Below are 57,671 nucleotides of genomic sequence, written 5' to 3'. Positions count from 1 at the left end.
GCTGCCGGTCCCGGACGGGATGACCCCCGGGGAGGTCCGCGACATCCTCGACGGCACCGAGCACGACCACGACCTCGACCCGGACGAGGTCGCCGTCCTGGCGTGCGGCGCGCTGAACCCCCACCCGAACAAGCGCCAGGCCCGCGCGGTCAACGAGGCGGTCGCCGACCTCACCGGCGCCAAGCCCAAACTTGAGGAACGCACCCAGTTGGCCGCCGAGGTCGCGCTGCGGCGTTTCCCTGCGGACAAGCGGCTCACGTCGTTGCGCTCGGCGCTTGAGCGGGCCTGGCGGTGGTCGGTGCTGCGCGGGGTCGAACTGACCCGCCGCGACCCCCGTGAGCTGCTGTCCGAGGCGATCCGGGAGCTCGTGCAGTACGGGGACGATGCCGGCCCCGCCACGGCCGAGCTCGCTACGCTGGCCAGCTACCACCTGGTCGGCGGGCGCACGCAGCTGCTGACCCGCTCGGAGTTCGGCGGTCGCGGCAGTAACACCGAGCCGCAGCAGATCATGAAACAGCTGGCCAAGACCGACACCGGCCTGCGCCAGCTCTGCCAGATCGTGCTGGACGGCCGCGCCGACCGCGACCCCCAGATGCTGCCGGACGGCGCGACCCCGAAGGACAGGCGCTTCCCCCAGGCCGAGATCCTGACCCCCGACCGGCTGCGCACGCTCGCGAAGTTGTCCGACGAGCAGGGCATCACCCACGACAGCCCCGAGGACCTCTTCGCCGCCGCGATCGATGCCTTCCAGAAACGCCTCGACGACCTGCTGATAGCCGCGCAGGAGGTGGGCGAGGTGATCGGCCACGACGGCGTGCCCCTGGTCGACACGCTGGGATTCGAGAACCCCAACGTGCGCAACACGCTCACGGACATCACCGACCTGGTCTCGGAGTGGCGCGGCGCGCGGCGCCGCGCCACCCGGATGCGTGCCGACCTCGACGACGGCGGTGACGCCCAGTGACCCGCTTCGCGTGCACGCTCACCCCGGAGAACTACGACACCGCCTGCGACCTCGCCGGGGCAGCGCTCCTGCGGCGAGTGCTGGCCGCCGCGACGCTCTTGCAGATCACCGAGGACAAGGTGTGGTCGGAGTTCTCGACCGCGGTCTACATCGCGGCCGACTTCGAGAACACCATCCGCTACGTCGGAAGCACCGTCCGCGCTGGAACGTCGCGGGTCGGTGACCGAGTTCAGGAGCACGTGGCCGCCGGGCGCGCCGCCCGCTGGACCCGCCTGATGGTGGTACCCCTGATCCGGGACACCGACGAGATCCTCGTCCGCCGGATCGAAGGACGCATCGGCGCCGTGCTACGCCCGCTCGACACCGTGCGCCTGCCAGCACTCGGCAGGCCCCGATACCTCGCGCGGCGGCGGTAGCAGTGGTAACCCCGCTCCTCGGCGGGGCCGTCAGATCGCGGTAGATCGGTCGCGATGGGGCAACGTGCTCCCCATCGCGACCGATCACCCGGTGTCGACGGGCGAGTGATCGCGATGACTGGGCAATCGATGAGCACCTCGACCAGGCCGATCTGTCTGTCGCTGAGGCCGGTGACTAGAGTTGCTAACAGAATCGTTGGACGTGTCGGTAGCAGATGATGCAGGTGGCGAGGCCGAGGAAGGCTTCGTGGATGTCGTCGCGGCGTTCCCACCGGATGCGTAGGCGTTTCATGCCGTGGTACCAGGCGATCGTGCGTTCCACGACCCAGCGGACCACGCCCAGGCCGGATCCGTGGGACTCGTCGCGGCGGGCGATCCGGGGCGTGATTCCCCTGGCGCGCAGGCGTCGGCGGTACTTGTCGTGGTCGTAGCCGCGGTCGGCGTAGACGGTCTTGGGACGTCGGCGGGGTCGACCCCGCCGACCGCGCACGTTCGGCACCGCGTCCAGCAGCGGCTCCAGGCCGATGACGTCGTTGCGGTTGCTGCCGGTGAGCAGTACCGCGAGCGGGATGCCGCCGCCCTCGGTCAGGACGTAGTGCTTGGAGCCCGGCCGGGCGCGGTCGACCGGACGCGGCCCGCTTTTGGGCCGCGTCGCGCCGCGCGGACGTGCGAGGTGTCGACCACCGTGTGCCGCTCGAAAGTCATCGCTGCTGGTCAAGCGACGTGTCTGTGCTCGTTGATGAGCCCGCCGAGAACGCGGGTGCGGAGCAGTCTGTAGGTGTCCAGGTTGCGTACCGCAGGAGGATTCTGTTGAGCCTCGGGCGGTAGCTGGCCTCGAGCCTGATGGGGGCGGTGTCGGTTGTAGTGTTCCTCGTAGATCTTGAGGACCTGACGTACATGGCTCTCACCCAGGATCAGGATGTGGTCGAGGACTTCACGCCGGATGGTGCCGATGACCCGTTCGCAGTAGGCGTTCATCCGAGGCGCCTGCGGCGCGCTCTTGATCACGTGAAGATCGTCGGCCTGGAAGACGCTGTCGAACGTCCGGCAGTACTTGGTGTCGCGGTCGCGGAGCAGGAAGTGCAGGGACTCCGTCCGGGGTCCGAGGTCGACGGTGAGGTTTCTGGCCTGCTGTACGGTCCATGCCTGTGTCGGATGGGCGGTGACGCCGGTGATGTGCAGGCGTCTGGTGCCGTGTTCGAGGAACGCCAAGGCGTAGAGGCGTGTGCCGAGCACGGTGTCGAGGTGGAGGAAGTCCGCCGCGATGATGCCCTGGGCCTGGGCGGTGAGGAACTGCCGCCAGGTCGGGCCACTGCGGCGTGGTGCCGGGTCGATGCCGGCGTCGTGCAGGATCCGCCAGACCGTCGAGTGGGCGATGTGGTGGCCGAGGCGGGCCAACTCGTCCTGGATCCGGCGGTGTCCCCATCGTGGATTCTCCCTGGCGAGCCGCAGTACGAGCGTGTTGATCGCCGTCCGGGTCGGTGGGCACCCGATGCGTCGCCGCGCGCTGTAGTCCTACTTGCGGGCCACGAGTCTGCGGTGCCAGGCGAGCAGGGTGCCCGGCGTGACCGGGAAGACTTCCCGCCACCGGCGACGATCGAGCAGCCTGGACAGGGCGGGAACCAGAACCGGTCCGCGGGCTCATAGCGGACCGGACCCACGAGCTGTCGGCGCAGGACCGCGTTCTCGTGCCGCAGCACGAGCAGTTCGGCATCCTTGGCCGTCTCACTGCGGAGAAGCACCGCCGGGACGGACAACAGCTTCCGGGTCACCTTGTACAGCAGGGACACGATCACCCGGCCATAGTCCCAACACCGTGACAGCCTCGCTCTACCAGCGACGATGACTTTTCGAGCGGCACAGGGTCTCCAGCAGCTGACCAAGCGGCTGCTGGAGTCCGCGTTGGAAGGTGAGATCACCGACCACCTGGGCTACGACAAGCACGACCCGGCCGGGCGGGGGACGCGCAACTCGTGCAACGGCACCCGCTCCAGGACCGTGCTCACCGATGTCGGGCCGGTGGAGATCGACGTGCCGCGCGACCGCAACGCCGAGTTCGAGCCGCGCATCGTGGCCAAGCGCCAGAAGCGCCTGACCGGCGTGGACGAGATGGTCGTCTCGCTGTCCGCCAAGGCCTGACCACGGGCGAGATCTCCGCGCACCTGGCCGAGGTCTACGGCGCCGACGTGTCGCGTCAGACGATCTCCACGATCACCGACAAGGTCGTGGAAAGCATGGTCGAGTGGCAGAACCAGCCTCTCGACCTGGTCTACCCGGTGGTGTTCATCGACGCCATCCACGTCAAGATTCGCGACGGCCAGGTCGCCAACCTGCCGGTCTACATGGCGATGGCCGTGACCTGCGAGGGCCACCGCGACATCGTCGGTCTGTGGGCCGGCGACGGCGGCGAGGGCGCAAAGTACTGGCTGCCCGTCCTGACGGAGCTGCGCAACCGCGGTGTCGCCGACGTGCTGATACTGGTCTGCGACGGGCTGACCGGTTGGCCCGACGCGGTCACCACGGTCTGGCCGCTCACCGGCCGCGGTGGCCGCGTTGATGTGGGACCACTTCTTGGCCCGGTCGACGAGGCGGATGTTGGATCGGGTGTCCGGTGGGCGGGGGCGGGTGTCTTGAGCCTGGTTGTGCGGGACCAAGACTGTGGGAAGGTGAAGCCCGCGTTCAAGGTGCTCGACGACGAGGGTGCCGCGCGGGTGCGTGCGTTGGGGCTGTCTTGGTCGGCGGCGGTGCGGCCAAGGATGAAGTGGCGGCGATCGGGCCGGGGCGCGGATGCTGATGGAGCGGCTGGCCGGGTGGCATGAGGAGTACCCGGACGTGCAGGTGCACCGCGTGGTGGTGCGGAACCGCCCGTCCGGGTTCTCCTGCGGTACGGCGCCGAGGCTCAGCTCCTGGTCGTGGGCATCCACGGTCGCGGCGAATACGCTGGCATGCTGCTCGGTTCGACCAGCCAGGCGCTCGTCTACAACGCACCGTACCCGCTGGCGATCATTCGTCCCGGCGCGACTGAGTAACGGCCGTACGGTTTGTGAAGGTGCCCACTGGAGAAATGGTCAAAAACTGGTCAGTTCGCGCCTGAGGGATGTCCAGTTAGCCGTGCTGGTGGCGCGCTCGCCATGGGCGAGTGATGCATAGTTGCAGCTCAGGCTCGCTCGGCCTCCTTGGGGTGGTCCACTCCAATTCTTCGATTTGACGGAACTGTGACCCGGTGGAGTATGTTTCGAGCTTCAATCCCGCGAATAGATGGAGCGTCCAAGTTTCATGCGGATCTGTCGCTTCTCGGTCAAGAATTTTCGGAACTTGGCCAACGTCGAGTTGGAGCTTTGCCCAGGCACCGTCATCGTGGGCGAGAACCGGGCGGGGAAGAGCAACCTGCTACACGCGTTGCGCCTGATCCTCGACGGCCGGATGTCCTTCGCGGACCGCCAGCTCACGGCGGAGGACTTCTGGGATGGACTGTCCACTGGCGAACCCGACTGGGACCCGATGGCGGAGGGCCACGTCATCGAGGCCTCGATCGACCTCGTCGACTTCCTCCACGACGCCGGTCTCACGGCCGCGCTCGGCGGTGCCCTGGTCGCCGAGGATCCGCCGCGAGCACGGCTAACCTACCGGTTCGGGCCCATCGACACCGGCACCGCCGACGGCAAGCCCCGCTACCGGGGCGCCGTCTACGGCGGAACCACCGACCAGAAGATCAGCTCGGAGATGCTGGCGAGCCTGCACCTGGTGTTCATGCACGCGCTCCGCGACGTCGAGGCCGACATTCGAAACTGGCGCAAGTCCCCGTTGCGCGGCCTGCTCGTTGCCGCCGCGGCGGCCGCTGCGGAGGGCGGCGACCTGACCGAGGTGAAAGCCGCCATGAAAGAGGCCAACGACAAGCTCAACGGTCTCGACGTGATCAAGCAACTCGGCACCAACATCGGCGGCAGGCTGGAGGAGATGGTCGGATCGGCGCAGGCGGTCGAGACGAAGCTCGCCGCCGCACCGGACGAGCCGGCTCGCCTCATCCGCGCGATGCGGCTGTTCGTGGACGGCGAGGCGAACCGCCCGCTCGGCAGCGCCAGCCTGGGCACCCTGAACGTGATCTACCTGGCGCTGCAGGAACTCGGCCTCGACGCCCGGATGATCAACGAGCCGGACATCGCACACGTCGTGATGGCGATCGAGGAACCGGAAGCCCACCTGCACCCGCACCTGCAGCGGCTGGTCTTTCGCAGGCTTCTCGCCGCGCGCGACTCGGCGTACACCGCCCTGGTGACCACCCAGTCCCCGCACATCGCCAGTGTGACCGACCCGCGTTGCCTGGTCGTCCTGCACAACGCGGAGGGCACGACCACCGCGTCGCAGGCCCGCGACGCCGATCTCACCCAGGCCGAGTGGGACGACATCGCGCGCTACCTCGACGCGACCCGCGCAGAGATCGTCTTCGCCAGGAAAGTCCTGCTGGTCGAGGGCTACGCGGAGGAGGTGCTGATGCCGAGGCTCGCCCAGTCGATGGGCATCGACCTCGACAAGGAGGGCATCTCGGTCTGCGCCGTGCACGGCACGCACTTCTCCTCCTACGTCCGGTTCTGCGACGCGCTCGGCCTTCCGTGGGCCGTGGTGACCGACGGGGACGTCGACAGCAAGGGCAACTCGGCCGGCGCGGCTCGGGCCACCGAGCTGCTCAGCCTGCTGAAGCTCGGGGGCACGCCGGCCGAGCACGGCATCTTCGTCGGCGATACCACGCTGGAATACGACCTGATCACCTCACGGCCGAAGGAGAACATCGTCCCGTCGTTCAAGGCGTTGAAGGAGCTCTGCGCGGCCCCGTCGGCGGCCGACGTGGACTCGTGGGGCGCCGCCGCGCCTGATCTGGCGGAATTCAAGAGGATCTTGAAGAACGCGGGCGGCAAGGGCAGGTACGCCCAGCGCCTCGCCCAGCTCGACATCGCGCCGTCCAGCCACGTCGAGGGCGCTCTGCGGTACCTGGTGGAACGTTGAGCAACCTCTCGGCGTCGATCGACGAGCTCAAGAACAACGGCTGCCAGTGGAAGGCGTTCACCACCGAAGGCCACTGCGTGGTGCTCGCCCCGCCGGGCAGTGGCAAGACGAAGCTGCTCACCACACGGATGGCCTACGACCTGGCGAACAAGATCAACCGGCCGCAGGGGGCAGCGTGCATCACGCTGACCAACGCCGCCGCCGACCAGTTGCGCCGCCGGATGGAGCGGCTGGGCACCGAGGACCGTCCTAACTTCTTCATCGGGACGGTGCACAGTTTTCTGCTTCGCCGGGTCGTAGCCCCGTTCGCGCACGCCGTTGGCCGTCCGGAACTTGCCTCGATCACGATCGCGAGCGAGGAAGAGAGCCAGAAGCTCCTACACGAGGCGATCTACGAGGCCTACCCGAGCGCTGACACCTGGAACGTCGCGACCACGATCAACTTCAACCGCACCCGCATGGCGAGCGCGGAGGACTGGGCGAAATCCGGCGAGGGCCTGATCGAGGCTGCCCGACACTACGAAGCGAAGCTTGAGGAACGGGGCCTGCACGACTTCAGCGGACTGGTCGAGATCGCCGTGCAGCTGGTCGAGAACCACCAGATCGTGCGCCAGGTGCTCAACGCCCAGTTCCCACACCTGTACGTCGACGAGTACCAAGATCTGTCGCCCGGCCTGGACCGAGTGGTCAAGGCCCTGTGCTTCGACTACCTCACCGGGTCCGAGCTGTTCGCGGTGGGCGACCCCGACCAAGCCTTATTCGGGTTCACCGGTACCCGGCCCGAACTGCTCGACGAACTGGCCGCGCGGACGGATCTCACCTCTGTCGAGCTGACCCGCAACTACCGGTCCCGGGACGAGATCATCAAGCGAGCCAACATGATGCGACCCGGTCGAGTTCCCATGGTCGGTGACAAGCCGGGCGGTTCGGTCGCAGGGATCTACTGCCCAGGTGGCTTGCCCGACCAGTACCAGCGCGTGGTCGACGTGATCGGGGAGGCTCACAGCGGCGGCGTGGCGCTGCACGAGATCGCGGTGCTGTGCCCGACGCGGGACCTCTGCCTAGAAGTGACCGACGCGTTGCGTAGAGCCGGCATCCCAGTGTTCTACCGCGACGTGAAGAAGGAATACCGGCCGAACTCGTTGACGAGGTTCATCGAGTCCGCCGCTACGTGGGCCGCCACGGGAAGGGAGACGAGCGGCTACCGGCTCGGGGACCTGTTGAAGCAGTGGCGGCACCTGCTCGGTCCGTCACGGACACCCCAATACGATCGCAAGCTCGTCAGCGTGCTTGTCGAATGGGGTGACCGGGCTGACGAAGCGGCCACTACCTTCCTCGACGAGCTTCGGCAGGCGGGCCTGGGCGATGTGCTCGGGCAGGTCGCGTTGGCAGCCGACGCACCGGAAGTCCGGAAGATGGAGGCGGTGATCCGCACCTGGTCGCTGCGCGAGCTGACCCAGCGGGCGTTGCGCCAGGATCGAGTGGAAGTCATCACCACGACGTCGAGCAAGGGCTTGGAGTTCGACGTGGTGCTGCTCGTCGGCGCGGACAACGGCCGCATGCCCAGCCACATGTCGAACACGCCGGAACGGCGGGCAGAGGACCGGCGTAAGTTCTACGTGTCCGTCACGCGGGCGCGCGATGACCTCCGCATCTTCTACTCGGGTTTCAGGTTGACCAGGTGGAGGCGCTGGGACGACGGCGTCAGCCCGTACGTCGGGGAGATCGAACTGCTCTGAACGTCCGTTAGCCGGCTACGTTCGGCGGGATGACCACGACCGGGCAATCGGCGCGAGCGCCCCGCGGGTGCCGATCCCAAGCGGTCCGGCGTGCCGGGTGGCATCGGCGAGCTTCTCGGCCGCGTTGCTCGCCACGACGGTCTCGGCGACGTCCGGCGCGTCGGGTATGGCCGCCCGCGCCTGCTGCACAGCGACGTGCAGCTCCTGGGCCGGGTCCCCGAGGCGCTTCACACCGTGAGGATTGAAGCCTGCAGCCCAACGGGTTGGCCAAGACGAACGCGGGCTCCTGCTGTTCGGCCCATCTCAGATGTGAGTTGACTTTATAGTTTCAGTGTTGACTGACTTACACCACTATCAGCAGGCACTGGAGCCGCGACCGTGAATGTGTGCTTGCCGAAATGTTGTCCGTGCAGGTCAGGAGGCGTAGTGGTACTCGTTGAGGATGCCGCCCAGTCGTTGCCGTCGGCGGATGTCGAGTCTGGTGACGGTCGCTTGATCGGCGGTCGGTTGTGGCAGTGGTTGTAGCGGTCGGGCGTTGGCGATGCCCTGGTGGGGTCGGTGGGTGTTGTAGAAGTGCTCGTATTCGCGCAGGGCATGGAGTAGGTGCTGTTGGTTCCGGATGAGGGTGCGGTCGAGGAGCTCGCGTCGGCAGCTGCGGATCCAGCGCTCCATGATCGCGTTCATGCGCGGGAGACGGACTCCGCTGAGGACGACCCGGAGGCCCGCGTCGGCGAGGACGGAGTCGAACAGGGTAGGGAACTTTCCGTCCCGGTCGCGGATCAGGAATCGTGCGGTGCTGCCCGCGTCCTCGAGATCCATGGCGAGGTTTCTGGCGGCTTGGGTGACCCCGGATGCAGTGGGGTGTGCGGTGGCGCCCAGGACCCTGGCTCGGCGGCTGGCGTGTTCGATGACCGGGAGCACGTACAGGCGGGTGCCTCTCAGGGTGGTGGTCTCGAAGAAGTCGCAGGCCAAGAGCGCGTCGGCCTGCGAGCGGAGAAAGGTCGACCAGGTCGTCGAGGTGCGCTCGGGAGCAGGGTCGATCCCGGCGTCCTGGAGGATCTGCCAGACGGTGGAGGCTGCGGCTTTGATGCCGAGTACGAGGAGTTCCCCGTGGATACGGCGGTAGCCCCAGGCGGGATTCTCGCGCGCCAGACGCAGCACCAGAAGTCGGATCGAGTGGATGGTGCGCGGTCGACCGGGCCGCTTCGGGCGGGACCTGGCGGCGTGGCGGCGCGCGAGGAGGTCTCGGTGCCACCGCAGCACTGTCTCCGGACGTAGCAGTAGCCGGAGTCGACGAAGCGTGGCGGCCGGGAGTCGGTGCAGCAGTGCCGCGAGGAACGCGCGGTCGCCGGGGGAGAACCGCGGACGGGCGTCACCGAGCTGCCGTTCCAGGACGGTGATCTGGTGCCGCAGCGCCAGGATCTCCGTGTCCTTGTCCCGGTCGCTCATGGGCAACAGGCGCAGCAGCACGAAGGCGTTGGTGACGCCGAGGTAGGCCAGTCGGAGCAGCACAGCCGGTCATCATGCCGCGTCACCCGACGAGCCCGTGGAACACGGGCATCTCTGCGGGCCATCCCGGGCCTGTGTCCTTATTATGCTTCTTACCTGCATGGATGAGGTTATCGGCAGGCACAGGGCCGGCTGCGGCGCTTGACCGGGCGCGCCACCTCGGCGTTCCGCTCGTCCGCCGCAGGCCGTGCTGGGTTCCTCGCCCGTCTCGACGACCCGGCCGCCGCGGTCGGGAAGAGTTTCGTCGGGGATGTGCGGGGTCGGCCGTGGTGGCGGGAGGTACAGGGTGTCGGCGCCCGCCGGCTGGGATGACGGGAGAGCGGTCATGATCACGACGGACATCGGGAACCCGGACCCGGGGCGGCTGTTCGGCCCGGTGGGTGGTACGAGCGTGACGCGGGTGGCGGGAGAGGTGGTGGCGCAGCGGGGCAGGACCTCGCGCGCCAGGGTCCGCGGCAGGACGATGGTGGAGCTGGCCGAGGTGCTGGGCACCACCGGCACGGGTGCCGAGATCACGGTCGCGGAGAACGACGGGTCGGGGTGGTCGATGACCGTGCGGCCGACCGCAGCCGGCGACGGCCCCGGCCGCGGTCATGTGGCCGGGGAGGACGCGAGCGCGTGAACCCGCCGCCCACCGCCGCCGGCCCGGACGACGGGCTGGCGGCAATCCTGACCGCGGTGCTGCCGCAGGTGCGGCGCTACGCGCGCGGTGCGCTGTCCAGTGAACCCGATCTGGTCGAGGAGTTCGTCCAGGACGCGATCGTGGACCTGATCGAGCACCACCCCGATGCCGCCGGCATGGAGCCCGACAAGGTCGTCGTCATGCTGCAGCGGTCGATCAAGTACGACGTGATGAACCATTGGAGCAAGCAGAACCGGCGCCTCACCAGCACGGTCGCGGTGGACGACGAGGTGCTGCTCACCCACGCCGACCCCGACAGCGGCAACGAGTTCCTGGCAGTGCTGGGCCGCGTCGACCACGAACGGCTGTTGGCCGAGCTGCCCCGGCTGCTCAGCGAGAAGCAGCGGCGGGTGATCGTCGCCGTCGACGTGCTGGGCCTGTCGCAGCCCCACGCCGCCCGGCAGCTGGGCATGAGCCTGAGCAGCCTAGAGAAGCTGCGCGCCAGGGCGTTGACGCGCCTGCGCGAGCACCTGGTCGCACCCGCCGACCGCACGCCGAGCACGAGTTGGGAGATCCCACGATGAACGGCACCCACCGACCCGACCACCAGCCCGACCCGCCGCTGGACATGGCCGCGATCCGCGCCCGGCTCGCCGCGCGCAGCCCTGAGGAGAGCGCCGCTCGCAAGACCGGCCTGGACGCCCTGCGCCTGGGCGAGGACGCGATGGTCCTTGGCGAGCAGCACCTGGCCGACGGCGACCTGGAGCGCGCCCGCGAGTTCTTCGCGATGGCCGCCCGCTACCGGGCGGCCGACGCCGAGGCGATGCTGCGGACCGCCGACGCGCTGCTGGAGGCCACGCGCGATCCGGGAATCACGGCCGCCATGGCGGGCACCGCGCTGGACGGCGAGCACGCCGACACGCGGACCAAGCGGGAACACACCGCCTACCGGGCGCTGGAGACCGCCGGGCTGCTGCGCGGCATCGAGGACCACGCCGCCCGGACCACCGCCGCACGAGACCGCATCCAGGCCGTGTTGACCCTCGCGCTCACTGCAGCGGCCGGGATCCTGTCCACCGCACGCACCAAGGCCGACGAAATCATCGCCGACGCCGAAAACCGCGCCGCTCACCTCGCCGTCGACGCCGAACAGGACGTCCACGACGATCGGCGCAGCTGGCTGCTCCTGCCGAATACGGACTTCTGCCCGGACCGCGATGGACTCGCCAGGGTGTGGAACATCCCGCACAGGGGCGATGACCTGCCGCTGTCACCAGCCTTGTCCGACCGGTGGACCGGGCGGCCGCACTACTTGCCTGCCGTGCTGCGTCAGGTAATCGACGCCGCCGAGGCGAGGGCCGCCACCGGTGGAAAGCTGCGACGGTCCTCGGTCACGTCGGTCACGTCGGCGTGCACCTACGGACGGGAGACGGTGTTCACCACCGTCACCGACGCCGATCGAGTTTTGGCGTGGCACCAGGCGACAAGGCTGCCGATGCTGTCCGAGCACCCTGCCGGGGACGATCACTGGAGGCTGATCCTGTCGTGCCCGACGGGCCGGCTGCGTAGCCGCGGCGCCGATCTCGCCGAGGTCCGCGCCGCCCTGGTCCGGTGCTTCGGCAACCCGGACGCGGAAGAGGTCGACCGGTCCGAGCTGAGGTTGCAGTGGGAGTTGGCGCACTGAGCCTTGCTCCTCGGGCGGGAAGTCGTCGGAGGGTGTCGACGACGAGGGTGTCGACGACACGCACGTCGGCACGGTGAGCAGCGGCGCGACACCCGGCGGGGTGGCCGGCACGGTGCACAGCATGGTGGTGCACGACGGCATCAACATCAGTCACAACGAGGACCGGGGGACGGGAGACGCCGGCACCGGGAAGACCGGGGACGAGGCAGCTTCCGGGTCTGGTCCGTATCCCCGCTCTGACGGCAGCCCGACCGGCGGGTTCGCGGCCATCCTCGGTGACCGGTTGAAGTTCCGGCACCTGATGGCGCTGCTGATCTTCACCGTCATCGTGCTGACGGTGTGCTTGCCGGGAATGTCGTCCGTGCGGGTCAGGCGGCGTGGTGATACTCGTTGAGGGTGCCGCCCAGTCGTTGCCGTCGGCGGATGTCGAGTCGGGTGACGGCTGCTTGACCGGTGGCCGGCTGAGGCAGCGGTTGTAGCGGTCTGGCGTTGGCGATGCCTTGATGGGGTCGGTAGGTGTTGTAGAACCGCTCGCGCTCGCGCACGGCGTGGCGTCAGGTGCCGTTGGTTCCGGATCAGCGTTCGGTCGAGCAGTTCCCTCCGGCAGGTGCGGATCCAGCGTTCCATGATCGCGTTCATTCGTGGAGTCCGGACACCGGTGAGACGACCTCGATGCCCGCGCGGCGAGGACGGCGTCGTACGGTGCTGGGTACTCGTGGTCGCGGATCAGGAATCGTGCGGTGCTTCCTGCGTCTCGGAGGTCCATGACGAGGTTTCTGGCGGCTTGGGCGACCCAAGTCACTTGATTCGCGCATGTGTTCGACGGCTGTTGCGGTCGACATAGGTCTGCAGTGGGAGGAAGATGGGAGGCGATTGGGAGGATTCAAGGAGAATGAACCGGAGTGGACTGCAATGAAGTGCGTTCAACTGCACCGTCGCCACCTGCTGATTTAGTGTTTCCGCAGGTCAGGCCATGATCTGGGCAATTCTAGGGGTTGGGTCTGCAACATATCGGTTGGTCAAGTGGTCGCGTCTTCGGGTTCGGCTGAAGGCGACTCGTGGTGTGCTGTATGACTGTATCGCTCTGGTTGGATGTTGTCGTTCGGGGTGCTTCCCGGGGGCTATCGGGGGTTCGCGGTGTGGCGTCGTGCGGCTGGCGGTGCCGATAGTCTCGGTTGCGGATGCCGCCCAGCTCCTCGGGCAGCGGCGTGGTGGTGGAGGCCATGATCGCGCCGGTGTCGTGGTGCGCCAGGCCCTTGAGGGTCAGGGCCGAGCGCGGCACCAGGTCCGGTTCGACGGTGGGCAGCTTCAGCGTGGCGGCCCAGTCCGACCAGTGCGCGCCGGCGCGGGCGCGCCGCTCCGGCTCGCCCAGGGTGGCCTGGAGACAGGTCGTCGGTGCCGCAGCGCAGCCCCTGGCGGGATCGGCGCGCCCTCGCGCGGCCGGACGACCGCGGTGGCGGTCTCCTGCTGGCCGTCGGAGGTGATCTGCCAGTCCACGCCGGGTGAGCGCAGCACCATCGGCTCCGAGGTGCCCACCACGCGCAGGCCCTCGCGCTTGCACAGCAACCGCACCAGCTCTCTCGTGGTCGCTCCGTACCCCTGCTCACGCCAGTGACCTGTGACGATGACTTTTCGAGCGGCACAGGATCAACGTCGTAGCGTAGGGCGGAGTCGGGCACAACAACGAGCTGATCCGCAAGTACTGGCCCACCCGGATCAACTCGGTGCACGGCGCGATGCCGGATGTAGACGTCGACGAGCCAGTCGGCTGAAGCCCCGATGGGCGCAGCCTTGCGTGCGCCCATCGGGGCTTCAGAGCGACACCGAAGCCGATCGTCGAGCCTTGCTCGCGTTGTCCCGCACGCCAGATTGGGACCCGACCTCGGACCGTTTGTCGTCTGGACCACAGATCAACAACCGGAGCACCCCGCTCACCGGGGTGGCGTACGTAGGTTTATGCACTCCAGGGCGCATAAACGATACCCAGTTGGGCCAACTTCCAAGCCAACTCCCCGACACGCCCCAACTACCGAAGGCGCAGGGACGTCACACTGGCTACGGGCGACAAACCCCCTGCTCAGAGCAGCCATCCTGACCAGCGAGGCAGCTCTGACCGCCTGGACCGCTTCGCCATACCACGGGACAAGTCCAGATCAATGCAGGACGCCGGACAGCGTATCCCGGTCGAACGCACACCAACCCAGGCTCCGCACCAGCAAAACCAGGACACCGGTGAAACGAGACGAGACACTCGGCGAAACACTATGCGGGCGGACTGTCGAGAATCTCGGGAGCGTTTTTTCGGCTGGTGTCCCGTTACCTTCTACACCGTCGTTTCCCTTGTGCACACCACCAACGGGTGGCCAGAATGTCCGCCAGGCGCGGACACCGTCGCGTGACCGAGGAGTCGCCAGCTCCCCGGAGGTCGGTGATCACGGCCGAGTCTGGACCACGACCACACAAGGAGGCGAGCCTTGCTCGCGATTCTGTTAGCGGCGCTGATGGCGGCGCAACCCGGCACGATCGAGCGGATGCGGGTGCGTGTCCTGCGCTCCTGCTCGACCACCGCGCTGGACTTCACCGACAGCCGCGTACACCTGCTCCGCGCGGCGCTGCTGTTCACCGGCGTGTTCACCACGATCACCGCCGTCCTGCTGGTCGTACTGGTGCGCCTGGAGCTGCACCCCCTGCTCGCGGTCGAGATCGTCGGCGCAATCGCGCTGCTGGCAGGCCACGTCGCGATCAAGGTCACCGGCGCGATCCTCGGCACCCCGGCACCTGTCGGGAAGTGACATGGGCCGCCAGGAGAAGCCCCTGGCCGACCCCCGCAGCCCGCAGGGCGCCCTCGCGGCGTTCCTGCGGGCCCTGCGGATCGAGGCCGAACTCACCTACACCGACATGGGCACCGGCGTCCCCTCCGCGGTCTCGACGCTGTCCCAGGCCGCGAGCGGCGACACCCTGCCCACCCTGGACACCGTGCGCGACTACGTCACCGCCTGCCGCCTCGACGAGCCCAAGCTGACCACCGCGCTCCAGCACGCCGAAGCACTGTGGAAGAACGCCGTCCTGCACGCCAAGGGCATCACCCACCCCGCCGGCAGAACCGGACTACCCGGCGACCATGCCCACACCCCCCGGCAGTTCACCGAGGCCGTCGCCGCCCTGCTGGGCTCCCGAGGACTCTTCACCCTGCGCGACATCGAGAACGCCACCGACAAAACCGGACATCGCATCCCCCGCAGCACCCTCGCGCGCCTGCTCAACCGCAACACCAACACCGTCATGCCCTCCACCGCGCTCAACACCCTCCTCGACGCCTGCGGGATCGACAACACGGCGCAGCGCGCGGCTTGGACCACAGCCCGCACCAACACCGCCCTCGTCACCGCCGGCCTCACCACCCCCCACCTCCCCCCGAGCGCAGCCGAAGCACCCCACGACATCACCGACAACGTCTACTTCCACCAAGGCCCCACGGTCGTCCGGGCGCCGGTCGTCACCGGTGCTCAGGCCCTCCAACACGTCCTCGAGGGCGGTGACTCGATCATCACTCCCGACGGCACGACCATCACCCTCGACGTGAAGACGGTGACCGGAGAACTCGAACACCTCTGCCGCGGTCACGGCGTCTACGCCACGCCTCCACCCATCGGTCCCGCCCTCCTCCGCCTGCTCAACCGCGTCTCCGGAGGCGTCCGAGGCAGCGAACGCCAGCGTCTGATCACCCTGATCACAGACGCCTCTCTTCACCTGCCCGCCGACCTACGCACGACCTTCCTGACCGCGGCCAACATCGGCGGCCCCGAAGGGCCGTCCGCATCGCAGCCCCATGCTGGCGCGACCAGCCTGACACCTCGCCTCACATCGCTGGCCGAGGTCCGAGGCGTCGACGTACGCACCGTGCGCCGTCGTCTGCGCGACGCCGCCTCCCTCCTCGCCGAACACCTCATCGCCGACCTGGCGCGCAGAGACACTCTCGCCCACCGTTTCCGGCGCAGCCTGCTGGTCTGCTGTGACCTGCGGCGCTACGGCGCGGCCGACGACCAGCTGCAGCACGACCTCCAAGGCCTGATGGCCCGCTCCCTGGATCGGGCGGGCGCCGCCGCCGGCGTGGACCGCTCGACCTGGCTGCGCCAGCCCAGGGGCGACGAGGAATGGGCCGTCCTGCCGTCCGACGCGCCCGAGCTCCAGGTCGTCGACCAGTACGTCCGTGCGCTGAACGCGGAACTGTCCGCGGCCAACCGCTATCGCATCCCGGAAGCGCGGGCCCGACTGCGCCTGGCCATCCACCACGGCGCCACCATGGACGGCGCGAACGGATTCCCCGGACAGGACTCCGTACTCGTTTCACGCTTGCTGAACAGCGAGGCCGCACACCTCGCGCTCGACCAATTCCCCAACGCCGACCTGGTCGTCGTGCTGTCGGAGCTCGTGTTTTCCACGTTGATCCTGCCCGGCCACACGACCCTGCGCGCGCCGGACTTCCGGCGGATCGAGGTGCGGGTGAAGGACTTCGTCGGCCACGGGTGGATGTGGATCCCCAACGGCGACGTCCACGCGCTCGATCTCGACGACCCGGCACCACACGCTGCCTTGTAGTCGACGCTCGCGGTGAACTCCAGCGCCGCCACGTCGACCTCGGAACTGCACCAAACCGGCCGCTGCTGATGTTCCACCACGCGACGAACTCCGCACCACCGTCCAGGGACCTCGGCAGCCGGATCTCCACCAGCGTAGGCTGTGAGGTGCCAGAAGTCGGCCATATGGTCTGACCTGCGGTTAGGCGGCTGCGGGTTCGTACTCGTTGATCAGGCGGCCGAGGACTGGTCGGCGGCGTATCGAGGTGTGGCCCGGCTCTGCGATCAGCCGGTCTGGTCGCGGTGGTATGAGTTGTAGGGCTTGGTGTGGTCGGCGGTGGTTGTAGTGGGAGACGTAGCGGTCGAGTACCGCTCGCAGGTGGTGTTCGTTGATGATGAGCAGTCGGTCGGTGGCTTCGCGTCTGGCGGTGCCGACGAACCGTTCGGCGTAAGCGTTGGCTTGCGGGCACCGTGGTGGGATCTTCACGATCTGGATGCCGGTGGCGGAGAAGACCACGTCGAACGAGGCAGTGAACTGTCCGGCCCGGTCGCGGATCAGGAACCGGAAGTCGCCGGCCCGGTTGCCGAGGTCCATGAGTAGGTTGCGGGCTGGTTGCGTGCTCCAAGGGCCGTCCGGGTTCGTGGTGGTGCCGAGGATGTGCACGTAACGCGTGGCGACCTCCATTACGAAGAACACGTGGACGCGCTCGAGGGTGACGGCGCAGTCGACGTGGAAGAAGTCGCAGGCCAACAGGCTGGCTGCCTGGGCGTGCAGGAGTCTGCGCCATGACATGTCGGTGTCACGCTGGGGCGCAGGCGGTACCCGCAGGCGCTTGAGCACGCGGCGAACCGTTGACGCGGCTACCCGGTGGCCGAGTTTGAGCAGCTCGCCCTGGATTCGGCGGTAGCCCCACCCGGTGTTCTCCTGTGCCATCCGTTCGATCATCGCCACGATGGTGTCGTCGATCGGAGGTCGGCCGGTGCGGTTCGGGTAGGTCCGCTTCCTCGCGACCAGACGCCGGTGCCACCGCAGGACGGTGCCCGGTGTCACCAACCGGTGTTGCCGTAACCAGTCGGGTAGGCGTCGGACCAACGCGGCGAGCACCGCGCGATCGGCCCAGTCCAACCGCGGGCGGGGACTGACCCGACGCAGCACGGCGACTTCGTGCCGCAGCACCAGCAGCTCCACGTCCTTGGCCGCCGATGACCGGCCGAGCAGAACCAACCAGCCGACGACCCGGACGAAGATCAGGTACACCAGTCGTAACGCCATGCCTTGCGATCATGCCTCCACGGCTCATGGTGCGCGATCACCGCAGCTCAACGCCCCGGCGCAGAGTTCTGGCACCTCACACGCGCATCGTATGAGGCCAAGAGTGCTTTGGTGCGTGGCTCGGCCTTCTTCCGCTTGGGCTGGTCATTTAGCGGTCAGCGGGTCGGACCGGGGGAAGGGTGACCAATTGTTCCCGTACTGCCGCGGCGTCTTGGGGATTCAGGTGTTGCAGTGTGGTGAGCGCGTGTTGGAGGGCGGCGCGTGCTGCGGTGTTCTGGCCGAGTGCCTGGTGGGCGGCCGCCATGTGGCGGAGCGTGGTGGCCTGGGTGAAGTGGTTGCCCTGCTGCTCGCACATCGTCAGTGCCCGGTGATAGTGCTCCAGCGCCTGCTGGGGCCGACCTACGCCCGCGTGGGCGCGGCCCAGGCACTCCAGGACGTGGGCGTGGCCGTCAGGGTCGGTGCCCAGCGCCTCGAACAGACGTAACGCTTCCTGACAGTAGGGCAGTGCCTCGCGGTGTTCGTCGAACTCCAGGTGGCACCAGCCGATGTTGTTGAGCGCTTTGGCCTGCCAGTTGTGGTAGCCGCCCCGGTTGGCCAGTGCCAAGGCCAGGTGGGTGTTGCTGAGTGCCTGTCCCCGGTTGCGTGTGACGACTCCCAGATAGCCCAGCGCGTAGCGGGTGTGGGCGCGTCCGTAGTCGTCGTCGAGTTGGTCGAACAGGCGCAGGGCATGCGTTAGGTGCTCGCCGGCCGGGGCGAGCCGCTTCAGTCGGATCAGCGCCCGCGCCAAGAGCCGGTGAGCCATGGCGAGCGAGGGCGGGTCGCCCCACCGCTGTGCTGCGTCGAGTGCCCGGTGTGCGGTGTCGGCGAAATCGTGCCAGTGTCCGCGCCGATCCAGGTAGGTGGCCATGGCGCGGGCCAGGCGGCAGGTGTGCCGGTCGGCGCCCGCGGCGACGGTCTGCGCGACCACGGCAATCAGCACGGCGTGCTCCTCGGTGAACCACGTCAGCGCCTGCTGCTGGGTATCGATGTCCTGCACGGTCACCCCGGTTCGCGGTGGGGTGTCGACAAGTGGCTTCCACGGCGGGTCGATGTGGATGTCCGCGGCGGCGGCGGTGTGCAGGTAGTGATCGAACAGCCGACTCAAGGCGGCCGTGCGGACCCGCGCGGCTTCCTGGGCGTCGCACCGTTCGCGGGCATAGATGCGCAGCAGGTCGTGCATGCGGTACCGACCGCGCTCGTCCTGTTCCACCAGGTGGGCACGCGTCAGCTCGCGGGCCGGGCCGCGCACTTGGTCGATGTCCACACCGGCCAGGGACGCCGTCGCGATCAGGGACAAATCGGGCCCTGGGTGCAGGCTGGCCAACCGGAACAACGCCGCCGCCGATGCGCTCAGCGCGTCATAGGACCACGAGAACACCGCTTTCACCGCCAGCCCGGGTTCGCCGCTGTTCAGGGCGTCCAGGCGGTCTCGCCGGTTGTGCAACTCCGCGGCGAGCGCACCCGGCGACAGGTGGGGTTCGGCGACCAGGCGGGCGGTGACCAGGGACAGCGCCAGCGGCAGGCGGTCGCACTGGCGCACCAACTCGTTGACGGCTTCCGGTTCCGCGTCGATGCGTTCGTGCCCTGCCGTCGCCGTCAGCAACTCGCGCGACTCGTCCTCGGTGAGCACGTCCAGCGTCATCGTGTGGGCCCCGTACCGGGCGACCAGGTTGTTCAGCCGATAGCGGCTGGTGACCACCACCCGGCAGGTCGGACTGCCCGGCAGCAAGGGTTCCACCTGCCTGCTGTCGCGCGCGTTGTCCAGCACGATCAGCATCCGTCGTCCGGCCATCACGCTGCGGTACAGGGCGACCTGCTGATCGAACCGTACGGGCCAGGCGCCACCGGGCATGCCCAGGGCGTCCACGAAGCCCCGGATCGCCTCACCGGGCTCCATCGGGGCGCCCACCGCGTCGAACCCGCGCAGGTCCACGTAGAACTGCCCGTCGGGGAACCGCTCGGCATTGCGATGCGCCCACTGCACCGCCAGCGACGACTTGCCGACCCCGGCCATGCCGTCGATGACGCAGACACCGACGACACGGCCGTCCGCCGACACCGGTTCAAGCGCGGCCAGGTGACGTGCGCGCCCCACGAAACCGGTCCTCGCAAGTGGTAGTTGACGCGGGACGACGACCGGCGCAGGAGCTTGGTGCACCTGCACACCGCCAGCAATCGAATGGGCCTGGACCACCGCACCGAAGATCCTGCCGACCGCACCGTTGCCAGGTAAGGCGTCACCCATGACCGGCCAGCGTAACCAGCCGCACGGCCGGTATGAAGCGTCCCGACGCCGTGATGTGCGCACCGCCACTTCGTGCTCCCCGAACAGCCCATCTCACATCGCATGGTAAGGAAGTGAACCAGTTTCGCGTTACGTGTGACTCGTCAAGTCCCTTGACGACCGCACATGTGTTCGACGGCTGTTGCGGTCGACATGAGCCTGCGGTGGGAGGAAGATGGGAGGCGATTAGGAGGATTCAAGGAGAATGAACCGAAGTGAACCGCGATGAAGTGCATTCAACTGCACCGTCGCCACCTGCTGATTTAGTGTTTCCGCAGGTCAGGGCATGATTTGGGCAATTCTGGGGGAGGAGTCTGCACCATATCGGTTGGTCAAGTGGTCGCGTCTTCGGGCTCGACTGAAGGTGACTCGTGGTGTGCTGTATGACTGTATCGCTCTGGTTGGATATTGTCGTTCGAGATGCTTCCTGGGGGCGGTCGGGGGTTCATGGCGTGGCGTTGTGCGGCTGGCGGTACCGGTAGTCCTGGTTGCGGATGCCGTCCAGTTCCTCGGGTAGCGAGGTTGTTGCGGCGGCCATGATCGCGCCCGTGTCGTGGTGCACCAGGGCCTTGAGCGTCAGCGCGGAGCGCAGCACCAGGTCCGGCTCGATCGCGGGCAGCTTGAGTGTGGCTGGCCAGTCCGAGTAGAACGCGCCGGCGCGGGTGCGCCGCTCCGGCTCGCCCAGGGTGGCCTGGAGACAGGTCGTCGGTGCCGCAGCGCAGCCCCCTGTAGGGTCGGCGCGCCCTCGCGCGGGCGGACCACCGCGGTGGCGGTCTCCTGCTGGCCGTCGGAGCTGATCTACCAGTCTACGCCCGGCGAGCGCAGCACCATCGGCTCCGAGGTGCTCATGATGCGCAGGTCCTCACGCTCGCACAGCAAACGCACCAGTTTTCCGTGGTGAGCCAGGACGCTGGCATGGCCGAGTGACCTGTGACGACGGCTTTTCGAGCGGCACAGGTGCGGCGACACCTACTCCCCTCTCGCTGCGAAGTTCGGCTTCGGCCTGGCCGCCGTCTGCCGCTACATCCACGAGGCGGTCGAACTCCTGGTCGCACTGGCACCGGACCTGGCCGACGCGCTGAAAGTCGCCATGCGTAAGGCCTACGTCATCCTCGACGGCACCCTGCCGCGCATCGACCGCATCACCGCCGACCGCCTCCACTACTCGGGAAAACTCATAGTGCCACGGCATGAACATCCAAGTCCTCGCCGACCCGGCCGGACGCCTGCTCCGGACCTGCTCGCGCTGCCCGGCTCGGCCCACGACCTAACCGCGGCCCGCACCCACGGCATCATCGACGCCCTCACCGAAGCCGACATCCCGTGCTGGGCCGACAAGGCCTACCGCGGTGCCAGCGGCCCGATCCGCGTGCCCTACCGCGGCAAGTGGCACAACCTCTGGCCAGGACAGCAGGCGGTCAATCGCTCACACGCCCACATCCGCGCCCTCGGCGAACGAGCCGTCTCGATCCTCAAGACCCGGCGGCTACCGCGCAGACTCCGCTGCTCCGCCACCTGCATCGTCAGCCTGACTCGAGCCGTCCTTGCACTCCACCTTCAATGCCACATGAGGTTGGAAAGGGCTCAGTGTTGTCCTCGATGGCTCTTGGGTGACCGACCGCTGCAGTCGGATACCGAATCCGTCAATTCTATCCACTCTGAGTGATCAACTGAGTACTGTCCGCACCATGTCCGTTCTGCTCAATCAGGCCGTGGTTCGGGTTCGCGGGGCGGACAGTGACGTGGCCGGTGCCGGGTTCTTGGTGGCCTCGGATCTCGTGGTCACCTGCGCGCACGTCGTGGGTGCCCCCGATGCTCTGGTGCGGTTGGAGTTTCCGCTGGTCCCCGGCGCACCGGGTGGCCTGGCGCGGGTGGTGCGGTGGCAGCCGGAGTTCGACGTCGCGCTGGTGCGGTTGGCCACTCCTGTTCCGGGTAGTGCCCCTGCTCCTGTCGTAGACCTGGTGGATGGCTGGCACCGGGCGGTGCGGGTGTTCGGCTTCCCTCGGGGTAACGATGACGGTGTGTGGCTGACTGCCCGACTGCTCGGGCCGACCGGCTCGGGCTGGGTGCAGGTGGAGGTGGATGTCGGCGGTCAACGGGTGCGGCAGGGCTTCAGCGGGGCGCCGGTGTGGGACGACGACGCCGGTGCGATCGTGGGGATGGCGGTCGCGGCCCAACCCGGTGTCACCACCGCCTACTGCCTGCCGCCGTCGGTGTTCCTGGACGGCTTGCCCGAGTTGGTGCCCTCGCCGTACCGGGGGTTACGTCCCTTCGACGTGGGCGACGCGACGGTGTTCCACGGGCGGGGGGAGGAGACGGAGCGGCTGGTCGAGACTGTGGCGCGCAGGTCCCTGGTGGCGGTGACCGGGCCGTCGGGGGTCGGTAAGTCGTCGCTGGTGCGCGCTGGTCTGCTGCCGAAGGTGACCGGTCCGGTGGCGGTCCTGCGGCCGGAGGCGGACACGGGCGTTGCGGACCTGCTCGCCGCGGCACTGATGCCGGTGCTCGTTCCGGGGCTCGACCCCGACGAGCGGTTGGCCCGCGAACGCCAGCTAGCTGCTCTGCTGGAGCCCGGGCGGGTGCGGGCGGTGGCTGATGACGTGCTGCTGTTCGTGGACCAGTTCGAGGAACTCGCGGAACTCGACCCGGACCGGGCGGTCGAGTTGCTGCGGTGGGTTGAGGGTGTGCGCACGGTGGTGACGCTGCGACCGGCGTCGCTGGACCGGCTGCTGGCCGCCGAGACCGGCCGTGCGCTGGCCGACGGCCTCTTCGTGCTTCCACCGATGACACCCGACCAGTTGCGCGAGGCGATCACGGCCGCACCGGGCGCCTGGCACGAGCCCGGTCTGGTGGACCTGGTGCTGCGCGACGCGGGCGGCGAGCCCGGCGCACTGCCGCTGGTGCAGTTCACCCTCGACCTGATGTGGGCACGCCACCGCGGCGTGCTGACCGTTGCGGGATATCGGGAGATCGGCGGCATCGCCGGCGCTCTGTCGCGCTACGCCGACGGCGTGTGGTCCGACGAGTTCGCCGACGACGACGCGGTGCGACGGCTGCTGGTCCAGCTGGCCAGGCCCGACGCGGAGGGCAGGTTCGTCCGTCGGTCGGTGCGGGTCCGGGACCTCGACCCGGCGTTGGCCACGGTCGCCGACAGGCTGGCCCGGACGCGCCTGGTCGTGACCGGCCACACGCTCGGCGGCGAACCCATTGTCGACCTCGCCCACCAGGCGCTGATTGACCACTGGGAACGGCTGCGGAAGTGGCTGGCCGACACGCGGGACCTGCGGACGTGGCAGGAACACCTGGACATCCGAATCATGCAGTGGCAGGCGACGAAACGCGACCGCGGTTCTCTGCTGGGCGGTGCCGAACTCGCCCAAGCTGACAAATGGAACCCGGCCGAGCTGACCCCAGAGCAGCGCGAATACCTGGCCGCAAGCCGTACCCAGCGTCGACGCTCGGTACGACGGCTGCAGGCAGTCATCGCCGTGCTCACCGTGCTGCTGCTGGTCGTGGCGGTACTGGCCGGTCTTGCCCAGCGCCGTGGCGACGATTTGGCCAGACAGGCCGCACAAGCCACCGCACGGGTACTGGCCGCCGAATCGGTGAGCAGGCAGCACAGCGCACCCACCGCCGCGCTCCAACTCGCACTGGCCGCCTACCGCGCAGACCCGGAGAGCGCAGAAGCCCGAGCGGTCCTGTTGAAGCAGTACCCAGGGCTGGCACAGGCGGACCGGGTGTTCGCGAACCTGATGAACGAAAACCTGCAAGGGCTGGATGTGAGTTCGGACGGCGACACCGCGTTGCTCATGGACGGGGACGGCATATCGGTTGTGACGGGCTTGGCCCAGGACCAACCCCGGCGCTGGAACCCTTCCGATACCCCGGCGAAGGCCAAGTACGCGTTGAGCCCGAATGGCCGCTGGCTGGTGGCCGGTGATGAGACTCGCTTGTTGCTGTGGGACGTACGGCAGCAGGCAACGCCGATCGTCCTGCGCGAAGGACCGCCCAGCACCAACCAGAAACTCCAGTTCGACGCCGCAAGCAGGCGGATGGTCTGGGTGGGTGCGGGCCGGATCGAGCTGTGGGACGTGGAGACCCAGGAAGCGCTACCGCATAGCCTCGACCCGACGAACGTGACGACGGCATGGCTGCACAACAACGAAGTGCTGCTGCGCAAGTCCGCGTTGAGGAACCCGAACACGGTGAGCGGCGAGGACCCGAACGCGACGATCTCAGTGCACGACCTGGCTACAGGTGCGGAACGCGCCGTCCTGCCGGCAGGCAGCGTGGTTGCCCGCCTGGGCGCCAACTACTACACGTGCAACAACGATCCGGAGGCGCCGGGCCCCTATCGGCTCTCGGTCTTCGACACGGCGAGCAGCGCGCCACGACATACGATCCGGGTGGAGAGCTGCAGCAACGCCCGACTTGAATCGCAAGCGAATTTCGTGGTTGAACGTCCGTTCGGCGACGACGCGACGGACTTCACCAGGATCAAGATCATAGACATCGACACCGGTGAATCGCGCACCCTCGCCACCCCTCCGCTTCTCAGGCCGGAGCCGGACGAGGACCGGACGACTCGCATGCGACTGATCGCCACGTTCCAAGACGCCTCCGGAAACCCAGGAGTCATCGCGGCCATCGGCCGGTCCCTGGTCCGCTACCGCAATCCGCCGCCCGCGTTGCCGCAGCCGAAAGCAGGGTGGAGCACCGTCACCCACATTCACGACAAATTTGTAGCACGGATCGACGGTGATGACGCATCCGTAATCGACTACACGACCGGCGAGGAAGCAGCCCGCCTGCCCGCATCGGCCCTGCCTGAAGGACACGGCTTGTACGCGGCTGGCTTCGTCGGTGACTGGCTCGAGGTGACCAGTCGCCGAGGCAGCGCATGCACCGTTTCGCTGTTCTCATATCCCGAACTCGTTCTACACCGCCGATTCGATCTGCCCACTGCCGACATCGGCTCCGTCCCGGACCAGCGCTACGCCTTCACTCCCTCTACCTCCGCCATCGAAGGCAACAGGCTGGTCACCTCCTACCTCGCCAAGGTGACCACCTGGGACGTCGAAACCGGAGCGATGATCGGTGAACCGCTCGACCTTGCGGAAGACCAAGTGGATCGTGAGTGGCTCGCTGGCTACAACATGCTCACTGTCCGTCCAGACCGTCCAGACGAGATCGCGGTCGTGCACGGCGACGGAACTTTGCGTTTGTGGGACCTACGGACAAGGAAGCCCCGTATTGAGATCGGCACCAACCTTCGTCACGACGACATCGGCGCCATCTCATTCCAGCCTCAATTCTCGCCGGATGGCACCCACTTGGCTGCCGTGACAAGGGCGGGGCGTATCGACGTGTGGAACGCTGAGACCGGCCACCGCATCAGCAGCATCCCGGCCAATGAGGTGTATGCCATCCAGGGCTTCAGCGACACCGGGTTGCTGGTGGGAGTAGAGACCCAGTACGGGGCGACCGTCCGTACCCACTTCTGGCGGCAACCGGAAGGTCGCGAGACGGCGAACCTGGTGCTGGACGGGTTCAGGCCGAGCGTCCACCTGTTCGACGGCTCCTCGCTCATCGTCCTCGACAATGTCAGCGCCACCAAGATGCCCCTCGACGCTGCCGTGTGGTTCTCCCGCCTGTGTCAGGCGGCCTCACGCGACTTCAGTTCCGAGGAGTTGGACCTGCTCCCCGAAGGTGCCGACACCACAGCACCATGCTCGTGACCTGACCATGTGGGGAAAGTCGGCTTGGCAGCTCTTATATCTGCGTACATGTGTTCGAAGGCCGTAGCGGCCGGCACGAGCTCGCTATGGGAGGAAGACGGGAGGTGATTGGGAGGATTCAAGGAGAATGAACCGGAGCAGGCTGCAATGAAGTGTGTTCAACTGCACCGTCGCCACCTGCTGATTTAGCATTTTCACGGGTCAGGTCATGATTTGGGCAATTCTGGGGGAGGAGTCCGCAGCATATCGGTTAGTCAAGTGGTCGCGTCTTCGGCTTCGGCTGAAGGCGACTCGCGGTGTGCGGTGTGCGGTGTGCGGTGTGCGGTGTGCGGTGAGACTGTATCGCTTTGCCCGTGTGGATGCCGTCTGAGGTTCTTGGTCGGTGTGGTGGTCTTGGATCGCGTGGTGTCGCGGTAGGCCGGGGCCTCGATGAGCGGGGCCGAGTATGGGTCGGGTTCCGGTTTGACGGTGGGCAGCTTGGGGGTGGCGGCCCGGTCTGATCAGTGGATGCCGGTGAGGGGGCTGCCATCTTTCTGAGGGTGGTCTCGCGCATGTCGTCGGTGCTGTGGCGCGGCTTCACCAGGGCTGTCTTCCTGGCTGCGGACCACGAGGGTGCCGGTCTTCTGCTTCAGCAATCGGTCGTCGGTGTTGGCGTCGGTGGGCATGTCGTTGACCCGTTGGCGTGCCACTCGGCCGAGTGGTGGTCTTCTGCTGGGGGCCTACGTGCTTGTTCGTGGTGTGGATCACCCCCGGTGGGGCATATGTGATCGTTTGTCACCCGTTTGGTGCTGTGGTCGGCTGTGGGTGGTTGTGCATGCTTCAGCGGCTGATGGGTTGCGTGTCGTCGGGGGGCGCGCGCTGACCTTGGGGGGAACCACCTGTGCACGCTCGCCGCTTGGCGGCGCGCGGCTTTGTGCTGCGCGCTGTGATCCCTGTCGTGTCGATGGCGCTGCTGTCCACTGTGGTGGCGGTGACGCCGTCGGTGGCGGCCGCCGAGTCTCCTCCGTGTACCACCGTTGAGCAGGATGCGCCTGTGGCGGGGGAGGCGGCGCGTCGGTGTGGTGCCAGGGTGGAGATCCTGGGTGCTCGTACGGAGACCGCGCAGACCTTCGCCCGTCCGGAGGGTGGTTACACGACCGAGGAGTCGGCCGAGCCTCGTTGGGCGCGCGGTGCGGACGGTGCGTGGACGCCGGTCGATGTGACGTTGGAGGTGTCGGCGGAGGGTTCGGTGGTGCCGAGGGCGTCGGTGTTGCCGGCGGAGTTCTCCGGTGGCGGGTCGGGGCCGGTGGCGCGGTTGCGTGACGGTGACCGCGAGGTGGCGTTGACCTGGCCGGGTGGGGCGTTGCCGGAGCCGGTGTTGTCGGGGCCGAGCGTGACCTATCCGGAGGTGTTGCCAGGGGTGGACCTGCGGTTCACCGCCTCGGCGTTGGGGTTCTCCCAGGTGTTGGTGGTCAAAACGCGGGAGGCCGCGGAGCACCCGGTGTTGGACGCGGTGCGGTTCGACCTGTCCACCAGCGGGGTCAGCGTGTCCGAGTCCGGTGCGGGCGGGTTGGTGGCCCAGGACCCCGCGGGGGAGGTCGTGTTCACCTCGCCGGTGCCGATGATGTGGGACTCCGCCCCGGCCCAGGCGCGAGCGGCGGTGGCGGAGCCGGTGGAACCGCGTCGGGTGGCGATGCCGGTCAGCGTCGAGGACGGTCAGGTGACCGTGGTGCCCGACAGCGCGATGTTGGCCGATCCGGGGACGAACTACCCGGTCTACATCGACCCGCCGTGGACGGGGCGGATCCGGGACAACGCGTGGACCACGGTGTTGGAGCGCTCGGACGTGGCGGGGACGTCGTTCTGGCAGAACAACAACGCGCTGACCTACTCCGACCTCAAGGGCGGGGCGGGTGCGGGGCGCACGTGCGACAGCATCAGTGAGTCCAACACCTGTTTGAGCGCGCAGTACCGGGTGCGGTCGTTCTTCCGGATGGACCTGTCGCAGGTGCAGGGCACGGTGGTCTCCGGGGCGTCGTTCCGCCTGCAGCAGCAGTGGACCTGGACGTGCAACCCCGAAAGCAACGCGGGGGTGTGGCTGACCAACGACATCAGCCCGGCCACGACCTGGAACAACCAGCCCTGGTGGGACGACGCCTGGACCGCCTCGGCCCCTGCCAACCGCCGCGCGGACGCCGCCTACGGCTGCCTGGGCAGCGGTGACGTGGAGTTCGACGTCACCCACATGGTGCGGCGCGGCGTGCAGAACCAGTGGAGCTTCCTCACGATGGGGTTGCGCGCGTGGGACGAGGGCACGGTCAACCAGTGGAAGCGGTTCAACGCCGCCACCCCGGTGCTGGCCATCGACTACAACACCCCCGCCAACACCCCGGACTCGCTGACCGCCGACGGGCGGGCGTGCGCGACCGGCGCGGGGCGGCCGTTCGTGCCCACCGCGACCCCGACCCTGCGGGCGAGGGTGAGCGACAACGACGCGGCCGACGGTCTGCTGGCCCGCTTCGACGTCGCGCGGGTGCGGGAGGACGGCTCGCACGCCCCGATCCTGTGGACGACCGAGCGCTACCCGCTGTCCAACGGAGCCACCGCCGACGCCACCCCGCCCACACCGGCCGGACTGCCCTCGGGCGTGCTGGACGGCTCGGACACGCTGCTGGCGGCGGGGGACTGGGACGACGACGGGCACGCCGACGCCATTGCCCGGGACAGCGCGGGCGTGCTGTACCTGTTCCCCGGCGACGGCACCCGGCTCGGGGCGCGGGTGCGGATCGGCAGCGGCGGCTGGTCGCCCTACACGATCGCCGGCATCGCGGACTGGGACAACGACGGCAACCCCGACCTGCTCGCCCGCAACCCCGCCGGCGAGCTGCTGCTCTACCCCGGCCAGGGCACGCGAACCGCACCGCAGGCGCCGGTGAGGATCGGTTCCGGTTTCGGCGGCTACACCTTCGCCGGTGTCGCGGACTGGGACCGTGACGGCAACCCCGACCTCATCGCGCGCCTGGACTCCAGCGGCCTGCTCTACCTGTTCCCCGGTGACGGCACCCGTGCCGACCGCACCACGTGGAACCGTACCTACCTGGGGGAGGGGTGGACCGGTTTCCGCTACTACGGCGTGGCCGACCGCACCGGCGACGGCAACCCCGACATCCACGCGGTGACCGACGGCGACGGCAAGCTGTGGCTCTACCCCGGCAGCGGAACCCGCTCCCCCTACACCGGAACGCCCTTCCGCCACCTGATCGGCAACGGCGGCTGGCAGAACGCCACCGCCGCGGTCACCCCGACCACCACCGGCGACCCGGCACCGGACCTGATCGCCCACGTGCCCGGCCAGGGCAACCGCTGGCTGCTCTACCCCGGCGTCGTCGGCACCGGCGAAGGCCCCGCACCCACCCCGACCGCGGGCGTGGGCCTGGCCGACGGCGTCTACGCCTACCGCGCCGCCGCCTCCGACGGCACCGCCTGGACCAACCCGACGGGGTGGTGCGAGTTCACCGTCGACCTCACCGACCCGACCGCACCAGCGGTGACGGCGCAGGTCTACAAGCCGACCGGGTGCCCGCCGGAGGGCTGCGGCTCCCTCGGGGTGGCCGACACCTTCACCTTCACCAGCTCACCGGACGTCGTCGCCTACCGCTGGGGCTTCACCGACCCGCCCTCCAGGACGGTGTCGGCACCGTCGCCGGGCGCGGCGGTGTCGGTGCGCTGGACCCCGCCCTCGGCGGGAGCCAAGACCCTCTACGTCAAGGCCATCGACCGCGCCGGACGCACCAGCCAACGCACCTACCAGTTCACCGTCGCCGGAGCGGTCGACCACATCGGGCAGTGGATGTTCGGCGACGATCCCGCCTACGACGTGACCGGGAACGGGCGTGACCTGGTCCTGACGGGTGTCGTCCCAGGTCTGCCGGGTCAGACGGTCGGCGGCGAGGCGGCGGCCGGTTTCGCCGGCACCGGGTTCGGCGTGACGCCCAAGCTCCTCGACACCACCGATGGGTTCTCGGTATCGGCGTGGGTGAAGCTCGCGCCGGGCACCACGGGCAGCCGTACGGTGATCAGCCAGCAGGGCACGACCACTGCGGCGTTCCGCCTGGGCTACGACGGCGTGGACGGCAAGTGGGTGTTCTCGCGAGCCGAAGCCGACACCGCGAGCCCTGCACACCGGACGGCGCGGTCCGACGTCCCGGCGGCACGTGGTGTCTGGACGCACCTCATCGGCGCCTACGACGCGTTCAACGGCGAAGTCCGGCTCTACGTCGACGGCGCGCTCCAACGCACCATCGACGTGGCCACCACGGGTTTCGACGCGTCAGGTGAGCTGTGGGTCGGTCGACGCCTCCTCAACGGCACCCCAGCGGAAGCGTGGACCGGCGAGCTGCTCGACGTGCGCGCGTGGGACCGGACGCTGACGCACCCGGAGGCGGAGACCCTCGTCGACCCCGAGCGAGCGAGCACGGTTGGCAAGTGGAAGTTCAACGAGACCTTTGGCACGACCGCCCACGACACCTCCCGTTACCTCCATGACCTCGCCTTGACGCTCGCACCCGGCGCGAGTTGGGGACTGGGTGTCCGGGAGGGTGGCCTGCACCTGAATGGAACGGGCTCGGCCAACAGCGGCGAGCAGGTCCTCAACACCGACCAGTCCTTCTCGGTGGACGTGTGGGCGCGGCTGGCCGAGTCCGGTGCGCAACGAACGATCATGGTGCAGCGAGGCCCGTCGGGGATCGATCCGTTCGCCCTGCGCTACGACGGTGCGAAATGGGTGGCCGAGATGCCCAACGCGCCGAGCAACCCCACCACGTGGTGGCGGGCGACGTCGATGGCAAACGCGTCGGTCAACACCTGGACGTACCTGACCGCGGCCTACGACGCCTCGACACGCACCCTGCGGTTGTGGGTGAACGACGTGCTGCAGGGCACGGCCACCGGCGTGGTCGGCTGGAACTCCACCGGAGTGCTGTCGGTCGGCCGCGGCAGCGCGGGCGCCTACTGGTTCGGCGATATCGACGAGCTGAAGGTGCACCAGGGCGTCCTGGAGGGCGCGCCGTTGACCACGACCGCGCCGACCGGAGCCTCGGTCTCCGGCGACGCCCGCGCGGAGATCATCTGGGTCGACGCGGGCGGCGACGTCTGGGCGTTCCAGAACGTCAACGGCAGCTACCCCGGGGCGGCCCAGCACATCGGCTGGGGGTGGACCCCGGAGCGCACCTGGTTCGCCGACCTCGACGGCGACGGCCGCACCGAGATCATCGGCCTGAACACCGACGGCACGATCCGCGCCTACCCGAACGTCAACGGCATGAACGGCTTCCCTTTCGGCACCGGAATCCTGGTGGGCACCGCGTCCTCCACCGACCCGGCCCGCCTGCGGTTCGCCGACCTCGACGGCGACGGCCGCGCCGAGCGGATCTCGCTGGACTCCGACGGCCGGGTTCGCGCCTACCGCAACCTCTACGGCCTGAACGCCCTGGGGCGGTCCACCGCGTTCTCCACCACCCCGGTGATCGTCGCGGTGACCTCCCACTCCCCGGACCGGGTCCGCTTCGCCGACGTCGACGGCGACCACCGGGCCGAGTTCATCACCGTCAACGACGACCGCACCGTCTCCGGCTACCGCAACCAGTCCGGGCTGGGTTACCGCACGTTCGACGAACCCCAGGAGATCGGCATCGACTGGGAACCCGCCCGCACCCGCTTCGCCGACCTCACCGGCGATGGGCGTGCCGAGATCATCGCGGTGCGCCCGGACGGCACCGTCTGGTCCTACCTCAACACCAACGGCCTCAACGGCTTCCCCTACGGGGGCAGCACCCAGGTCGGCCACGGCTGGCACGAACCCGCCCGAGCGTTCTTCGGCTGATCACCACTGGGAGACATGTGATGCGCACAGCGAACTTCCGTCGCGGGTTGGCCGTCATGCTCGTCGCCACCCTCACCTCGACCCTGGTCACGGCGCTGCCCGCTGCGGCGGCGCCGTACCAGTCGCCCAAGCCGCAGCGGGAGCGACCGGTCGAGGGCGCGTGGGCGTCTCCGGTCCCGGATCAGCAGGTGCGGACCGGCACTCCGTTCAGCGCACCGGCGCCGGTGTGGCCCGACGCGGGCACCGTCGAGGTGTCGGCCGCCGAAGCCAAAACCGCGAACAGGCGACCGGTTCGCGTCACCACCACGGACAAGGGTGGGGGGAAGGCGAAGGTCGAGACGTTCGACCGGGAGAGAACACGGGCGGCCGGGATCGAAGGGCTGCTGTTCCGGGTGTCCGGTGGCGCGAAGGTCGAGGTCGACTACTCCCGGTTCCGGTGGGCCTACGGCGGCGACTGGGCCGCGCGCCTGAAGCTGGTCCGGCTGCCGGACTGCGCGTTGTCCACACCGGATGAACCGAAGTGCCGCGGCGAGGTCGTCCCGTCGTACAACGACACGGGCAGCGGCGTGGTGATGGCCTCGCACGCGACTCCCGAAGCCGGTGCGCTGATGGCGTTGACCGCCGGCACGTCCAGCGGTTCCGGGACGTTCACGGCGACCAGCCTGTCCCCGTCGGCGACCTGGGCGGCCGGCGGCAACACCGGTGAGTTCACCTGGAACTACTCCATGCGGGTGCCGCCGTCACTGGGCGGTCCCACCCCGTCGCTCGCGCTGTCGTACTCCTCGTCCAGCGTGGACGGCCGCATGGCCGCGTCGAACAACCAGCCGTCCTGGATCGGTGAGGGGTTCGAGTTCGCGAACAACTTCATCGAGCGCAAGTACAAGTCCTGCTCCGAGGACATGGAGGACGGCGCGCTCAACACCGTGAAGACGGGTGACCGCTGCTGGGCCACCGACAACGCGACGCTGTCGATGGAGGGCCGCGCCGGTGAGCTGATCAAGGACGGCACGAACCCGAACCGCTGGCACCTGCGCAACGACGACGGCACGTTCGTCGAGCGCCGCACGGGCGCGGGCAACGGAGTCCACGGCGGTGAGCACTGGGTCGTGACCACCACCACGGGCACGCAGTACTGGTTCGGCCGCGCCACCCAGTCCACCCTCGCCGTCCCGGTGGCGGGCAACCACGCGGGCGAGCCGTGCAAGGCGGGCACCTTCGCCGCGTCCTTCTGCACCCAGGCCTACCGGTGGAACCTGGACCACGTCGTGGACCTGCACGACAACACCATGACCTACACCTACGGCAAGGAAACCAACAAGTACGCCCGCAACGGCTCCACCACCGACCTGGCGACCTACGACCGCGCTTCCCACCTCCAGCGCATCGACTACGGCACCCGCACCGACCGCACCGAGAACGCGCCCATGCAGGTCGTGTTCGACACCGCCGACCGGTGCCTGGCCGACTGCGGTGTCCACGACGCCCAGCACTGGCCGGACGTGCCCTGGGACCGGGAGTGCACCGCGAGCCCTTGCACCACCCGCTCCCCGACGTTCTGGACCACCAAGCGCCTCGCCGCGGTGACCACGAAGATCGGCGGCAACCCGGTGGAGAAGTGGACGCTGACCCACTCCTTCCCCGACCCCGGTGACGGCACCCGCGCCGGGCTGTGGCTGGAGAAGATCGCGCACGAGGGCCTGGTCGGCGGCTCCGCCACGGTCCCCGACATCACCTTCGAGGGCGTGCAGCTGTCCAACCGCGTCGACACCCACTCCGACCAGCACGCCGCGATGAAGTGGTGGCGCGTCAAGAGGGTCATCAGCGAAACCGGCGGCCGGCTCGACGTGGAATACTCCCAGCCCGACTGCGTGCCCGGCTCCCGGATGCCGAACGCGACCGCGTTGCACGACAACGCCCTGCGCTGCTACCCGGTCCGCTGGACCCCGGAGGGCAACCAGGACCCCATCCTCGACTACTTCCACAAGTACGTCGTCACCGACATCCTCGAAACGGACATGACCGGCGGCGGCACCTCCGTGCCCACGCACTACGACTACGTCGGCAACCCGGCCTGGCGCCACGCCGACGACGACGGCCTTGCCGAGGCCGAGGACCTGACCTGGTCGGTGTGGCGCGGCTACGACACCGTACGCGTCACCAAGGGACGCGACGCCGAACGCACCTCCACCCAGACCCGCTACTTCCGCGGCATGCACGGCGACAAACTCCCCACCGGCACCCGACCCGCGGTCCTGCCCGCCATCGCGATCGGCTCAGCCCCGGAGGCCGTCGACGAGGACGCCTTCGCCGGCACCCCGCGCGAGGAGATCGTCTACAACGGCCCCGGCGGCGCCGAGGTCTCCGCCACCGTCACACAGCCCTGGCAGTCCCCGCCCACGGCCAGCCGCACCGTCAACGACAGCACCGTTCACGCCCGGCACACCGGCATCGCCGCCACCTACACGCGCACCGCGCTCGACGCCGGTCGCGGTCACCGCACCACCAGCGTCCACACCACCTTCGACGACACCTACGGCGACCCCGTCCGCAGCGAGGACCGCGGCGACGACGCCGTGCCCGGCGACGAGAAGTGCGAGCTGATCGACTACGCCCGCGACACCGGGACGTGGTTCGTCGGCGCGGTGTCGCGCAAACGCGGCTTCACCGTCGACTGCGCCACAGCCCAGGCCGCCGGTGTGCCCGACGCCGACGTCGTCTCCGACGACAGGACCTACTACGACAACCAGGGCCTCGGGGTGCCGCCGGTCAAGGGCGACATCACCAAGGTCGAGTCGCTGAAGTCCCACACCGGCGGTACCTCGACGTACCTGACCGACGCGGTCGGCGAGTACGACGCCTACGGTCGCGTCACGAAGGTCACCGACCTCAAGGGCACCAGCAGGACCGCCTACACCCCGACGGCAGGTGGTCCGGTCACCGGCACCACCACGACCAACGCGGCCGGCTGGGTCACCACCACGACCCTGCAACCGGCCTGGGGCTCGCCCACTCTGATCGTCGACCCCAACCAGCACCTGACAGAGGTCGACTACGACCCGCTCGGACGGGTGACGGCGGTCTGGAAACCCGGCCACTTCCGGTCCAGCGGGAACCCCTCCACGAAGTACTCCTACTCGGTCCGCCGCACCGCGCCGTCCGTGACCACCACGCAGACCTACAACGCCGCAGCCGCCTACACCACGACCCACGAGGTGTTCGACAGCCTGCTGCGACCGCGCCAGACCCAACGGCTGGACGCCTCCGGCGGCAGCCAGAACGCCGTCGTGACCGACACGTTCTACGACAGCGCCAGCCGGGTCGCCCGCGTCAACAACCCCTACCTCGGCACGAAACCGCCGGCGGCCCAGCTGTACGTGCCGTCGACCCAGCCCCCCGAGGTCGTCCCGAGCCAGGTCACCACCGCCTACGACGGCGCCGGCCGCGTCGTCGAGGAGGCGCTCAAGAAGAACGCCCCGGTCGCCAGCCCCGGGGGTGAACTCGTGCACCGCACCACCACCGCCTACGCCGGCGACCGCGTCGACGTGACACCGCCCGCCGGTGGCGTGGTGACCTCCAGCCTGACCGACACCCTGGGCCGCACGACCGAGCTGCGGCACTACCACGCCGGAGCCGCCGCGGGCAGCGCCACCGGCTTCGACAAGATCGCCTACACCTACGACCGGCTGGACCGGCTCAAGACCGTGGTCGACCCCGGCGGCAAGCGCTGGGAATACGACTACGACCTGCGCGGCCGACAGATCCGCACCCTCGACCCCGACAAGGGCACCACGACGTCGGTCTACGACGACGCCGGACAGCTGACCTCCACCACCGACAGCCGCGGCCAGACCCTGGCCCACACCTACGACGTACTCGGCCGCAGGACCAGCACGCGCGACGACACCACCACCGGACCCCTGCGGGCCGAGTGGACCTACGACACCCTCTCCAGCGGGGAGACGTTCTACGGGCACCAGATCAAGTCCACCCGCTGGATCGGTGCCGACGCCTACACCAAGGAGCACTTCAGCTTCAACCACCACGGCAGCCCGATCAGCACCACCTACACCATCCCCGCCGTCGAGGGCGGCCTGGCCGGCAGCTACAACTACGTCAACACCTACGGCGCCGCCGGCGCACCGTCCTCCTCGCGCATCCCCGCCGTCGCCGACCTCAAGCGCGAAACGCTCGGCTACCGCTACGACAGCCTCGGCCAACTCACGGCCGTGCGCACCGGCTACGGCACCTACGAAACCGACTTCGTCGCCGCCACCACCTACACCGCCTTCGGCGAGCTGGCCGCCTACACCCTGCACAGCGACCGCAACACCGTCGACATCGTCCGCGACTACGACACCACCACCCGGCGCCTGAAGCAGATCTGGACCTCGAAACAACTCGCCCCCAACGACGTCGCCAAGGTCAACTACGAGTACGACCCCTACGGCAACCTCACCAAGGCCGCCGACACCGTCAGCGGGGACACCCAGTGCTTCCGCACCGACCACCTGCAACGCCTGACCGAAGCCTGGACCCCGGCGTCCAAGGACTGCACCCAGAACCCGACCACCACAGGCCTCGGAGGTCCCGCCAAGTACCGGCACTCCTACACCTACAACGCCGCGGGTGACCGAACCACGCTGGTCGAGCACGGCACCACCAGCGGAGACCGAACCACCACCTACACCCCGAAGCCCGGCACCCACGCCGTCGCCGGCACCTCCACCACCGACACCACCGGCACCCGCACCGCCGCCTACACCTACGACGCGACCGGCAACACCACCTCACGCCCCTCGACCAACGGCACCCAGACCCTCACCTGGGACCGCGAAGGCCACCTGGCCACCTCCACCGACACCTCCGGCGAGACCTCCTTCACCTACGACGCCGACGGCCAACGCCTGATCCGCCGCGACCCGGGCGGCCGGACCCTGTACCTGCCCGGCCAGGAACTGCGCGTCTCCACCTCGGGCGTCAAGACCTGCACCCGCTACTACACCCACCTCGGTCAGCCAATCGCGATGCGGGTCTACAACCAGTCCCCGGTGGGTGGCATAACCTGGATCTCCGCGGACCGCCACGGCACCGCCGAGATCACCATCGCCAACAACCCCGCCCAGACCGTCGGCATCCGCCGCACCCTGCCTTTCGGCGAGGTGCGCGGCGGCAACGGCACCTGGCCCCAGCAGTTGGACAAGGGTTTCGTCGGCGGCACCGTCGACAACACCGGCCTCATCCACCTGGGCGCCCGCGAATACGACTCGGCACTGGGTCGGTTCATCTCCGTCGACCCGCTCATGGACCTGACCGACCCGCAGTCCATGCACGGCTACGCCTACGCCAACAACAACCCGCTCACCTTCACCGACCCCGCGGGCCTGGCGTCCTACATGTGCCCCGACGGGGTGTGCAACGGCAAGCGGACGACCAACGGACTCCGCCACGACAACACCGGCCCCGCCCCGACCACGGTGTCGGTCACCAACTCGACCGCGCCAGCGCCCCAGCAGGGCTGTTACAACAGCAGCTACGCCGCGATGCCCTGCGGTTCCGGAACCAGCACCGGATCGGCGCCTACCTACCCGGCGTGTCCGGGGTGCAATCCGGGCATGACCCGGGAGAAGTTGCAGCTTCTGATCGACGCCATCGGCACGCTCGTGCCCGCAATCGGCGACGCGGCCGACGCCGCGAACTGCGGCATTCACGCCCGCCACGGCGAATACGGCGACGCGGCCCTGTCCTGCGCGGCAGCCGTGCCGATCCTCGGCATCGCCGCAGGCCTGGTCAAACTCGCCAAGGGCGGCAAGAAGCTCGTCGACAGCGCAGACGAGGCCAAGACCGCGGTCAAGTGCGCCAACAGCTTCACCGGCGACACCCACGTGCTCATGGCCGACGGCACGACCAAACGCATCGACGAGATCGAGGTCGGCGACGAGGTAGCCAACAACGAACCCGGTGGCGAGAACCTCGAAGCGCATAAGGTGGTGGCTGTCCACGTCACCGACGCTGACAAGGACTACGTCGACCTCACCGTCGCAACACCGGACGGTCCGAAGACCATCCGCGCCACCGCCCACCACCCCTTCTACAACGCCGGTGAGGATGTCTGGGAAGACGCGGACGACCTGACTGCAGACGAACAACTCGCCACACCCGGCAACGGACGGGCGATTGTCACCGGCGCACGGCACTACGCTGCCAACCTGCGGACGTACAACCTCACGGTTGATAGCGTCCACACGTACTATGTCCTGGCAGGGGCCACGCCGGTCCTTGTTCACAACTGCAATGGAAGGGATCCCGCTCATGGTGGGCTCGATGACGACACCTATGATCGGATAGATGGTGCGCACGGTCCGGATGTAGCCGATGGTGTCGATTACCAGGTGCGGAGGATGCATGACGGATCCTCTACTGCAGCGGATCACGATCTTCCTGGTATCGGGCATGACCCCCACGCTTTGGCTTCCTATTTTGCGTCGTGGCGAGGAAGGATGACGCATACAGATACTAGGACTGGATCGCGTGTGGCGTACGATTCCAATCTAGGTGTGCTGATTGTGACGACTGGTCGCAATATTCACGGCTATAGGTACGGTCAGGGTGCATTTGAAAGTGGGAGGTATGTGACGCCATGAGGATAAAAGTTGCAGCCACGAAGACTCGCAGTGGAGTCCTCTTGCGGTTTACGGAGGCGCAGAAGCAATTGATCTGCGAGACGCTGATGTTCCACGCCGATCGTCCCGATGGGGATAGTTCTTCGGTTGTGCGCCTCGGTGTCGATCGTCCAAGCGCTGCACGAATGGTGAAGAAAGCTGCCGGATCAAGTTCAGAGTTCCAACTCGGCGAGATTCACGTGCTGTTTGCTGCATTGGTTTCCGCTCCAGTCATGATACCCTCTGAAGAGGTATTCTACGAAAGAATTGGGTTTTTTCGAGAGCAGGCATTTGCGCTAGCCGATGGGTTGGTGAATGCCATAGGGGCAGCGCCTGACTGGATCGGAGAGTCTTCCGGAAGCACTTACTGATCTTCAATTCGTGTTGTCGCTGGCTGCTGGCATGTATTGGTCATCGCGGCATGCCGGTGGGATGCGGTACGCGCAGGGTGGTGGGTTGACCGACGAACGACGGGAGTTCCGGGATCGTGTGCCGCTCGAAAAGTCATCGCTGCTGGTCAGGCGGCGTGTCTGTATTCGTTGATGAGGCCGCCGAGGATGCGGGTGCGGTACGGTCTTTGGGTGTCGAGGTCGTGTGCTGCGGCGGGGTGCTGTAGGGCTTCGGGTGGTAGTTGGTCGCGGGCCTGGTGGGGTCGGTGCCGGTTGTAGTGGTCTTCGTAGGTCTTGAGGACGTGTCGTGCGTGGGCTTCGCCGGTGATCAGGATGTGGTCGAGGAGTTCGCGTCTGATGGTGCCGATGACCCGTTCGCAGTGGGCGTTCATCCGGGGTGCCTGTGGTGCGCTCTTGATCACGTGTAGGTCGTCGGCCTGGAAGACGGTGTCGAACGTCTGGCTGTACTTGCCGTCGCGGTCGCGGAGAAGGAAGTGCGGGGACTGCGTCCGGTGTCCGAGGTCGGCGGCGAGGTTCCTGGCCTGCTGCGTGGTCCACTCCTGTGGGGTTCCAAAAGTCAGCCATGTGGCCTGACCTGCGGTTAGGCGGCTGTGGGTTCGTACTCGTTGGTGAGGCCGCCGAGGACTGGTCGGCGGCGTATCGAGGTGCAGCGCGGCTTCGTGATCGGTTGGTCCGGTCGTGGTGGTGCGAGCTGGAGTGCTTGGTGTGGTCGTCGGTGGTTGTGGTGGGCTGCGTAGCGGTCCGGGACCGCTCGCAGGTGGTGTTCGTTGAGGATGAGTAGTCGGTCGGTGGCTTCGCGTCTGATGGTGCCGACGGGCCGTTCGGCGTGGGCGTTGGCTCTTGGGCAGCGTGGTGGAGTTTTCACGACCTTGATGCCTGCGCCGGGGAAGACGGCGTCGAACGAGGCGGTGAACTGGCCGGTCCGGTTCCGGATGAGGAACCGGAAGTCGTCTGCCCCGGTCGCCGAGGTCCATCAGGAGGTTGCGGGCCTGCTGGGTAGTCCAAGGACCGTCGGGGTTGGTGGTGGTGCCGAGGATGTGGACGTAGCGGGTGGCGATGTCCATCACGAAGAACACGTACACGCGCTTGAGGGTGACGGTGCAGTCGATGTGGAAGAAGTCGCAGGTCAGCATGCTTGCGGCCTGCGCGCGGAGGAACCGTTGCCAGGAGGTGTCGGTGTCGCGCTGGGGCGCGGGTGGTATCCGCAGGCGCTTGAGCATGCGGCGGACCGTTGGGGCGGCTACCCGGTGGCCGAGGTTGAGCAGCTCACCTTGGATCCTGCGGTAGCCCTGGTCGGCGTTCTTCCGGGCCATCCGTTCGATCAACGTCACGACGGCGTCGTTGACCGGTGGGCGGTCGGTGCGGTGGGGGTGGGTCCGCTTCTTCGCGACCAGGCGCCGGTGCCGTCGAAGGATGGTGCCCGGTGTCACCAATCGGTGCTCGCGCAGCATCCGGGGGAGTTGGCGCACCAGCGCGGCGAGCACCGCGCGATCCGCCCACTCCAGTCGCGGGCGGGGGTTGGTGCGGCGCAGTACGGCGACTTCGTGCCGCAGCACCGGCAGCTCCACGTCCTTGGCCACCGATGACCGGCCGAGCAGGACCAACCAGCCGACGACCCGGACGAAGACCAGGTGCAGCAGTAGTGGCGCCACACCACACGTGTAGTACGCGTGGTGCGCGATCGCCGCAGATCAGCGCCCAGAGCAGAGTTCTGGCACCCCACAGGGGGACGTCTCCGGTGCGAGTGCCGTCCACCTCGGCAATTCCCACGGCGACCCGCTTCACGGGCATTCAGCGCGGGCCTTCGGTTCCACCTCACCGAGGTGGAACCGAAGGCCCGTGGAGCGCTATTCGGCGGCGAGCCGGTCCTCGGCGCGGGCGAGGACGCGGGCCGCCCACCCGTCCCGGTCTTCGCCGCCCGCGCGGAGCGTCTCCCGGTCGGGGTCGCCGAGCCCGCGGGCGAGCGCTTCCAGCGCCATCCTCCGCAGCACCGGGTTGTCGTTCTCCGGGTACGCGAGCTCGACCAGCCGCGCGAGGAGTCCGGTGTCGGTGTGGTCGCGCAGGTGCTCGCCCGCCGCGGAGGCCGCGATCAGCTGGACATCGCCCGAGTAGTCCCAGGAGACGCCGTCGAGGAACGCGCGCACGAAGTCCAAGTAGGACTCGGTCAGACCCCAGAACGTGCACAGGGTCTGCAAGGCGAGCTTGGCGAGTTCCGCGTCATCCCCCCGCAGGAAGCCCGCCACGAGATCCTCGTGCTCCGTCGCCGACGAACGGCCGACGACGTACAGGAGGCGGTACGCCCGGGACTCGTCCTCAGTGGACGCCAGCTCACGCACCACTTCGGCGATCTCCTGCTTGCCGACCGTGCCCTCCTTGGCTCGCTCGACGAGTTCATCGAGGTCAATGCTCATGGTCACTTCCTCGGCACGAACTGCTCGGACAGGTCCAGCATCCTACTCGCCCTGCTCAGGTCCGCCTGCGCGGCGGCTTTCTCGGCCGCGCTCCGAGCGGGGTTGTCGAGCACCTTCTTCGACTCCCTGATCACGTTCAACAGGCCGTTCTGCGCGTCGCGGACCTCGTGCACGTGGTCCCACGGCGTGCCGTCGGGCTTGCGCTTGACGACCTCACCCTTCAGCTCACGTGCCGCAGCACGCAGGTCGCGCTCGGTGATGTGCGTGGCGATGTTGTTCAGCTTCTGCCGGAAGGGGCCGGCGGCGATCTTGCCGAACTTCGGGATGTGCGCGGCCCAGCCGAGCAGCCTGCCGATCGACTTGCCGAACCCGCTGCCGCCTCCGTTTTCGATCATGCGTATCGGCACCGGCACGGTGACCAACTGGTTGATCAAATCCGGCCCGCACGCGTCGGGGCGGTCCGAGCAGTACAGCCTCAGCAGCATCGCGGCGGCCTGCGGGTCAGCGGACAACCGCTCGAAGTCGACGTTGCCGATGTCCCAGCCGAGCCAGATGTCGAAGTCGTGCACGAGGCCGGTGCACGAGCCGGTGCCGATCCTGGTCGGCAGCTTCACGTCGTTCAGGTAGCAGTGCCCGTCGAGGTAGAACGTGACGGTCCCGTTCTCGAACTCGTTGATGAAGTCGGGTACCTCGTAGTTCTCGAACGCCGCGTCCTGCGCGCGTTGCTCCCGCTCCTCGGCGTTCCTCAGGTCGATCGAGAGCTGCAACGCCTCCGAGGCGAGGGCTGCAGCCTCCGCCGCGTCCTTGCCCGCCGCGTCGGCCGAGGCACGGGCCTGGGCCGCATACGTGTTCGCGAGCGCCGCGCTGGCTTTGGCGTTCGCCGCGGAGCTCTCGGCCTGCGCGGCCGAATTGTCCGCCGCCCTCGCCGCCTGGTGGGCCGACGCCTCGGCTTCACGGGCCTGGCGTGCCGAAGCCGCCGCCTGCTCCGCCCAGTTCTGCGCGTCCACCGCGGATTGCTCGGCCTCCTCGGCGTACTCCTCGGCCTGGGCCGCGTGCTTCGTCGCCTCCTGCGCGTGACGCTCGGCGTCGGCGGCGGCATTGCGCGCCACGGCCGCGACGCGCTGCGCCTCCGCCGCGTCGGACTGCGCGGTCGCCGCGATCTGCGCCGCGTCGGCCACGTAGCCCTTGATCCTGGCCGCGTGCGTGGCCGCATCGTTGTCCCTGCGCTGGGCCTTGAAGCGGCCCACGTTGAGGAACTCGGTCACGTACGACGGCGGTCCCGAGAGCGCGATCTGCGCCGCGGCGCCGACCTCGGTCAGCAGCTGCCCCGCCACCGGGAGGAATGCCGCCGCCGCGGCCCTCTCGTCCTGGATCCGGGCGACGTGCTGACCCGTGCGGATGAACTCGTGCTGGTCCAGTTCCGAGCCTTCGAGGGCGCGCGCCGCCGCGGCCCTGGTCGCGGAGCCGCCCGCGTTCACGATTTGCGCGATCTTGACCCGGTCGTCGGTGTACTTGCCGTCGTAGTGCTGGGTGGTGAGGAACGACCGCACCGCGTCGCCATCGCCGGCCAGTGCGGTGACCGCCGCGGTCCTGAGCGTGGGAATCTCCCCGCTGTCGGCGATGTGCGACACGCGTGAGCGGTCGTCCTGCTCGGCGGCGACGGCGCGCTGCCTGCGGACGAACTCGATCACCTCGTCCTCGGTGCCCGCGAGCGCGGCGAACGCGACCTCACGGGTCCAACTGCCACCGGTGCGGATCATCCGGGAAGCCGCCTTGCGGCCCTTGGCCACCGTGACCTCGCGCGCGGCGTCCGGTGCGACCGCTTCGTTGAGCAGTCTGCGCGTGTCCGAGTCGATTCGGCTGTCTTCGAGGTCGTCCCGCCGCGGCGGGACGGGCTGCGCCTCGTACTCCGCCTTGGCCGCGGCGGCCTCCGCGGTCCTGAGCTCCGTCGTGGTGACCAGTCGCTGCTGGTCCGCCGCACGCGCCGCCTCCTCGACCTTCGAGGCCCGCTCGGCGGCCGAAGTCGCCGTGATCGCCGCGGCGGACGCGGCATTGGCGGCATCGGTCGACCGGCGGGCGGCGTCCGCCGCGTCACCGGCGTGGTCGGCTGCTTCGTCGGCGGCGGCTGCCGCGTTCTCGGCGTGCTGTGCGGCGGCGTTTGCCGCGTCACGTGCTTCCCACGCGGCCTGCGCGGCCTGCGCGGCCAACACATCGGCTTCGTTCGCCGCGCGCGTGGCGGCCTGCGCGTACTGGCGCGCCTGAGCCGCGGCGTTCCGGGCGCGTGCCGCTTCCGCGCTCGCCACGTTCGACTGGTTCGCCGCCTCGGCCGCGGCGGCCGCCGCGGCGTGGGGGTTACCCCCTGGCGCCCCTGCCGCCTTGGCGGGGGTGGCCCCGGCGGGGGGCGCGGTGCCCCCCGCGGCCTCCGCGGCCGCCGCGGCGTCGGCGTTACCCGCTGCCGCCGCTGCCGCCTTGGCGGCGTTGCCCGAGGCGATGGCCGCGTTGCCCGCCGCGTTCGCGGCGTCGGCGGCGAGCTTCGCGCCCGCTGCGACATCGCGCGCGGCCTGCGCGGCCTGACGTGCGGCCGACGCGTCGTTGGCGTTCGTCGCCGCGGCAGCCGCGGCATGGGAGGCGCGCGTCGCGGCGTGATTCGCGAGTGTCGCGGCGCTCGCGGCCCGCGCCGCGGCGTTGGCGGCGACGCGAGCGGCGTTGTTCGCCGACTCGGCGGCGCCGATCGCGACGTTGGCGGCCTTTGCGGCGCCACTGGCCGCGTCAGCCGCGCGTCCGGCGGCAGCGGAAGCCTCGTTCGCGTTGTCCCGTGCGGCCGCGGTCTCCCGCGCGGCGCGCTCGGCGGCTTCCTTCGCGAGCGCGGCGGCCTGCACCGCCTGCTCGGAAGCCTCCTTCGCCTTCTCGGTCTCCAGCGCCGCGGTGGCGCCTGCTTCCCGGGCGAGTTCGACGAGTTGGGAGACGGTCAGCACTTCCTGGTCGCGTTCACGTGCGACGTGCTGACCAACCTCGATGTACTCGCGGATGTCGTCGGCCGTGCCCAACAGCGCGATCTCCGCGGTGCGCTTCACCTCGGCGCCGCCCGCGTTCATGATCTGGGTGACCTTGAGCCGGTTGTCCTGCTCCCGAGCCGGGAACTGGCTGACACGCAGGAACAGCTGCCGGTCGGAGTCGGTGCCGTCCAGGGCCTGTTTCGCGGTGCGGCGGACGACGGGCCCGGCCGCGTTCATGATCTGCGTGATCTGGACGCGCTGGTCCTGCGCCAGCGGCGCCTGCCAGCCGTTCTTCAGGAACTCGGAGAGCTGCTCCGGCGTTCCGGACAGCGCCTGCGCGGCGGCTTCGCGGACCTTGCGCCCGCTGATCGCGATGATCCGCGCCGCGCGCAGGCGGTCGTCGTGCACCGACGCCGTCTGCCTGCCGTTGGCCAGGTACTCGCGAACGTCCGCCTCGGACCCGAGCAGCGCGGCTTCTGCGGTGCGTTGGACCACGGGACCACCCGCGCGCATGGCCTGCACGATCTTCATGCGATCGGTGAGCGGAACGACGACCTCGTCCTGGGCGAACGCGGTCGGCGCGATCACCACGCCGAGAGCCAATGCGGTCGCGATGACGGCTGTGCCGAATGGCCGTAGCCGCCTGCCGATTTCTGTTCGTCTCATCGGACCCCCGGAGTCATTGGCTGGTTGAGCAGGGGGCCACTGCCGACCTAGCCGAGGTCTTCAATTTCCCCCTTCTGGAATCTATAGAGCAAACGCCCTTCGTTGGCAAACGTGCGGGTTCGTTACACAATGTGACGCACGACATAGAAGATTGGCTTCCGGTCGCCGTTGGCCCATTATCTGGGGCAGCGCCCGAACGGTGGTGGCGCAACTGGGGCGCGTTCCGCGTGCGGTTGATCATCCAAGACCGCGTGCGCTGATCTGGGAGGTCCGGTGAGGGCTCGTTCTCGCACGCTCGTTGTCGGTGTGATTGGCGCCGTCTGCGCATTACTGCTCGGCGCTTCCGCCGCCGCGACCGGTGGTGCCGCCGCACCGGCCGAGGATTCTCAGCCGTCGCTGGTGGAGACTTACGACTACCCCGGTGCCGCGGCCATCGAGGCCGAGCGCGGCATCAAGCTCAAGAAGGGTGACGGGCACATCCTGTTCGTCGAGTGCGCGGACAACGCGAACCAGCTGAAAGTCGAGAGCACGGCCTTCCCGCAGGGCCGCAACTTCTTCTGCTTTAAGATCGTCGGCGTCGAGGGTCAGATCGTGATGGAACTGCCCGAGGCGTTCCTGGTGTATGGAAACGATTACAACGTCGTGGCAACGTGGCGCGCCGAAGACGGGTCCGTCCACAACACGCCGATTCGCAAGAACGGACTCACCGCGATCGGCGAAGGCGTCACCGGAACTCCCGGATCGTTGATCGAGTTCAATGCGACCAGGTAAGGGTCGGTCGACCGCGGGGATGGCGTCATCAATTCTCGGCAAAGCTGTTCATGGGGGAACCGTGCGAACTTGTTGTGTTTCCGTTGTGCCGGCCGGCGGCGGGGTCACCGCGCTCGAACTCCGGGTGTGCGCATGAGCCGCCCGGGACTTCGGCGAGCCGCCGGACTGCTCGCCCTCGTCACGGCGGCGGGTCTGCTCGCCGCGGTGCCGGGAGCCGCAGTCAGCGGTGGCGGCGCGGTCGCGGACGGCACTTACGCGTTCGCGGTGAAACTGGAGGTCGGGGGCGCCCACGGGTGCAGTGGCGCATTGATCGCCCCGCAGTGGGTGATCACTGCGGCGAACTGCTTCCCGGAGAACGCGGGGCAGGCCGGTCCCCCGAAGGTCGCCGCGACGGCGATCGTCGGCCGCGCCGACCAGAACGGCACCGGTGGCCACGCCGTGTCCGTGGTCGACCTGCTGTTCCGGACGGACCGGAACGTGGCGTTGGCGAAGCTGGCCACGCCGATCGCCGACATCGCCCCGGTCGCCATCGGCAGTTCCCCGCCCACGACGGGCGAGTTGTTGCGCATCGCCGGATATGGCCGTACCAACGTCGACTGGGTGCCCGGGAAACTGCACAGCGCGACGGTTTCGGTCCAGTCGATGACCGCCAACACGTTGGCGGTCGTCGGAAACCCGCAGACCACGACGACCACGTGCAAGGGCGACGCGGGCGGCCCGACGCTTCGTGAGCGCAACGGCACGGTCGAATTGATCGCCGTGCACCACACCTCGTGGCAGGCCGGTTGCCTGGACTCGACGGAAACCCGGCAAGGGGCGACCGAGACCCGCGTCGACGACATCGCGAGCTGGATCGGTCAGCGGCTCCGCGGCGACGCCTACACCGCGCTCGCCACTCCGACGCGACTGCTGGACACCCGCGGCCCGACCGGCGGCCACCCGCAGGTCCTGACCGCGGGCGAGATCGTGCCCCTGACCATCCCGGACTTGCCCGCCGGGGCGAGCGCGGTCGCGGTGAACCTGACCGGTGTCGACGCCTCGACGCACACGTTCCTCACCGCCTACGGCGACACCCTGCCCACGTCGTCGAACCTGAACATCCCGCCGACCCGCCCGGCCGCGGTCATGGCTGTGGTCCCGGTCGGCACCGACCGCAAGATCAGGATCCGGAACAACGCGGGAACGATCCACGCTCTGGTGGACCTGCTCGGCTACTACAGCGCCTCCGGTGCGTCGACCTACCAGCCGAAGGACAGCGCGGCGCTGGTGCTCGACACGCGCACCGCCACCGGTGGCCACCAACGCCCGTTCACGGGTGGCGAAACGTTCACCCTGCCCATCCGCGGCGTGGCGGACGTGCCGTCCAACGCGGTTGCGGTCGCGGTGAACGTGACCGGGACCGAGAGCACGCACGGCAGCTTCTTCACGGTCTTCGGCCAAGGTGAACGCAGTGGCTCGACACTGAACGTCGAGGCGGGTGAGGACCGGGCGGCCCAGTCGATCGTGCCGATCGGCAGCGACGGCGCGATCCGCGTCTTCCTCCACTTCGGACAGGCGCACGTGCTGGTCTCGGTATTGGGCTACTTCGTCCCGGGCGACAGCGGCAGCAGGTTCGTGGCACTGCCGACGCCGACCCGGATCGTCGACACCCGCAACCCCGAGTCGCCGCACCCCCGTGCGCTGACTCCGGGCGAGATCATGACCCTCCCGGTGAACGGGCTGCCGGCGCAGGCCACGGCGGCGGCCTTCAACCTCACCGGCGTACAGCCCTCCGGCAACACGGTGATCACGGCTTGGTCGCACGACGTCCCGTTCGCCGGCCAACCATCGACCATGAACATCAGCGGAGGGGAGATCACGTCCAACGCGTCCACCGTCAGACTCGGGTCGGGCGCGCTGGTGGACATCCGCAACTCCGTAGGCACAACGCACGTGGTAGTCGACATGCAGGGCTACTACACCCGTTAGGCACTGACGACGACGGCCTGCCCCCTCCATGTCTGGAGGGGGCAGGCCGTCGTCGTCAGTGCGGTCGGCATGCTGGTCTGCGACGACCTGCCCGGCCCTGTGCTTGCCGAAAATGTCGTCCGTGCAGGTCAGGCGGCGTGGTGGTACTCGTTGAGGATGCCGCCCAGTCGTTGCCGACGGCGGATGTCGAGGCGGGTGAGGGTCGCCTGATCGGGGGCTGGTTGTGGCAGTGGTTGTAGTGGTCGGGCGTTGTCGATGCCCTGGTGGGGCCGGTGGGTGTTGTAGTACCGCTCGTACTCGTGCAGCGCGCGGAGCAGGTGCTGCTGATTCCGGTGAGGATGGCCTGGATGCCGGCTTCGGCGAGGATGGCGTCGAACAGTGCGGGGTACTTGTCGTCGCGGTCGCGGATCAGGAATCGTGCGCGACTGCCCGCGTCCTCGAGGTCCATGACGAGGTTTTTGGCGGCTTGGGTGACCCAGGACGTGGTCGGGTGTGCAGTGGCGCCGAGGACCCTGATCCGGCGATTGGCGTGCTCGATCACCGCGAGCACGTACAGGCGGGTGCCGCCCAGGGTGGTGGTCTCGAAGAAGTCACAGGCCAGTAGAGCGTCGGCCTGCGAGCGGAGGAAGGCCGGCCAGGTCGTCGAGGTGCGCTCGGGAGCGGGGTCGATCCCGGCGTCTTCGAGGATTCGCCAGACGGTGGAGGCGGCGACTGTGATGCCGAGGACGAGGAGTTCTCCGTGGATGCGGCGGTAGCCCCAAGTGGGGTTCTCCCGCGCCAGGCGCAGCACGAGAAGGCGGATCGAGCGGATGGTCCGTGGTCGGCCGGGTCGCTTGGGGTGGGCCTGGCAGCGTGGCGACGTGCGAGGAGGTCTCAGTGCCAGCGCAGGACCGTTTCCGGGCGCACCAGTAGTCGGAGTCGACGAAGCGTGTGCGCCGGGAGTCGGTGCGGCAGGGCCGCGAGGAAGGCCCGGTCGGCGGGGAAAAACCGAGGGCGGGCGTCACCGAGTGGCGCTGCAGGACGGTGATCTGGTGCCGTAGCGCCAGGATCTCCGTGTCCTCGTCCCGGTCGCTCATGGGCAGCAGGCGCAGCAGTGCGAAGGCGTTGGTCACGCTCAGGTAGGCCGGTCGGAGCGGCACAGCCGGTCGTCATGCCGTGTCGGCGGACGGCGAGGTGGACCTGCGGCCGCACCCACGAGTACTTCGGCCCTGCAAGCTGCACACGGCTTCAAGCTGCATGGATGTAGTTGTCGGCAGGCACAGCGTCTCGCCCGGCAGTCCCGGTCCGATCGCCATCGGTTGCGCCCCGCACCAGACCACCGAGTGCGCTCCGACCTGTCACCCGGTGACGGCGACCGGCTTCCAGGGGCTGGGTCTCCAGGCCCGCGATGTCGACATGGCGGGGCTACCGGACAACAGTGCCCAGGCCGTCGCCATCGGGGAGGATGACACCGTCTACCACCGCGCCCGCAACGCGGACGGATCGCGGACCCCGTTCTACGCGCTCAACGCGAGCAACCAGCAGGTACCGGCCAAGGGCGAGAAGGCCGCCATCGCCGCCACCCCCGACGACACCTCCCAAGTCCTGATCACCGGCCTGTGACGGTGCGTGGTTCCCGGCGGTCGGAGGGGGCCGCCGGGAACCACGCCGACCGGAATCGGGTGCGGCCCGTTCGCGCGGTGGCGGGCGATCGGGGCGTGGCGATCCCGTTGAGCAGGGCCCACTACACCCCACGCGGCACTCGGTCACGACGCAGTGATGCGGCTCATGTGACGGGCTGCGTGCCGCTGACCGATGACGCCTGCGGCGGCGCGGTCGTCACCTGGGACGTCCGTACTCGTGACCTTGCCCAACCGGCCGGAGCAACAGTGCTGGTTGAGGTGGGTGTACCTGACGAGACCGGGTCGGCCGGGAATGTCGGACGAGATGAAGGCCGACCTGTGGCGGAGGTGAAAAGCCGGGGAGTCGATCAGACTCGTCGCCGTGGGATCGGCAAGCCGCCCGGTTCGGTGTTCACCGTGCTCAAGCACCGCAGTGCGGGCCAGGCGCCCCAAGCCGTGCCTGCTCGCCCGTCGTCCTGGATCGAGGGAGGAGGTGGTGGCGCTGCTGGGTGAGGAGTGGTCGCCCGGGCAGATCATCGGCCACCTGCGCCTGCGCCACGACGGCGACCCGGGAATGCGCCGCGTGCCGAGATCACCTGCGCCACACCGCAGCAGCGCTGGGGCCTCGTGGGCAGGGGCAGGATCCCGGCGTCCTCGGACCGGATCTCGACGCTGTGACCGGCGTCGGCGATCGCGGTGCACGGCACGGCCGGTGCCGGGCCGCGGTTGATGATCGCATCGTGCGCGATCCGGTGCGAGTACGAGGACGGGACGAGAAACGTGATCACCCCGCCGCGCCGGGAAACCCGTCGGGGTGCGGCGTTCGCCGTGCACTCGGGCACCTCGCCGAGGTACGCGCCGGGTCGTGGTGGTCCTGCGGAATTCGGTCCGTCTCCGCTGAACCCCGCCTCTGCCGCTCCCCGGGGTCATGGGGCTGTGCGGTGCTTCAATGACGGCCATGCCCCTCCACGAGTTGCGTGCCCTGCTGGCCCGGCACGCCCGCCTCGATCTGAGCACGGACATCGATTCCGTGCGCATCTTCCGCGCCGATCGGCCCAGCCCGCCGACGCCGACCACCTACGGCAAGGTGCTGGCACTCGTCGCCCAGGGCACCAAACGGTTCGCGCTGGGCAACCGCCTGTACGAGTACCGCGCCGGGGAGTACGTCATCGCCTCGGTCGACCTGCCGGTGACCGCGCAGTTCATCCGGGCCAGTCCGGGGGAACCCGCGCTCGGCTTCGGTCTGGACCTGCGGCCGACTGCGGTCACCGAGGTGCTGCTGGCCGCGAATACCGGGGAACTGCCGGAAATCCCGGCCGGCGCGCCGGCCGGTCTGGCCGTCAGCACCGCCTCCGCCGAACTGCTCGATGCCGTCGTCCGCCTCCTGCGGCTGCTCGACCAGCCCCGCGACATCCCTGTGCTCGCGCCCCTGATCAAGCGGGAGATCATCTGGCGGCTGCTCACCGGTGAGCAGCGCAACACCCTGCGCCAGTTCGGCCTGCCCGACAGCAGGCTCAGCCACATCGCCAGGGCCGTCCAGTGGATCCGCGACAACTACGCGCTGCCCTTCCGCGTCGAGGAGGTGGCGCAGAGGGCGGGCATGAGCGTCTCCGCGTTCCACCGCAACTTCCAGGCCGTCACCTCGATGAGCCCCATCCAGTACCAGAAGCAGATCCGCCTTCAGCACGCCAGGCTGCTGCTCGCCGCGAATCCCGGCGACATCGCCGGGATCAGCCGCCAGGTCGGCTACGAGAGCCCCGCCCAGTTCAGCCGCGAGTACCGCCGGCAGTTCGGTGACCCACCGCGCCGGGACGCGGTCCGCCTGGGCGCGAACGCCCGAACCGGTGCACCCGGCACTTCTCGCGACGGTTGAACAGAACTCGCGACTTCTTGCTCGATCCTGCCCGCTTGCTCCGCTGACGGGCCCTGCCGCGGGGACTCGCTATAGCCTCCCCGGACAGAGGCACCTGAAGACGGTTCGCGGCCGGCTGGTGACCGGCGAGCAAAGACGGGCGCGTGAAGTGACGAGGGGTCGATGTCGAACTGTTCGGGCGTCATGACGAGCCGGCACGGATTACCGGGTTCCTCGACCTCGTGCGACAGAGCGGCGGTGTCCGGGTAGGAGTTCGAGGCCGACGTCAGCTGCTCCGGTCTCAACCAGTTGCTGCCGCCTGTGCGCGGCTCTGGAACCGCCTCCCGCCCGGCCCGCGCGAGGCGCTGTCGGTGGCGCTCGGCTTCGGAGCCGGTGCGTCGCCTGATGTCCTCCTGATCTGCAACGCCGCGCTGCTGCTCGTCAGGCCGACAGATGCCGCAGCTGCACATATCGGCGTGGCCGGATCCAGCACGTCCAGGCAGGAGTTCGAGAGCACCAAGCTCCTCTCGGGCCTCGCCCGTTGTTTTCGATCGGACCAGGCGAAGGGAAGAGCGCGATGACCAACGACGCTCGAAGTGACATATCGTTGCACGTCAACGGGACCACGCATCGGCTCACCGTCGACAACCGCAGAACGCTGCTCGACGCGTTGCGGGAGGACACGCGGCACACCGGTTCGAAGAAGGGATGTGACTCCGGCCAGTGCGGTGCGTGCACGGTGCTGGTGGACGGCAGGCGCGTGGTGTCGTGCCTGACGCTCGCGGTCGCGGCGGAGGGTGCCGAGGTCGTCACGGTTGAAGGGCTCGCCGTGAACGACGAGCTGCGGCCGGTCCAGGAGGCGTTCGTGCGGCTCGACGGACTCCAGTGCGGGTTCTGCACTCCTGGTCAATTGTGCTCGGCCGTCGGGGTGCTGGCCGAGCACGCGGCGGGATGGCCGAGTGCCGTTACCCCCGACCTCTCACCTGACCAGCCACATCGGCCCCTCGACGCCGATGAGGTGCGCGAGCGGATGAGCGGGAACCTGTGCCGCTGCGGCGCCTACCCGTCGATCGTGCGCGCCGTTCTCGAAGCCGTCGAATGTGAAGAGGTGAGCAGGTGAAGGAGTTCGCCTACAGCCGCGCGACCGCGGTCCACGATGCGCTGACCTCCGTGGTGGGACGGGGGAACGCCCGGTTCCTGGCGGGCGGCACGAATCTCGTCGACCTGATGAAGCGCGGTGTCGAGACACCTGATCGTCTGGTCGACGTACGTGCTCTGCCGCTCGCCGGCGTCCACGAGGCCCGCAACGGTGACCTGGTGATCGGTGCGACGACGACGAACAGCGACGCCGCTGCTCATCCCGAGATCCGGCGCCGCTATCCGGCACTGTCCCAGGCGGTGCTGGCCGGCGCGTCCGGGCAGCTGCGCAACATGGCGACGGTGGCGGGGAACCTGTTGCAGCGCACCAGGTGCACCTACTTCGCCGATCTGTCGTCAGCGTGCAACAAGCGGCTGCCCGGCAGTGGCTGCGCCGCCCTGGCAGGCGTGCACCACAACCACGCCATCCTCGGCGCGTCACCGGCCTGCGTCGCCACGAACCCGTCGGACATGGCGGTACCGATGATGTTGTTCGACGCGGTCGTGCACTACGAAACGCTGGACGGCGAAGGGGAGATCCCGATCTCGCGGTTCTACCGCCCGGTCGGCGACACGCCGCACCTGGAGACGACGCTTCCCGACGGCGCCCTGATCACCTCCGTGACGCTTCCCGGTGCCGCCGCAGGAGAACGGTCGCGGTACCGCAAGGTGCGCGAACGCGCGTCATACGCCTTCGCCACCGTGTCCGTCGCAGCGGATCTGGTGGTGCGCTCGGGCCAGGTGCGTGAGGTGCGCATCGCGCTGGGCGGCGTCGCCTCGCACCCGTGGCGGGCGAGGATCGCCGAGGAGGAGCTGCGCGGCGGCCCGGCCTCCCCCGAGCGGTTCCGCGCCGCGGCCGAGGCGGAGCTCGACGCGGCAAAACCTCTGCCGCACAACGGATACAAGATTAGACTGGCACGCAACCTCATCCAGTCCGTGCTGACCGAGATCGTCCACTGACCGGATGGGAGCGACAAGGTGAACACACATCCACAGGTGCTCGAGAGCACGGGTGCCGAGGTTCCCGGGTTGTCCGGGCATGCGATCGGCACGCCACGTACCAGGGTCGAAGGCCGCGACAAGGTGAGCGGCAAGGCCCGCTACGTCGGCGATGTCCCGATCGAGCGGCTCGCTCACGGCGCGGTCGTCACCGCGACGATCGCCAGTGGCCGCATCACCGCCATCGACATCAGTGCGACACTCGCGTCGCCCGGTGTGATCGGTGTGATCGACCACCGCAACGCGCCGCGGGTCAACCCGGAGGCCGGTTCGCCCTTCTTCGGTCCGGACGGCCAGTTGCAGCTGCTGCAAGACGACCAGATCGCCCACGGTGGTTGGCCGGTCGCGCTCGTCGTGGCGGAAACTCACGAGCAGGCCCGTGCCGGGGCCGAGCGGCTTCGCGTGTCCTATGTGGAGCAGCCGCACGACGTCGCGTTCTCCGCGGGCCACCCGGCGGCGCGGCCCGCGTTGGCCGCGTTCGGCCCGGATGCGAACAAGGGCGACCTGGACGCCGAACTGGCCGCGTCCGCAGTGGTGGTGGACGAGAGCTACACCACGCCCGCCCAGCACGCCTGTGCGATGGAACCGCACGCGGCGACGGCCTGGCTGGAAGGCGCCGTGCTGCGCGCGATCGACTCGAACCAGGCGCCGTACGGCATCGCGGCGCAACTCGCGACGCTGTTCGGCAAGTCGCTGTCCGACGTCCGCGTCCAGGCTGAGCAGGTCGGCGGCGGCTTCGGGTCGAAGACAGGACTCGGCCCGCAACTGATCCTCGCGACAATGGCCACCATGCTCTTCCACCGCCCGGTGCGCGTCGCCTTGACGAGGGAGGAGGTGTTCCTGGCGACGTCCGCGCGCCCGCGCACCGACCAGCGCGTGCGGCTGGGCGCCGACCGTGACGGCAGGCTGCGGGCGATCGGCCACGAGGCCGCCTTCGAGATCTCCGGCAAGTCCGAGTTCATCGAGAACTGCGTGGAGATCGCCAAGACCCTCTACGCCGCCAACGCGATCCGCACCAGGCTCAACGTGGTGCCGCTGAACATCCTGCCGGTCGCCTCGGTGCGCGCGCCGGGGACTGCGCCGGGGTCCTTCGCGCTGGAGTCCGCGGTGGACGAGCTGGCGGAGCGGCTGGGCATGGACCCGCTGGAGCTGCGGCGACGCAACGAACCGGAGGTCGGGCCGGTGTCCGGTCTGCCGTTCACCAGTCGGAAGTTCCAGCTCTGCATGTCCGAGGGTGCGCGCCGGTTCGGATGGGCCGGCCGAGACCACCGGCCGCGCCGTCGCCGGGAGGGTCACCTGCTGATCGGCACCGGCATGGCCGGCACGTCGTTCCTCACCACCGCCTTCCCGTCGTCGGCGACGATCACCGCCGAGCAGGACGGCACGTTCACCGTGGCCATCGCGGCGATCGACATCGGCACAGGCGCGCGCACGGCGTTGCACGCGATCGCCGCCGACGCGCTCCGCGTCGGCTGGGACAGGATTCGGCTGAGGATCGGCGACAGTGCCATCGGCCCGGCCTGGCAGGCCGGTGGATCGCTGGGCACGACTTCGTGGGGCTGGGCGATCGTCGCGGCGGCGAGGGACCTGCTCGAGCAGCTCGAGTCGGGGCCCGCGCTGCCGGTGTCCGTCACTTCCGACACCACCGAGGAAATCATGTCGCGGCCGCACCGCGAACGGCACTCCTACAGCGCCGTGTTCGCCGAGGTGGCCGTCGACCCCGCCACCGGAGAGGTGCGGGTGCGCAGGCTGGTCGGGCGGTTCGCGGTCGGGCGCGTGGTGAACCCGTTGATGGTCCGCAGCCAGCTCACCGGCGGCATGATCATGGGTCTGTCCATCGCGCTGCTGGAGGAGGTCGTGCGCGACGAGGTCAGCGGCAGGCAGGTGAACGCCGACTTCGCCGGCTACCACTTCGCGGCGAACGCGGATGTGCCGTTCATCGACGCCGACTTCGTCGAAGACCACGAGCCCGACGACCCGCTCGGGCTGAAGGGGCCGGGGGAGATCGGCACGGTGGCCGTCGCCGCGGCCATCGCGAACGCCGTCTGGCACGCCACCGGCAAACGCCACCGGGAGCTGCCGATCCGGCTCGACCGCGTCATCGAGGACTGACGGCCGTGCTGCGGGAGATCTGGCCATTCGTACAGGTCAAGCACGACGCGGGGCAGGAGGTCGTACTGGCCCGCCTGGTGGGTCGCGACGGCCCGGGTGCCCGGCCGCTGGGCGCCACGATGGCGATCGCCGAGGACGGCACGTGGCGCGGCTCGGTATCAGGGGGTTGCGTCGAGGGCATCGTCCTCGACGCGGCGCGCGCCGTGCTCGACGGCGCCGCGCCCCGGGTGACGACGGTCTCCCCGAGCGCACACCTGATGCCGTGGGAGGAAACCCCGGCGTGCGCGGGTGAGCTCCAGGTGCTGCTCACCCGCGCTCCCGACGCCCCGGTGCGGGCCGCGATCACCTCCGCATTGGCGGATGACCGGCTGCTGGCGGTGCGCATCGGGCTCGAGCCGCCGTACTCGTGGTCGGTGACGACCACCGCCGCGCGGCCGCCGTCCGGTGATGGCGGTTCCGTGTTCGTGGAGGAGTTGAGGCCGCGCAGCACGCTCGTCCTGGTCGGCGCCACCGACCTCGCCGCGACCATCGCGAGGATGGCGGAATCCCTGCACCGCAGAGTGGTCGTCCTGGATCCGCGCCCCGATCACGTCACGTCCGGAGCGGTTCCCACCACCTGCGAGGTCGTTCGCGCGTGGCCGGACGAGTGGATCGCCGGCAACCGGCTCCGGGCCGAGGACGCCGTCGTCACCTTGACGCACGACCCCCGCATCGACGACCGCGCCATCCGCGCGGCGCTGGAGGGCGGAGCGGGACACGTCGCCGCGCTGGGCAGCCGGGCCACCCATGCCCAGCGGCTGCGACGACTCGCCGGAACCTCCGGCCTGGACCGCCTGAGCGGCCCGGCCGGCCTCGACCTCGGTGGGACATCACTCGCCGAGACCGCCCTGTCGATCCTCGCCGAGGTGGTGGCGGTGGGCAACGCGCGATCCGGGCAGCGGCTGCGCGAGGTCCGAACGCAGATCAGGGCGGTGGTGCCGGCGTCGTGCTCAGGATCTGCTGTGACCTGAGCACGGTGGGCGACTGCGGGGTGAGCTCAGGCGGTGGAAGCATCTGATTCGAGGAGTTCGGCGAGTACCTCGCCGGGCTTCCTCCGGTCGTGGATCTTACGGGGTCTGTCGTTGATTTCGGTACATCCGCCACGGCGCGCCTGCCGTCCCGGACGGCACCTCGACTGGCGCGCGCGCGACAAGTCCTGCCTTCGCATTCCTCCCGCGTCAGGCGGAACACTCGACCGGCGGTGTCGCCGATGTCGTCGTCGTGGTCAGGGACGGGGACGACCTGGAGGCTGCCAAGGCGTCGAGGTCGCGGTTGAACAGGGAGGAGCTCGCGGGCGAGCTTCGGCGGCTGCGCATCGAGGCCCGGATGACCGGCACGGTCACAGCGCGCGTCGTCGGGATGAGCCAATCCAAGTTGCCGAAGATCGAGAACGGCATGCTCCTCCCGTCCGTGACCGACGTCGAGCGGTTGACGGCCGAGTTGTCCGCGACCCGGGAGCTCCGGTCGAGGCTGGTGGAACTGGCCCGGCAGCTGTACACGGAAGCGAAGACCCGCCGCGTGGTGCTTCACCGCGGGGCGCAACGACACCAACAGACCGTGGCCCGTATCGAGGCCCGTGCCACCGCCGGCCGTTTCTTCCAGAACGCGGGCGTGCCCGCGCTGCTGCAGAGCGAGAACTACCTGCGCGTCGTGTTGAACACGCTGCCGCCGCACGAACAGGACGCCGCCAGGGCCACCCTGCATGCCCGACGCGCACGCATGGACGACCTCGGCAAGAGGTACTTCTTCCTGCTCACGGAAAGTGCACTGCGGTGGCGGATGGGGCCCGCCAGCCTGATGTGCGAGCAGAGTGACCACATCCTGTCGGTCGCGACCAAGCCGAACGTCCAAGTAGGTGTGGTGCCGTGGACAGCGGACGCGAACATGATCGCCGTACACGGGTTCCAGGTCTACGACGAGCGGGTGGTGACGTTGAACGTGCTGACCGGCAACGCGACCATCACCGACCTCCACGACGTGCGGGAATACCTGGCGCTGTTCGGCAGGCTCGAACGGCTCGCGGTGCACGACGACGTGCTGGAGCGGATTTCCGAAGATCACCGCAAGCTCGGCTGAGGGATCGATGTCAGCACACTTCGTGCTTGCGCCCGCCGGACGGGCTGTGACGAAGATGCCGCTGGGGCCGTCCTGGAAACGGATGAGGTGGCCTGCGGAGTGCCAGAAGTCGGTCAGAGCAACCTTCAACTGCGGTTTTAGCCAGCGCGGCCTCGCGCCGCTTGAGACAGCCCCATGAGGTTCACCCCGAACGGTGGACAGGGGCTTACGAGATTCAGGCAGCTGCTCGGAGTGACTTCTCATAGTCGTCGGGACTACGCATCCCGAGCTT

36 protein-coding genes and 5 pseudogenes (1 of these 41 running past the window's edge) are annotated in these 57,671 nt (G+C 68.8%); 27 read left to right on the top strand and 14 right to left on the bottom strand.

What is annotated here, in order from left to right; genetic code table 11:
• Together ABD223_RS39815 and ABD223_RS39810 are read left to right on the top strand one after the other, a co-directional pair.
• Positions 1–964 carry the 3' portion of a hypothetical protein gene (locus tag ABD223_RS39815; RefSeq protein WP_344042833.1) on the top strand. The gene continues 914 nt to the left of window position 1, outside the view, so the window shows 964 of its 1,878 coding nt (coding positions 915–1,878); its start codon lies beyond the left edge, outside the window; the stop codon is at positions 962–964.
• Entirely contained in the window at positions 961–1,380 is a 420-nt protein-coding gene (locus ABD223_RS39810; protein WP_344042831.1) for a hypothetical protein, read from the top strand. The genes ABD223_RS39815 and ABD223_RS39810 overlap by 4 nt, the downstream gene beginning before the upstream one ends.
• 184 nt (positions 1,381–1,564) lie before the next feature.
• Here the strand turns inward: ABD223_RS39810 and ABD223_RS39805 are convergent.
• Positions 1,565–2,061: pseudogene (locus ABD223_RS39805) on the bottom strand (IS5 family transposase); the annotation flags it as partial.
• Positions 2,062–2,094: 33 nt separating this feature from the next.
• A complete protein-coding gene (locus ABD223_RS39800; protein WP_344042829.1) occupies positions 2,095–2,778 on the bottom strand; it encodes an integrase core domain-containing protein in 684 nt (227 codons plus the stop codon).
• Between the two features lie 468 nt (positions 2,779–3,246).
• On the opposite strand from ABD223_RS39800, the pseudogene ABD223_RS39795 reads away from it, so the two are divergent.
• From ABD223_RS39795 to ABD223_RS39780, 4 genes and pseudogenes are all read left to right on the top strand, one after another.
• Positions 3,247–3,914, top strand: a pseudogene (locus ABD223_RS39795) (IS256 family transposase); the annotation flags it as partial.
• Positions 3,915–4,292: 378 nt separating this feature from the next.
• On the top strand, positions 4,293–4,409 hold the full coding sequence (locus tag ABD223_RS39790) for a universal stress protein (protein WP_344042827.1): 117 nt from the start codon (positions 4,293–4,295) through the stop codon (positions 4,407–4,409).
• 229 nt (positions 4,410–4,638) lie between these two features.
• Positions 4,639–6,381 carry an ATP-dependent nuclease gene (locus ABD223_RS39785; protein WP_344042825.1) on the top strand — a complete coding sequence of 581 codons (1,743 nt, stop codon included), beginning with the start codon at positions 4,639–4,641 and terminating at the stop codon, positions 6,379–6,381.
• Positions 6,378–8,120: an ATP-dependent helicase gene (locus tag ABD223_RS39780; protein ID WP_344042823.1), complete on the top strand. Its 1,743-nt coding sequence runs from the start codon at positions 6,378–6,380 to the stop codon at positions 8,118–8,120. The genes ABD223_RS39785 and ABD223_RS39780 overlap by 4 nt, the downstream gene beginning before the upstream one ends.
• A 15-nt stretch (positions 8,121–8,135) precedes the next feature.
• Here the strand turns inward: ABD223_RS39780 and ABD223_RS39775 are convergent, their stop codons facing one another.
• Both ABD223_RS39775 and ABD223_RS39770 read right to left on the bottom strand, forming a co-directional pair.
• On the bottom strand, positions 8,136–8,351 hold the full coding sequence (locus ABD223_RS39775; protein WP_344042821.1) for a hypothetical protein: 216 nt from the start codon (positions 8,349–8,351) through the stop codon (positions 8,136–8,138).
• 183 nt (positions 8,352–8,534) lie between these two features.
• Positions 8,535–9,632, bottom strand: coding sequence for an integrase core domain-containing protein (locus tag ABD223_RS39770; RefSeq protein WP_344042819.1), 1,098 nt, complete (start codon positions 9,630–9,632; stop codon positions 8,535–8,537).
• Between the two features lie 322 nt (positions 9,633–9,954).
• Here ABD223_RS39770 and ABD223_RS39765 point away from each other — a divergent pair, with 322 nt between their 5' ends.
• The 4 genes from ABD223_RS39765 (at position 9,955) to ABD223_RS39750 (ending at position 12,329) form a co-directional block, all read left to right on the top strand.
• Positions 9,955–10,251 carry a hypothetical protein gene (locus ABD223_RS39765; RefSeq protein WP_344042817.1) on the top strand — a complete coding sequence of 99 codons (297 nt, stop codon included), beginning with the start codon at positions 9,955–9,957 and terminating at the stop codon, positions 10,249–10,251.
• Complete coding sequence (locus ABD223_RS39760; protein ID WP_344042816.1) at positions 10,248–10,835, top strand: RNA polymerase sigma factor; 588 nt, start codon at positions 10,248–10,250, stop codon at positions 10,833–10,835. The genes ABD223_RS39765 and ABD223_RS39760 overlap by 4 nt, the downstream gene beginning before the upstream one ends.
• Complete coding sequence (locus ABD223_RS39755) at positions 10,832–11,935, top strand: hypothetical protein (RefSeq protein WP_344042815.1); 1,104 nt, start codon at positions 10,832–10,834, stop codon at positions 11,933–11,935. The genes ABD223_RS39760 and ABD223_RS39755 overlap by 4 nt, the downstream gene beginning before the upstream one ends.
• A 121-nt stretch (positions 11,936–12,056) precedes the next feature.
• A complete protein-coding gene (locus ABD223_RS39750) occupies positions 12,057–12,329 on the top strand; it encodes a hypothetical protein (protein ID WP_344042813.1) in 273 nt (90 codons plus the stop codon).
• 765 nt (positions 12,330–13,094) lie between these two features.
• On the opposite strand, the pseudogene ABD223_RS39745 reads toward ABD223_RS39750, so the two are convergent.
• Positions 13,095–13,507 (bottom strand): annotated as a pseudogene (locus ABD223_RS39745) (trehalase-like domain-containing protein); the annotation flags it as partial.
• Positions 13,508–14,409: 902 nt separating this feature from the next.
• On the opposite strand from ABD223_RS39745, the gene ABD223_RS39740 reads away from it, so the two are divergent.
• Positions 14,410–14,727, top strand: a complete 318-nt coding sequence (locus ABD223_RS39740) for a hypothetical protein (protein WP_344042811.1) — start codon at positions 14,410–14,412, stop codon at positions 14,725–14,727.
• A gap of 1 nt (position 14,728) precedes the next feature.
• Entirely contained in the window at positions 14,729–16,534 is a 1,806-nt protein-coding gene (locus ABD223_RS39735; protein ID WP_344042809.1) for a helix-turn-helix domain-containing protein, read from the top strand.
• A gap of 180 nt (positions 16,535–16,714) precedes the next feature.
• On the opposite strand, the gene ABD223_RS39730 is transcribed toward ABD223_RS39735, so the two are convergent.
• The 4 genes from ABD223_RS39730 to ABD223_RS43795 form a co-directional block, all read right to left on the bottom strand.
• The gene (locus tag ABD223_RS39730) at positions 16,715–17,785 is read right to left on the bottom strand and encodes an integrase core domain-containing protein (protein ID WP_344042807.1); all 1,071 of its coding nucleotides are present in this window, start codon (positions 17,783–17,785) and stop codon (positions 16,715–16,717) included.
• Positions 17,786–17,933: 148 nt separating this feature from the next.
• Positions 17,934–20,069, bottom strand: a complete 2,136-nt coding sequence (locus ABD223_RS39725; RefSeq protein WP_344042805.1) for an ATP-binding protein — start codon at positions 20,067–20,069, stop codon at positions 17,934–17,936.
• Positions 20,070–20,553: 484 nt separating this feature from the next.
• Positions 20,554–20,703, bottom strand: a complete 150-nt coding sequence (locus tag ABD223_RS43800) for a hypothetical protein (RefSeq protein ID WP_380646767.1) — start codon at positions 20,701–20,703, stop codon at positions 20,554–20,556.
• Positions 20,704–20,906: 203 nt separating this feature from the next.
• Complete coding sequence (locus tag ABD223_RS43795) at positions 20,907–20,957, bottom strand: hypothetical protein (protein WP_380646783.1); 51 nt, start codon at positions 20,955–20,957, stop codon at positions 20,907–20,909.
• Between the two features lie 106 nt (positions 20,958–21,063).
• Here ABD223_RS43795 and ABD223_RS39715 point away from each other — a divergent pair.
• Both ABD223_RS39715 and ABD223_RS39710 read left to right on the top strand, forming a co-directional pair.
• Positions 21,064–21,666: pseudogene (locus tag ABD223_RS39715) on the top strand (transposase family protein); the annotation flags it as partial.
• A 130-nt stretch (positions 21,667–21,796) separates the two neighbouring features.
• A complete protein-coding gene (locus ABD223_RS39710) occupies positions 21,797–25,843 on the top strand; it encodes an nSTAND1 domain-containing NTPase (RefSeq protein WP_344042803.1) in 4,047 nt (1,348 codons plus the stop codon).
• 500 nt (positions 25,844–26,343) lie between these two features.
• On the opposite strand, the gene ABD223_RS39705 is transcribed toward ABD223_RS39710, so the two are convergent.
• Positions 26,344–26,508 (bottom strand): hypothetical protein, encoded by a 165-nt coding sequence (locus ABD223_RS39705; protein ID WP_344042801.1) that lies wholly within the window; start codon positions 26,506–26,508, stop codon positions 26,344–26,346.
• A 404-nt stretch (positions 26,509–26,912) separates the two neighbouring features.
• On the opposite strand from ABD223_RS39705, the gene ABD223_RS39700 reads away from it, so the two are divergent.
• From ABD223_RS39700 to ABD223_RS39690, 3 genes are read left to right on the top strand one after another with little or no spacing between them, the layout of a single operon-like run.
• The gene (locus ABD223_RS39700; RefSeq protein ID WP_344042799.1) at positions 26,913–31,703 is read left to right on the top strand and encodes a LamG-like jellyroll fold domain-containing protein; all 4,791 of its coding nucleotides are present in this window, start codon (positions 26,913–26,915) and stop codon (positions 31,701–31,703) included.
• 20 nt (positions 31,704–31,723) lie between these two features.
• The gene (locus ABD223_RS39695; protein ID WP_344042797.1) at positions 31,724–38,344 is read left to right on the top strand and encodes an RHS repeat-associated core domain-containing protein; all 6,621 of its coding nucleotides are present in this window, start codon (positions 31,724–31,726) and stop codon (positions 38,342–38,344) included.
• A complete protein-coding gene (locus ABD223_RS39690) occupies positions 38,341–38,733 on the top strand; it encodes a hypothetical protein (RefSeq protein ID WP_344042795.1) in 393 nt (130 codons plus the stop codon). The genes ABD223_RS39695 and ABD223_RS39690 overlap by 4 nt, the downstream gene beginning before the upstream one ends.
• A 146-nt stretch (positions 38,734–38,879) precedes the next feature.
• On the opposite strand, the gene ABD223_RS43790 is transcribed toward ABD223_RS39690, so the two are convergent.
• The 3 genes from ABD223_RS43790 to ABD223_RS39665 all read right to left on the bottom strand — a co-directional run bounded on the left by ABD223_RS43790 (position 38,880) and on the right by ABD223_RS39665 (position 44,770).
• Positions 38,880–40,424, bottom strand: coding sequence for an integrase core domain-containing protein (locus tag ABD223_RS43790; protein WP_425564087.1), 1,545 nt, complete (start codon positions 40,422–40,424; stop codon positions 38,880–38,882).
• 195 nt (positions 40,425–40,619) lie between these two features.
• Positions 40,620–41,183 (bottom strand): hypothetical protein, encoded by a 564-nt coding sequence (locus ABD223_RS39670; RefSeq protein WP_344042787.1) that lies wholly within the window; start codon positions 41,181–41,183, stop codon positions 40,620–40,622.
• Between the two features lie 2 nt (positions 41,184–41,185).
• Entirely contained in the window at positions 41,186–44,770 is a 3,585-nt protein-coding gene (locus ABD223_RS39665) for a polymorphic toxin type 28 domain-containing protein (RefSeq protein WP_344042785.1), read from the bottom strand.
• Between the two features lie 348 nt (positions 44,771–45,118).
• Here ABD223_RS39665 and ABD223_RS39660 point away from each other — a divergent pair, with 348 nt between their 5' ends.
• Together ABD223_RS39660 and ABD223_RS39655 are read left to right on the top strand one after the other, a co-directional pair.
• Positions 45,119–45,616 (top strand): hypothetical protein, encoded by a 498-nt coding sequence (locus tag ABD223_RS39660; RefSeq protein ID WP_344042783.1) that lies wholly within the window; start codon positions 45,119–45,121, stop codon positions 45,614–45,616.
• A 132-nt stretch (positions 45,617–45,748) separates the two neighbouring features.
• Positions 45,749–47,584 carry a S1 family peptidase gene (locus tag ABD223_RS39655; protein ID WP_344042781.1) on the top strand — a complete coding sequence of 612 codons (1,836 nt, stop codon included), beginning with the start codon at positions 45,749–45,751 and terminating at the stop codon, positions 47,582–47,584.
• 55 nt (positions 47,585–47,639) lie between these two features.
• Here the strand turns inward: ABD223_RS39655 and ABD223_RS39650 are convergent, their stop codons facing one another.
• Positions 47,640–48,374, bottom strand: a complete 735-nt coding sequence (locus ABD223_RS39650) for a hypothetical protein (protein WP_344042779.1) — start codon at positions 48,372–48,374, stop codon at positions 47,640–47,642.
• A gap of 605 nt (positions 48,375–48,979) precedes the next feature.
• On the opposite strand from ABD223_RS39650, the gene ABD223_RS39645 reads away from it, so the two are divergent.
• From ABD223_RS39645 to ABD223_RS39615, 8 genes and pseudogenes are all read left to right on the top strand, one after another.
• On the top strand, positions 48,980–49,186 hold the full coding sequence (locus ABD223_RS39645; RefSeq protein ID WP_344042777.1) for a hypothetical protein: 207 nt from the start codon (positions 48,980–48,982) through the stop codon (positions 49,184–49,186).
• Positions 49,187–49,474: 288 nt separating this feature from the next.
• A pseudogene (locus ABD223_RS43785) lies at positions 49,475–49,765 on the top strand (IS30 family transposase); the annotation flags it as partial.
• A gap of 378 nt (positions 49,766–50,143) precedes the next feature.
• Positions 50,144–51,058 (top strand): AraC family transcriptional regulator, encoded by a 915-nt coding sequence (locus ABD223_RS39640; RefSeq protein ID WP_344042775.1) that lies wholly within the window; start codon positions 50,144–50,146, stop codon positions 51,056–51,058.
• 556 nt (positions 51,059–51,614) lie between these two features.
• Positions 51,615–52,157: a (2Fe-2S)-binding protein gene (locus ABD223_RS39635; RefSeq protein ID WP_344042773.1), complete on the top strand. Its 543-nt coding sequence runs from the start codon at positions 51,615–51,617 to the stop codon at positions 52,155–52,157.
• Positions 52,154–53,134 (top strand): FAD binding domain-containing protein, encoded by a 981-nt coding sequence (locus ABD223_RS39630; RefSeq protein WP_344042771.1) that lies wholly within the window; start codon positions 52,154–52,156, stop codon positions 53,132–53,134. Before ABD223_RS39635 ends, ABD223_RS39630 begins: the two co-directional genes overlap by 4 nt.
• Positions 53,135–53,257: 123 nt before the next feature.
• Positions 53,258–55,285, top strand: a complete 2,028-nt coding sequence (locus ABD223_RS39625) for a xanthine dehydrogenase family protein molybdopterin-binding subunit (protein WP_344042769.1) — start codon at positions 53,258–53,260, stop codon at positions 55,283–55,285.
• A 5-nt stretch (positions 55,286–55,290) separates the two neighbouring features.
• Positions 55,291–56,295 (top strand): XdhC family protein, encoded by a 1,005-nt coding sequence (locus tag ABD223_RS39620; protein ID WP_344042767.1) that lies wholly within the window; start codon positions 55,291–55,293, stop codon positions 56,293–56,295.
• A 301-nt stretch (positions 56,296–56,596) separates the two neighbouring features.
• A complete protein-coding gene (locus ABD223_RS39615) occupies positions 56,597–57,400 on the top strand; it encodes a helix-turn-helix domain-containing protein (protein ID WP_344042765.1) in 804 nt (267 codons plus the stop codon).
• Positions 57,401–57,671: the final 271 nt, after the last annotated feature.

It is taken from the genome of Saccharothrix xinjiangensis (assembly GCF_039527585.1).
In the GTDB taxonomy this organism is placed as follows: domain Bacteria; phylum Actinomycetota; class Actinomycetes; order Mycobacteriales; family Pseudonocardiaceae; genus Actinosynnema; species Actinosynnema xinjiangensis.
This window is presented reverse-complemented; position numbering and strand designations above follow the sequence as displayed.

Coding starts and splice junctions, on each gene's coding strand:
- ABD223_RS39785 (WP_344042825.1), top strand. CDS start 4,639: ATGGAGCGTCCAAGTTTCATGCGGATCTGTCGCTTCTCGGTCAAGAAT.
- ABD223_RS39765 (WP_344042817.1), top strand. CDS start 9,955: ATGATCACGACGGACATCGGGAACCCGGACCCGGGGCGGCTGTTCGGC.
- ABD223_RS39755 (WP_344042815.1), top strand. CDS start 10,832: ATGAACGGCACCCACCGACCCGACCACCAGCCCGACCCGCCGCTGGAC.
- ABD223_RS39750 (WP_344042813.1), top strand. CDS start 12,057: ATGGTGGTGCACGACGGCATCAACATCAGTCACAACGAGGACCGGGGG.
- ABD223_RS39735 (WP_344042809.1), top strand. CDS start 14,729: ATGGGCCGCCAGGAGAAGCCCCTGGCCGACCCCCGCAGCCCGCAGGGC.
- ABD223_RS39730 (WP_344042807.1), bottom strand. CDS start 17,785: ATGGCGTTACGACTGGTGTACCTGATCTTCGTCCGGGTCGTCGGCTGG.
- ABD223_RS39725 (WP_344042805.1), bottom strand. CDS start 20,069: ATGGGTGACGCCTTACCTGGCAACGGTGCGGTCGGCAGGATCTTCGGT.
- ABD223_RS39710 (WP_344042803.1), top strand. CDS start 21,797: ATGTCCGTTCTGCTCAATCAGGCCGTGGTTCGGGTTCGCGGGGCGGAC.
- ABD223_RS39705 (WP_344042801.1), bottom strand. CDS start 26,508: ATGCCCACCGACGCCAACACCGACGACCGATTGCTGAAGCAGAAGACC.
- ABD223_RS39695 (WP_344042797.1), top strand. CDS start 31,724: ATGCGCACAGCGAACTTCCGTCGCGGGTTGGCCGTCATGCTCGTCGCC.
- ABD223_RS39690 (WP_344042795.1), top strand. CDS start 38,341: ATGAGGATAAAAGTTGCAGCCACGAAGACTCGCAGTGGAGTCCTCTTG.
- ABD223_RS39670 (WP_344042787.1), bottom strand. CDS start 41,183: ATGAGCATTGACCTCGATGAACTCGTCGAGCGAGCCAAGGAGGGCACG.
- ABD223_RS39655 (WP_344042781.1), top strand. CDS start 45,749: ATGAGCCGCCCGGGACTTCGGCGAGCCGCCGGACTGCTCGCCCTCGTC.
- ABD223_RS39645 (WP_344042777.1), top strand. CDS start 48,980: ATGGCGGGGCTACCGGACAACAGTGCCCAGGCCGTCGCCATCGGGGAG.
- ABD223_RS39640 (WP_344042775.1), top strand. CDS start 50,144: ATGCCCCTCCACGAGTTGCGTGCCCTGCTGGCCCGGCACGCCCGCCTC.
- ABD223_RS39635 (WP_344042773.1), top strand. CDS start 51,615: ATGACCAACGACGCTCGAAGTGACATATCGTTGCACGTCAACGGGACC.